Raw genomic sequence first — 57,671 nt, forward strand, 5'->3', positions numbered from 1 at the left:
TGACCGGCTCCAAACGTATCTTCGGCTGCAGCTGCCACTGTTACACCGAAGAGGCCGGCCGCGACATTTCGGCCGGCCTCATCCACATGACCACGTGCGACCAGCGTAGGTTTCTCTGCTCTTACCTCGAGCTCGCCTGGGGCAGGGGCCCGCGCTCGATCGAGGCCGAGGCCGCGGTCGCGTGGCACCTGCTCCGGGACGACCTCGAGGAGCTCCTGCTCCGCCTCTGCGCGCCGGACGCGAGCGGCCGCGTCCGCACCGGCGCGTGCACGAACGGGGGAGACTGGATCGCACCCGTCCGCATGTGCGCGACGTACAACGCGGACGCGCGGGACATCGCGCGCGATCTCGCCCTGTCGTGGCTACAGCGCCACGACAAGGAGATGGTATCGCGCAACGCGGGCCTGTCCCTGGAAGCGCTCCGCGTGCGGGTGGAAGCCGCGCCGGCTGGGGCGCGCGTCCCGCTCAAGGGCGGCAGCGAGCGCGCGCACGCGCTCTCCCGCGAGACCGTCCTCAAGGCGCTGGCAACGCCGCCCGCCACCCTGCTGGAGGCGCTCGAGGCCGCGGCGGCGCCCGACGACGCGTGGCGCGCCGCCGAGCCGCGCGCGAGAGAGATCCTGGCGCTGACGAGCCAGATCGCGGAAACGGGCGAAGGCCCGCCCACGTGGCCGGTGCACACGGACACGCGTGCCCACGTCCGCTTCCTCCGAAAGCACGCGCCTTTTCACGTGCGCCGCCTCGCGGGCGGCGGTGTGATCCTGGCGACCCACCCGTTCCGCTCGCTCTGGCCGCTCTGGGTCGACGCGCTCTTCTCGCTCGGCCTGATCCCTGACCCAGCAACCGCATGAGGGTGATCCAAGGATGAAACCAGGGCCGTATTTCTTCGCCTGGTGTGACGAGGCAGAGCGGGGCGACGCGTTCGCGGCGGCGTTGCCGGCTCTCGTTGCACGAGGGAGTTATATCAGCGTGAGGATGGGCTCCGACGTGGATCGCTCGGTGAACTTCGTGGACGAGGCGGTCGCGATGATCCGCGCCCACTTCGGACGCACCGACGCCGAGACCTACTTCGCCATGGAGCTCGACGACCGACGCACGTTCTATGGCCACTATCGCTGCTTCACGGGCAAGAGCGAACGTCTCAAGCCACGGGGCCCCATCCACATGGTCCCAGCCAGCGCGGCGGACATTCTCCCGCTGGAATTGTACCCCGCCCTGGGCAGCGGCCCGCGCTCCGTGGAGGCGGAAGCCGAGCTCGCGTGGCACATCGTGCTGGATGATCTTGAAGACCTGCTGCTCCGCCTCTGCGCGCCGGACGCGAGCAGGCGCGTCTCGACCGGCGGCTGCACGAGCGCGTGGACGTGGCTCGCGCCGGTCTCGATGTGCGCGACGTACCACGCGAACGCCGGCGACATCGCGCGCGATCTCGCCCTGTCGTGGGTCAGCCTCCACGACGGCGAAAGCGTCTCGCGGATCGCGGGCCTACCGGCGGAGGAGCTCCGCGCGCGGGTGGAAGCCGCGCCGGCCGGGGCGCGCGTGGTTCCGACGGACAAGAGCGGGCGCTCGATCCCGCTCTCCCGCGAGACCGTCCTCAAGGCGCTGGCCATGCCGTGCTCCGCCCTGATCGAGGCACTCATCGCCGCGGCGGACGTGCCCGACGAGGCGTGGCGCGCCGCGGAGCCGCGCGCCGAGGAGATCCACAACCTGACGGTGCAGGCCCGGGCGCGTGGTGAGGGGTTCACCCGCGGCGGCGGGTCCCTCACCTGGGTGGAATTGACGGGCGAGCACGTCTACTTCCTGGTGGATCACGCCCGGTTCCACGTCCGGCGCCTCCCGAACGGTGGCATCTTGCTGGCGACCCACCCCTACCGCACGCTCTGGCCGCTCTGGTCGGATGCCCTCTTCGCGCTCGGCCTGATGCCCTAACGATCCCGCCCAGCCGCCGCGGCGTGCCCGTCTCGCTCGCGCGCATCGATATGCTCCCTCGGGCGTGGCCGCGGCGACGGACGGTAGCATTGACGTCGCCGATACGTTCCACTACCGGGTGCACCGCCTGGGCACAGACGGGGTGATTGAGGTCCGTGGCCGGCACAGGCAATGAGGGGGATCGCGGCGACGGCGGGCCTGCGGTCGCCAAGCTCGACGTGCCGCGCCGGCTCGCGCTCGGGCCTGATGGCCGCCTGCGCATTGCCGAGCAGGGCGGCAATCGCGTGCGGCGGAGTACACCCGACGGGACGATCGCGACCGTGGCCGGTACCGGCGCGCCCGGGTACAGCGGGGACGGCGGCCCCGCCACGCTGGCCACGTCGACGAGCCCGTTCAGCATCGCGTTGGGCCCGCGTTGGGCCACGCCGGCGAGCGACCCGGCCTCGAATCAGACAGAACAGATTGAATTATTGATATTTCGTCCGCATCCGCCTCGACGTCTCAGAAATCCTGGCGGGATTGCTGACACGCGGCGCTAGCGCGCCCTGGTCGACGTCGCGCCGTCGCGCTCTCGCAGCTCGCCACGCGCGCGCATCGTCGCGCGCCACCGCGCGCGGAGGGCGCTCGGCTTCTCGGCGTAGCGCTCGTCGAGGAACCTGGCGCCTGTCACGCGGTCCGTGCGGAAGTGGCGGAAGTCCTGGCGGAGCTCGCACCACGCCGCGAGGAGCCGCGTCGAGTCGCGATAACCCACGATCACGGGCCACACGACGCGCTCGCTCTCGCGCCCCGTCTCGTCGCGGTAGCGGAGCGCGATCTTCGTGCCGGCGCGGATCGACGCCCGCACCTCGGCCAGGTCGAGCGCGTCGGGCGCCTGGTCTTCCCCGACCGGCACGCCCGTCGCCGGCTCGAACACGAAGGGCCGCAGCCGCTCGGGGACCGCCGCGGCGATCTTCGCGATGAGGTCCTTCGCCGCCCGCTGCAGGGCGACGTCCCCGCGGTGGGCGACCCACTGCGCGCCGAGGACCGCGACCTCGATCTCGTCGGGCGTCAGCATCAGCGGCGGCATGTCGAAGCCGCGATCGAGCACGTACCCCGTGCCGGCCTCGCCGCGGATCGGGACGCGCTGGGCCAGGAGGTCCGCGATGTCGCGGTACACGGTGCGCTTCGACGTCTCGAGCTCCTCGGCGAGCGCCGCCGCCGTGATCGGCGCCCGCTGCCGGCGCAGGATCTGCAGGATCTGGAACAGGCGATCGGCGCGTCGCACGGGGATGCTGACACCAGGTTGTCAGCAGGGCGGGGCTACATCAAGCGCAGTCCACGGCGCACCCACAACCGCTCGGAGATTGCCCATGATCACGCTCCACAGCTTCGGCCCCATGTTCGGCTTGCCGGAGGCCAGCCCCTACGTCACCAAGACCGAGGTCCAGCTCAAGCTGCTGGGCCTGCCCTACACGAAAGAGCGCGCGCGGCCCGATCAGTCGCCGAAGGGGCAGCTCCCCTTCATCGACGACGGCGGCGCGCGCATCGCCGACTCGCACTTCATCCGCGAGCACCTCGAGAAGAAGCACGGCAAGGATCTCGACGCCGGCCTCGACGCCCGGCAGCGCGCCGAGGCGTGGGCCGTCGAGCGCATGATCGAGCACCAGCTCGCCGCGGCCTCGGGCTGCGCGCGCTGGCTCATCCCGGAGAACTTCGCGAAGGGCCCGGCGAATTTCGTCAACGGCGCGCCGGAGGAGGCGCGCCCGAAGCTGCGCGAGGAGCTCCTCGCGCGCGTCCGCGAGAATTTCCGCGCGATGGGCATCGGGCGGCACTCGGACGCCGAGATCGTCGAGCTCGGCGCGCGCTCGCTCTCCGCGCTCTCCGCGCTGCTCGGGGACGAGCCGTACCTCTTCGGAGCGCGCCCGGCGGGCGTCGACGCGACGGCGTTCGCTGTGCTGGCGGGCCTCCTCACGCCGTTCTTCGACTCGCCGCTGCGGCGCAGGGCCGAGGGGTTCGCGAACCTCACCGCGTACACCGCGCGGCTCATGAAGGAGTTTTACCCGGATCACCCGTGGGAGGCGCCGCGGCCGGGCGCCTGAGCGGCGCCGCGCCGCCGCGCCGTCGTGGGGCGCGCGGCGGCGCTGCGGCCGATCGCGGACTGGCTGGCGCTACTCCTCCGGGGTGGGAGCCGGCTCGGGCGCCGGCGCGGGCTCCGCGACGCCGCCGTCGACGCCGGCGCACGCGAACCCGACCGAGTCCGGGGTGGGCAGGGGCAGCGACGCCACCGGCGTCGCGAGGTCGTCGAGCGCGTTCACGAGCACGCCGCCCTGGGAGTACGAGTAGACGTAGTCCTCGATGAACAGGCCGCGCTGCACGGCGGCCCCGCCGTAATAGCACCCCGACGGCACGCTGCCGAAGAAGGCGCTGTGGTCGACCGCGCCGAGCCGGCTGAACCCGTCCTCGATATCGACGTTGAACAGCTCCAGCGTGCTCGACATCGCGCCGGTCTCCCTGTCGAAGCTCACGAGCGGGAAGGCGAGCACGCCGAGCTCGCCGTAGTACGTGAACGCCTTGTGGTTGTACTCGGCCTCGGAGTGCATGTACTCCGCCCCGTCGAGCGCCTCCTTGTGCAGGAGCGCGGGCGCCGACGCGTTCGTGACGTCGAAGATCTGGAGAGCAAGGCCGGTCACCGTGCCGTCCTCCTCGCCATCCCTGCCGATCGTCAGGAGGTGCCCGTCGTCGAGCGGGTGCATGTACTCGCTGAAGCCGGGGATCTTGAGCTCACCCGCGACGGAGGGGGACGCCGGGTCCGCGAGATCGATCACGAACAGCGGATCGACCCGGCGGAACGTCACGACATAGCCGCGATCCCCGACGAACCGGGTGGACTGGATGGTCTCGCCGGGGGCGAGATCGGTGACGGCGCCGATCTGCGCGAGATCGGTCCCTTGCGCCTCGAGGACGAACACGTTGTTGCTGGTCGTCCACCTGGGCTCCGCCGGCACTTGCGAGGTCGTCGAGACGCGGAGCTTGCCGTTGTGCTCATCGAGCGAGAACTGGTTGATGATGTGGCCGGGCACCGAGCCTGACGCGACGTACCCGGGCTGGCTCGGGTCGGCGATCAGATCGAACTTGTGCAGATGGGTGAGGTTCGTGCCGACGAACATCTCGCCCGGCGCCGCCTGCTCCTGCCAGGAGCGCGCGGCGACGTAGAGGGCGTCGTGGCTCGCGTACACGGTGTCGGTCGCGCCGACGATCGAGGTCGACTCCGGCACCGCGGCGAGGTCGCCGAGGTCGATCGACTCGATCTGCGTCAGGCCGTACGACGTCGTGCCGGCGTCCGGAACGTAGAAGTCCGAGCAGCTCGCGTCGAGCAGCGTGACCGCCTCTCCCTGCTTCTCGAAGCGGTACGGCAGCCACGTCGAGAGCGGGGCGTCCTCGATGAGCGCCGCGTTCTCGGCGCGGAGCTGCTCGAACGCCGCGGCCCACGCCTCGGCGGTCTCGGGGTACTCGGTCAGGCCTGACGGCCAGTAGCGGAGCGCGGGGCCGTGGGCGCCGCCGCTCAGCACCGTGCGCACGTTCGGGCCGGTGCGCCGCGCCGAGCTGTAACCTCCCTCGAAGTAGACCTCCTTGACCACGCTGGGGGCGCCGCCGGCGAGGCTCAGGACGGTGATCTTCGTGAGCGGCGCCCAGACGCCGCCCGAGCCGGGCACGTCGATGACCGGCTCGTCGGGCGGCGGCTCCTCGGCCCCGTCGCCGTCCGGAGGCGGGGGCGCCGGCGCTTCGCCGCCGGACGGCGCCTCGGCGTCGGGGGGCGCGTCGTCCTCCGACGGCGTGTCGCCGCCGGACGGTGGCTCGGTGTTGTCCGGCGGCAGCGGCCTCGCGTCTCCGCCGTCGGCGGGGGCCCCCGCCGAGTCGCTCGGCGCGCCGGGGTTTCCAGGCGCCGGCGCGACGCCGCCGCCGCCGACCATGGTGTTGACGAGCAGGTAGTCGTAATACCCCGGCCGCGGCGTGACGCCCGCCTGCTCGTAGATCGCGGCCCCGTTGACCGACGAGTAGACGACGACCTTGTCGCCCGCCACGAACATCTCGAGGGGCGACCCCTCGATCGCGAGCGAGCTGCCCACCGCGAGCGACGACGCCGGCCACGCCGTCAGGGTGTAGAAGCTCTGGCCGTGGAGCACGTAGATGTTGTTGCCGTCGGTCTTGATGATATCCGCCTCATCGACGCCGGCGACCTGGGTGTTCGTCTCGGAGTGGGCAGGGTCGGCGCCGCTGCCGCTGTCTTCCCCGGAAGCCTCCTGGCCGGCTCCCCCGTCGTCTGCCGTGGGCGGCGCCGGGGCGGGCGTGTCCGTGGGATCCTCGGCCCCTCCGGGGACGCCGACGCTGCCGTTGTCGACGCCGCCAACGACGCCGCCGCGGGGGTAGCCGTACGCCGAGTAGCTCGCGATCGTGGCGTCGATCTGGGCGTTCATCTTGGCGAGCGCGTCCTGCTTCAGCAGCGCTTCGAGGTCGCCGCAGGACTGAGCCCGGTGGAGCGCCGCGCGCTGAGAGTCGACAGGCTCGCCAGGCGTTGATGCCGTCTCGCATCCGACAGCGAGGAGCCCTGTTGCCAGGAGAAGCCAAAGGGAGGAATGGGTGCGGTGGGTTCGCATGGTGCCCGCTGCGTTCGCAAGCCCCGCGCCAGCCGTCCGCTCGCTCGGTTCACCGCGCTTCGCTTGCGCGCCGCGCCTGCCGCACCGCGGAGAGCACGACATGCAAGCACTGGCTGCAGGCCGCTTGGCACACGTGTGCCAAGCGGGTGGTGCGACTGTTGGTTTCCGTTGTTACGGGATGGCGCGGACCTTCATGAGACCTGGACGGCACACCTTGTGGGGTGAGCTCTTCGGGGTCGCCTGCGGGTCGTCCCAGCGTGTGAGTCTCCCGCTGGATCAGAGGGGGACGGGCGCCGGAGGGATCTTGAACACGTCCCATGCGGGCGTGTGGTTGCTCGTGCCTGGATCCTGGTTCCAGAGGTAGATGGCCGGATACGTGTGCACCGTCGTGCCCTCCACGACCACGCCGGTCACGTAGAGCTGCGAAGCCTTCTTGCTCGGGGCCTTCTGGAGCGTGTAGCCGTCGCGCGACGACGAGAAGATGACCCAGTAATACGTCTTGCCGTCGACGGTGGTGGCCTCGGGCGACCATTGCGGCCAGCTGTTGTGGATTCCAGGGCTCGTGACCCCGAGGCACGCGGGCGGGTCGTTGGCCGCGAGCCGCGTCGGCGTGCCGCCGGCCGCGGGGATGACGTGAATATCGGAGTTGGGGTTATAGTACATCTCCCCCGGACCAGGCGTCCTGTTGAACGCGATCAGCTTGTCGTCGGGGGCGAATGCCGGGTAGTACTCGTTGAAATTCGCCTCTGCGGCGCCGGGCAGGGGCGTGGCCGCGCCGCCCTGCCTGTTGTTGTAAGGCACGGTGTAGAGATCGCCGGCGCCTGCGGCGAGGCGCCCGTCCTTGCCGGTGTCGGTCGACACGTAGACGATGGTCCGGCCGTCGTTGCTCCAGTCCGGCATCATCGCCCCGCGCGGGTCGCCCTCGCGCTCGATGAAGCCGAAGGCGGTGCCTTCCGCGGCCGCCATCTCGGTCTTGGCCATCGTGGCGTTGGTCCCCTCGGCGTAGGTCGGCGCGGGCGACTCCAGGTCGAACCACGCGAGGCGCGCGTTCGGCATGCTGGTGTGCGACTGGCCATCCCAGACGCTGCCCTTGTCCCGGCCATAGGAGGTGATGAAGATCCGATCTCCGGGGGAGAAGTGCGCGGGCGACATCTTGGGTGGCCCGAGCCAGGCCTGGTTCATGGCCTCCGAGCCGCCGGGCGTCACATAGGCGGGGACCGCTCCCACCGAGTCTTCCTTCACGGACGCGATGGCGAGATCCCACGGCCAGTGGTCCATGAACATGACGGCCTCGCCGTCGGGCGTCGACGAATGGCACCCGATGCACCGCGCCTTGCCGTCGCCCCTCACGTTGCCGTTCTCGTCGCGCCGGCCGCCCTGCTGCACCTGGTCGACCTTCAGCGCGTCGACGACGCCCTCCTCGCCCACGCCGAACCCCGCCAGCCAGGCGTCCGCGGGCCCTTCGCCGATCGCCGCCCAGTACACCATGCTGCCGCCGGCCGGCGCCGGCGCGATGGTGATCGGCCCGGAGGAGCCCACGAGCGGCGCGCCCGGCGCGCTCGTCGACACGGAGCGGATCGTGATGGTGATCGGCTCGCCGCGGACGTGCGCGGCCAGCTTCTCCCACATGTCCTTGGGCATCTTCCATTCTCGGTTCGTCGTGTAGACGACCAGATCGTTCTTCTCCCTGTCGGCGTGCACGCGGATCTCGAACAGGTCCTGTCCCTGCGGCGCGATCCAGCGGAACCTGGGCCGCAGCCAGTTGTTCGGGTAGAGCGCGCCGATCTCCGGCTCGGCCAGGCACGGGCCGCCTGTCGCGCCGCTGCCCGGGGCGCCGAAGAGCTCGGCCGCGTTCGCCGGCGGCGGCGTCCCGCTGTCGTCGAGCACCGGGGCCGCGGGAAAGTCCTCGCACACCTCGCAGGGAGGCGGCTCCACGGGGCCGCCGCTGCCCACGTCGAAGATGTTCCCCGTTCCGCCGCCGATGTCGTCCGGGATGCCGCCCGCGCCGCCAGCTCCCTGGACCTGCTGCGGCGGCCGATCCGCGCTTGCCGAGCAGGCGATCGCGCAGGCAGAGCCGATCACCAGGGTCCCGATCCGTCGATGCAAGGTTCTCATCCAGGTTCCTCCGTGCGCGCGCTCGGGGCTCGGCGCTCCCGGACCAGCACGCCGTGAGGTGCGGCCGTGAGCTCGCGGCCGCGCCCGGCGTTGATCTCGGACGCTTGCGCGACGCGCCCGGACCCGGGCTGACGCGATGGCTGCGTGGTCACGGTGCTGCTGGTTCGTCGCGCCGGGCCCCGGGGTGTACCAGCAGCGGATCGCGAGATCGCTCAGCGCGAGGCTGCCGCCGTTGCCGCCGTTGACGATGATATGAAGAAAGGTTCGAGCGGATAGGAGGACATGGACCCTTGTCGCTGTCAAGCGCCCGGCAGGGGCACGTCGCCTGGCCTGGTTACCCGCCGGTCGCGTCGCGTTGCGGCGGTTGCGGCGGTTGCGTCGGTTGCGTCCGTTGTCTCTGCTGCCCCGCGGGGCCTGTCGGGGTGCTAGTTTCCTCGCGTGGCATCGCCGAATCGCATCGGGTTCCCCCTTACCCCTCGGCGTTCTCCCCGCGCGCTCGTGCTCCGCGATCTGTCGCCGGAGGAGGCCGGCGCCGCGATCGACTGGTCCGGCTGGTACCTGCCCGATGACGCGGAGCGTCCTGACAAGGTCGGGCGGTCCGAGGTCGTCCGCCTGCTGCTGTCGGTGATCGCGCAGCTCGCGCGCGAGCGTGGCTGGGCCGACTTGTATGCAGGCACCGGGCACTTCTTCGCGTGGGTGCGAAGCGAGCCGTTCGTGCGCGTCCTGCCGGACCTCTACGTCCTCGATCATCGCCCGCTGCCGCCCATCCCGCGGCAGTGGCAGACCTGGCTGTCCGGCCATCGTCCGCCGCGGTTCGCGCTGGAGGTGGTCGCGGGCGACTGGCGCCGTATGTACGAGGATGCGCCGGCGAAGTACTGGCAGCTCGGCTGTCCCGAGCTCCTGCTCTTCGATCCCGAGGCGGCTGCCGCCCGCGCGCCGCTCGCGGAGGAGCGGGTGCCTCTCCAGCTGTACCGGCGGGACGCGGACGGCACCTACCTGCGGGTCCACGGGAGCGGCGATCCCGTCTGGATCGAGGCGCTCGACGCGCACCTCGTCGTGTTGAAGGACGGCCCGCACCCGACGTTGCGCGTCGCGCGGAGCTCCCGCGCGACGGATCTCGTGCCTGCCGAGGAGGAGGCCCTCCGCGCCGAGGGCGAGGCGCGCGCCCTGGAGCAGCGCGCCCGCGTCGCGGAGCAGCGCGCCCGCGCCGCCGCCGAGGCGCGGGTCCGCGAGCTCGAGGCGCGGGTGCGCGACCTGGAGGCCCGCGTGACCCGGAGGTGAGCGCGGTGCGCCGGTGGATGGGGGCGCGGCCGCCGAGCGGGTCGTCGTGACGTCAGGGCGTGCAAGCGCATCCGCAGACGGACATCTGGCCCGCGACGCTCGTGCTCCACTGCCCATTCCAGGCGCGGCTCGTGCCGCAGGCGGCCGGGCACTTGCTCGGGGCGTCGGCGTTGCTCCAGATGGGCCCGGCCTCGAGCGACACCGTGGCCGGCGGGGTGAATGCGCACTCGCAGACGGACATCTGGCCAGGGACGGTCGTCCACCATTGCCCGTTCCACTTCGTCGCGCTGCTGTACGCGGCGCAGGTGTTCGGACACTGCGTCTGAGCGTGGGTGTTGCTCCAGATGGGGCCGGCCTGCACGACGGCGGCGGGGCGCGGGGCGCATTCGCAGACCGACATCGCGCCCGGAACGGTGGTCCACCACTGCCCGTTCCAGCTCATGTTCTGGGGATTGCAGACGTTCGGGCACTTGGTCTGGGCATCGCTCGTGTTCCAGATGGGCCCGGCCTCCAGCGCGAGGTTCTTGGCGACGCACGCAGGGCCGAGCGCCTGCGACGCCTCCTCGACGGTCTCCTCGTCGGAGAACGCCTGCTCGGAGTCACCTTCCTCCATCGGCACGCTGCAACCCGCGATGAGCATGATGCCGAGCGCGCTGGAGGTGAAGAGTCCGGAGAAGATGTGTTTCGTGTTCATGGTCGGCTCCTGGAGTGGTCGGTCTGGTGGATGTCCTGGGTCGCGATGTTCGCCGCCCGTCAGCTTCTGGGTTCGGTTGTTTGCAGCGTGCGTGCCACGAGGGCGCGCTCTCCTCGGAAGCGCCAGGCCCTCTATGTCAGCGGGCAGAATGCGAGCGGCGCCCGCGCGTTTCCGGGGGCGCGGCGCGCCCGCCGCCGGCCGCCTCGGCAAGACCTTGCCCGCGAGAGATCGCCGTCGCGAGTTGCCCGGCAAGAGTTTGCCGGCAAGGACGGGCCGAACGTAACAGCGGTGTCCTTCCGGCGATCGCGGCCTTCGTCCGGATCGTCGCTCCGCCCGGCACGTGAGCCGGCCAGAGCCCCCGGTCCCTGGCCCACCGTGCATGACCGGGCGCGCCGGGCGCGTCAGTAAACGTTTGCGCGCAATGGACGTGGAAATGGAAAATGGATCGACCGCCTGCGTCGACCTGGCGACACAAGCAGCAGCGGCGCGGCGGATACTCATGAGCGGCGAGGTCCGTGGTGGCGCTTGGACCTCCCGAGGGAGCCTGATATAGAGACCAGCGAGGCGGAGTGCATGCGGTCAGGCAAGTCGGTGCAGGACGACGCGGCGAAGACCTGGACCCTGGCGGGGAGGTCGATCTCTGCCATTCAGCAGACCGCGGCGCTGGGCATCGCGCTCGTCTGGCACTACGCCGGAAAGACGGAGAGACGTTTGCTCTCTCCCGACACGCCGCTTGTCGTGGGGCGCGCCATGCCTGCCGCGCTCTGCATCGACGATCGTACCCTGTCGCGGGAGCACGCCCGCTTCCTCCTCTCGCGCGGGCGGGTGTGGGTCGATGACCTGGGATCCAAGAACGGCACGTTCCTCGACGGCCGCCGCGTCTCCCGCGCCGGGATCGCGATAGGGGATGAGGTCGTCCTCGGCAGCGTCGCGCTGCGGGTGCAGGCGTTCGGCGCCGGGGGCGAGTCCCTCGATCTCGAGGGAGAGGAGAAGCTCTTGCGCCGCGTGGAGGACGAGCTGACGCGCGCCCGGCATTTTCGCCGCCCCTTCGCCCTGCTCCACGTGCGCATGAGCGCGGCGGTGACGGCGGAGGGCTGGATCAACGCCGTGCGCGCCTGCCTTCAGCCCGTGCATCGCGTGGCGCTCTACGGCACCTGCGCTGCCCACGTGCTGCTGCCCGAGGCCGGCGCCGAGGAGGCGAGCCGCACCGCGCAGGCCATCGCGGCCTCCTTCGTGGGCAGCGACGCCCGGCTCCTCGTCGGCCTCGCCCTCTACCCGGACGCCTGCAGCACCGCGGACGAGGTCTTCGCGGCCGCCCGCGAGGCGGCCCGCCACGCCTCGCCCGAGCGCCCGGTGGCGTGCGGCCCCGCCGCGACCTCGGTGCTCGCGCGCGAGGAGCCGGAGGAAGGGGGGATCATCGCCGGCCAGCAGATGCGCGAGGTGCTCGAGACGGTGAGGCGCGTGGGCGCCTCGCGCATCCCGGTCATCCTTCACGGCGAGACGGGGACCGGCAAGGAGGTCGTCGCGCGGATGATCCACGAGGGCGGCCCGCGCAAGGGGCGGCGCGTTGTGCGCGTCAACTGCGGCGCGATCCCGAAGGACCTCGTGGAGAGCACCCTGTTCGGCCACGAGCGCGGGGCGTTCACCGGCGCGCTGCAGCAGCAGAAGGGCGTGTTCGAGGAGGCCGACGGCGGCACGGTGTTCCTGGACGAGATCGGCGAGCTGCCGCCGCCGGCCCAGGCCGCGCTGCTCCGCGTGCTCGAGTCGGGGTCGTTCAGCCGCGTCGGATCGAGCCGCGAGATCGAGGTCGACGTGCGCGTCGTCGCGGCGACGCACCGGGATCTCGAGGCGATGGCCGCGTCGGGCGCGTTCCGGGCCGATCTGTATTATCGGCTCGGCGGGGTCGTGATCGACATCCCGCCGCTGCGCGCTCGAACGGACGAGATCGAGCCGCTCGCGCGGCATTTCTTGCGCGCGGCCAGCGCGGCCAACGGGCGCCATGTCGAGGGCATCACCCCCGAGGCGCTCGCCCTGCTCTGCGCGTACGCGTGGCCTGGCAACGTGCGCGAGCTGCGCAACGTGATCGAGCGCGCGGTGGTGGTGACGCCCGGCGCGCTCGTCGGCCTCGAGGATCTGCCCCCGAGGGTGCGCGCGGCGGCGGCGCGCGGCGAGTCGGAGCGCCCCGCGGACCGGGGGACGGACGCCGAGCTCGGCGGCGCTCCGCCGGACGTGGCCGTGTTCTGCCCCACGCCGTCCGCCCCGAAGGAGGCGCCCCCCGAGGGCGGGCGGGTCCGGGGGAAGGTGCAGCAGTACGAGGCCAAGCTGCTCCAGGACATGCTCGAAACAGCGGGCTGGAACCGGACCGAGGCCGCGCGCAGGCTGGGGATCCCGGTGCGCACGCTGTCCTACCGCATGAAGGTCCTGGGGGTGAAGCGGCCGTCTCCTCGATGATGCGCAGCTGCCGTCGGCGAGCTCCCGCGTCTCGAACCTGAGCAAGCGCGCTGGGAGCTCGCTACACTGCGCCGACCATGCTGAATCGCACGATCGCGCGGAAGTACGCGCTGAGACGAGAGATCGGACGCGGCGGGATGGGCGTCATCTGGGAGGCGTTCGATCAGGTGCTCCGGCGCCCCGTGGCGCTCAAGGTGATGACGCCCGAGCATGTGAGCTCGGACTCGGCGCGGCGCCGGTTCGAGCGAGAGGCGATGGCGATCGCGCGGCTCCAGAACGAGCACATCATCCAGATACACGACTACGGCATCGACGAGGATTGCCCGTACATCGTCATGGAGCTGCTCGAAGGGGAGGACCTCGAGGCCAGGCTCATCCGGGAGCGGCAGCTCTCGCCGTCGGCGACGCTCGCCCTGCTCCGGCAGATCGCCATTGGCCTGCAGGTGGCGAGCTCCGCGGGGATCATCCACCGCGATCTCAAGCCGGCGAACGTCTTCCTGGCGCGGAAGGAGCCAGGAGAGTGCGTGAAGCTCCTCGATTTTGGCGTGGTGTGGACGGTCTTCGAGTCGGACGAGGAACAGCAGGGCTCGTTCGGCAGGGTCGTCGGCACGCCGTCGTACATAAGCCCCGAGCAGGTGCGCGCCGTCGTGCCGGATCACCTGAGCGATCTCTGGTCGCTCGGCGTCATCACCTACAGGGCCCTCACGGGCCGGCTCCCCTTCGCGGCGAGCGGGATCGGGGAGCTGCTCATCAGCATCTGTACCGATCCGTTCCCGGCGCCGTCGAGCCTCGTGCCCGGCCTGCTGCCCGGCTTCGACCGCTTCTTCGAGCGCGCGCTGGCGAAGGACCCGGCGCAGCGGTTCCAGTCCGCGGCCGATTTCGTGGCCGCGTTCGCGGCGGTGATCGAGGCCAGCGGGGGCCCCACCAAGATCCTCATCGCCGACGATGAGCCCGACGTGGCGCTCATGATGAAGCTGCTCTTCCGGCAGAAGATCCGCGACCGGATCTACGAGTTCATCTTCGCCGACAACGGCGAGAACGCCCTCGACGAGCTCCGGCGCCACCCCGACATCGACGTCGTCGTCACCGACATCAACATGCCCGTGATGGATGGCCTCACGTTCCTTGGACGCGTCCCCGAGGTGAGCCCCTTTGCGAGGACGGTGATGATGTCCGCCTACGGCGACATGGGGAACATCCGGAGCGCGATGAACCAGGGCGCGTTCGATTTCCTGCTCAAGCCGATCCAGCGCGGCGATCTCGAGGCGACCATCGACAAGACCATCAAGCACGTCGCGGAGCTGCGGAGGAACGCCCGCTCGGACGAGGAGAACAAGATCCTCCGGCAGTTCACGAGCGCGGCGTTGATCGAGCGGATCCGGGAGATGGGCCCGGCGATCGCGCTCGCGAGCGAGGCGGTCATGGCCACGGTGGCGTTCATCGACATCTTCCAGTTCACGCCCGTGACGAGGGAGAGGCTGCCGGGCGAGGCCATGAGGCTGCTCCGGGCCAACTTCGAGGTGATCGTCCCGGAGCTCGTCGCCAAGGGGGGGGTGGTGGACAAGTTCCTCGGCGACGCGGTGATGACGGTGTTCCAGGGGCCGGATCACCTGTCGCGGGCGCTCAGCGCGTGCGTGGCCGTCCGCGCGCAGATGGGGGCGGTGGCGCGCCGCGCCGGCGAGGGCTCGCCGTATACGCAGGGGATCTGCATCGGGCTCTCCACGGGGCAGGTCCTCTCCGGCAGCGTCGGATCTCAGGCGTACGGCCGGCTCGACTACACGGTGCTCGGCGAGGTGGTCAACGCCGCCGCGCACCTCGCCAGGGCGTCGCGGCCCGGGGAGATCCTCGTCGAAGCGACCGTCCGCGAGGCCGCGCAGCAGCTCTTCGATTTCGAAGAGGTCGGCGCGAGGAGCCTGCTGCCGGGGGCCCCTCCCGTGAGCGTCTTCAACCTGGTCAAGCGCACTCCGGTCGACGTCATCGCAGGGTGCGAGCCGACCGTCGGAGTCCACTCGACGACCACCATGCGATGAGGTCGCGAAGGCGCTGGCGCGGAGCGCCTCAGCGCGCCGCGAGGCGGTGGCGGCCCTGGGGCACGCTCGTCCAGGCCGTGCCGCTGGCAGCGTCGTAGCGCGTCGGCGCGGGCTTGCCGTCGAGGGTGAGCTGCGCGTCTTTCCGGGAGACGGCGAGGCCGACCTGCGCCGCGCTCGAGAGCACCAGCTCCGCGGCAACGCCGGCGCCCTCGGGCCGGAGCGACGCGGACACGGGCGACGTGGCGAGCAGCAGGGCGCGGCCGCCGACGCTCAGCGAGGTGCCGGCGTCGACCTGGGCGCGATCGAGCGCCCTGTTGCGCAGGAGCAGCAGCGCGCTGCGACCCTGCAGCTTCGCGGAGGGTACGCGCGGACCGTCGCCCACCTCCACCGGCTGCGCGCCGTCCGAGACCAGCGCGAGATCCTGCGTGTCTTGCTCCGCGATGGAGATCAGCGCGGCCGAGCCGCTCCCGCCGCTCACCTTGAGCGCCTCGACCGCCGGCTTCGGCTCGCCGGCGGTGAGGTCGCGCGGGTAGAGCACGGTCAGCCATTGCGTGCTGGAGGCGATGTAGCGCGCCACCGAGAACGGGTGCCGGAAGGTCATGTTCTGGAAGAAGTTGGTGAAGCCGCTTCGATCGACCGAGAAGGCGTCAGGCCGGGGGACGTAGACCACGTCGAGCTCGAGCTCGCGCTTGCCGTCGTCGGTCCGCGTCGCCCACACGAGCCGGCCCGCCGTGGGAGCGGACGGAGCGCGGCCGGCGGCGTCCGGGGGGATCGGCCCGCTCGGGGCGAGCCCTGTCGCTGCCTCCGCCGCGAGGTCGCTGGCCATCCGGACCTCGCCGCAGACGTCGCCGCAGTCCACCGGGGTGCTGGGCGAGGTGGGCCTCGCGGTGGCGTAGTCGGTGCAGACGGCGGGCGCGCCTGGCCGGCAGCCCAGCCAACCGCTGTAATGGAGGTGGGTGTCGTAATAGTGGAGCATCGGTTGGGCCGAGCCGACGCCCGCGGAGATCATGTGGTCGAAGACGACCACGTAGCTCCTCCGCGCGAGCGCCGCCGTCCGCCGCGTGGACACGTCGGGCACATTGACGTAATCGTCGATCGTGACCGTCGAGGAGTCGAGCTCCCCGGTCAGGAACGAGGCCCGCAGGATCGCCGGATCGTCCACGGGCCGGGTCAGATCGGTGAAGACACCGAGCTGGCGCCACGCGGGCGTCTGGTAAGTATCCCGGATCCCCTTGAAGCTGTCGACGGTGACCAGGTTGTGCGACTCCGGGCTGAAGTTGACCCAGTAGAACAGCGAGGTGTGGGAGCTGCCCGCGGGATCGTAGTTGCGGCCGTCGCCCGGATCGATGATCAGGTATTGCCCCTTCGCGTGCAGGAGGAAGCTCGTCTGGTCGGGCTGGCTGTGCGAGGACGGCCGGTACTCGTGCTCGGTCGTCATCAGCAGGTGAACCGCGTCCGCGCTCCAGCCGGAGCGCAGCGAGGTCATGTCCGACGTGACGATCGAGGTGTACGAGGGCTCATGGCCCCCGGCGGCGGCCTTGGCGATGTCGGGATCGGTATAGAGGATGCTGTAGACCGGGTTGTTGACGGCGGCCTTGCCCTTCGCGCTGAGCCAGCCATAGAAGCCCTTCGCGTCGCGGCGCCCCTCTTTCTCGCTGAGCATGCTGGCGGCGATGCTGCTCAGCTGCAGGGGCTCGCGCCAGCCGGTCTCGATGGTGGCCGCGTTGCCGTCCGGCATGGAGATGGCGGCCCCGTAGCGGAGCATGCGGGCGATGCGGGTGTCATTGCCCCAGGCAGCGGGCGTGTTCACCGCGTTGATGTAATCCCGGCCGTCGTGCGCCCCGCCGGAGAGCCTCTTCATGGCCTGGAGGTAGGGCAGCATCACCGAGAACACGTCGTCCTGGTAGCTCGGGCCCTCGACGTAGGTGCCGTCCTGGGTGAGGCAGGCCTGCATGTAGGGGCCGTAGGAGCGGAGGGCGAAGAGCGACTCCAGCGGCGCGTCGCCGAAGAGATCGCGCTCGACGGTGCAGGCGTGATCGTGCTCGCCCAGGGCGTAGCTCAGCGTGGCCGCGCCGCTGCCCACGCGATAGCGGAAGTTGGTGACGTACGTCGTGTTGAACTCTTCGTACACACCCATCGTCTTCCCGAGCGCGTCCTCCAGCTTGTCGCGGATGGCCGCGTCGTCATCCGCGCTCAGCGCCGGCTGCACGAGGTCGTAGGCGTAGGCATAGTTGAGCAGGCTTCCGCCCCAGTACCAGGCGCCGGGCGTCTGGCTCCAGCCGGTGCTCGTGTCGCCCGCCTTCAGCAGCGCGTCGCGCGCCGCCTTCAACCCGTCGCTGCGCTGCTCGATCACCCAGGAGAGGGCCCCGTACAGCGCGCAGTTGGAGAGCTGGAATTCTTTGACGTCCGTATTCGTGGAGGGGGCCCCGCACGGGTGGCCCTGCCCGGGCGGGCCGCGGCGGACATCGTCCATCCAGGTCTTGTAAGGGTCCTGGGTGACCCGCTGGCGCAGGGCGGGGATCTCCTGGCGATCGAAGGCGATGAACGGGTGTTTCCGCTCGTGTATCTGGACAGGGGCGCACGGGGGCGGCTTGGAACAACCTCCGAGGCCCACCAGCAGGATCCACGGCGCGAGGGCCTTTCCCCCCATTGAACGGAGCATGAGGGTCCTTGGTATCAGCACCGCAATGCGGGCGTCAATGTGGGTCGCCTCGCAACCACCTCCGGCGGGAGGAGGCGCCGCGCGCGTTCGGTCGAAGGAGCGTCAAAGGAGCGTCGAAGCGGCGTCGTGGGCGTCGTGGGCGTCGTGGGCGTCGTGGGCGTCGTAGGCGTCGGTTCCGGCGGGGACATGGCTTTGTCCCGCGGACCGTGGTCCAATCCGCTCCCATGAGCGCCGCCCTCCGCCACTCGCCCGGCTGCCCCGCGGCGCTTCGAGGCTAGATCCAGCATGGTCCTGCCCGGGTACGAGATACAGGCTCAGGTCTACGACAGCACCAACACCCGCGTCTGCCGCGCCCTGCGCAAGGCGGACGGGGAGCCCCTCATCCTCAAGATCCTGAAGCCGCTCCGCCCGTCTCCCGAGCGGCTCGCCTGGTTCCAGCGCGAATACGATATGCAGCGCGGGATCGAGCTGCCCTGCGTCCCCCGGGCCTATGGCCTCGGGCTCGAGCTGCAGGGCTGGACCATGGCTATCGAGGACTTCGGCGGGGAGTCGCTGGACAGGCTGCTGCGCCGGGGGACGCCGCCGCTCGCCGAGGCGCTGGACATCGCCGTCCGTGTCGTCGACGCGCTCGGGCAGCTCCACGAGCAGCGCATCATCCACAAGGACATCAACCCCTCCAACATCGTCTGGAGCGCGGAGCGGGAGCGGCTCGCCATCATCGACTTTGGCATCTCCACCGTGCTCTCGCGGGAGAACCCCGTCCTCAAGAGCCCGGACGTGCTCGACGGGACGCTCATGTACATCGCCCCCGAGCAGACCGGCCGGACCAACCGGGCGATCGATTACCGCACCGACTTCTACTCGCTCGGCGTCACCCTCTACGAGCTCTTCACCGGGGCGGTCCCCTTCCCGGCGCAGGACGCGATGGAGCTCGTGCATTGCCACCTGGCGAGGATCCCGGCGCCGCCTCACGCGCGGGCGAAAGGCGTGCCCAGGGCGGTGTCGGACGTGGTGATGCGGCTCCTGGAGAAGGCGCCCGAGGCGAGATACCAGAGCACGTACGGCATCAAGGCGGATCTCGCGGCGTGCATCGCGGCGCTCCGCGAGACGGGCGCGGTGGGGGCGATCGAGCTCGGGGCGCGCGACGTGCCGGAGCGGTTCCAGATCCCCCAGCGGCTCTACGGCAGGGAGCGCGAGGTGGAGGCGCTGCTCTCGACCTTCGAGCGGGTCGCGCAGGGCGCGCGGAGCGCCGTCGAGGGGGCGCGCGGGGCGGCCGAGCTGCTCCTCGTGACCGGCTCCTCGGGCATCGGCAAGAGCGCGCTCGTGCGCGAGCTGTACGAGCCGATCACGCGGCGGCGGGGGTACTTCATCGGCGGGAAATACGACCAGCTCCAGCGGGCGACGCCCTACGCGGCCGTGGTGGCGGCGTTCCGGTCGCTGGTGCGGCAGATCCTCGGGGAGAGCCAGGCGCGGCTCGCGGGGTGGCAGGAGGCGCTGCGCGGCGCGCTCGGCCAGAACGGGCAGGTCATCCTCGACGTGATCCCCGAGGTGGAGGCGATCCTCGGGCCGCAGCCGCCGGTGCCCGAGCTCGGGCCGACCGAGACGCAGAACCGCTTCAACCTGGTGCTCGAGCGCTTCCTGCGGGTCTTCGCGAAGCGGGAGCACCCGCTCGTGATCTTCCTCGACGACCTGCAATGGGCCGACGCGGCCAGCCTGCGGCTGCTCGAGCGGGTGCTCGGGGAGGAGCGACTGGCGCACCTCTTCCTGATCGGGGCCTACCGGGACAACGAGGTCGGGCCGGCTCACCCGCTCACGATGACGCTCGCGGCCATCCGCGCGTACGGGACGGCGGTGCGCGAGATCCACCTCGGGCCGCTCGCGCGCGAGCACGTGGAGGAGCTGCTCGGCCAGGCCATGCACGCGGAGCCGGAGCGGGTCCGCCCGCTGGCGGAGCTCATCGTGCGCAAGACCGAGGGCAACCCGCTGTTCGTGAGCGAGCTGCTGAAGGCGGTGCACAAGGAAGGCTTCATCGCCTTCGACCGGCAGCGGGGGCAGTGGCAATGGGACCTCGGCCGGATCGAGGCGAAGGGCGTCACCGACGGCATCATCGATCTCATGATCGGCAAGATCCGCAGCCTGCCGGCCGCGACCCAGCAGGCGCTCAGCCTCGGCGCCTGCATGGGCAGCGAGATCGACGGGCGCGCGCTCTCGCTCGTGGCGGGCAGGTCCGAGGAGGCGCTGTCCCAGGCGCTGTTCGCGGCGGCGCTGGAGGGGCTCCTGCTCCCGGCCTCCGAGCTCGAGGTGGTCCAGGACTCGACGAATCCCTCGCTGCTCGTGCGGCATTACCGGTTCTTGCACGACCGGGTGCAGCAGGCGGCGTATGCGCTCGTCGAGGAGGCGGAGCGGCCCGCGGTGCACCTCAGGATCGGGCGGCTGCTCCTCTCGAAGATCAGCGGGCCGGAGCGGGCCGAGCGGATCTTCCAGCTCGCGACGCACCTGAACCAGGGGCGGGGCCTCGTCACGGATCCGGTCGAGCGGCTCGAGATCGCCCGGCTGAACCTGGAGGCCGGGAAGCGGGCGAAGAGCTCCACCGCCTACGCCGCGGCGCGGGAGTACCTCGCCGCGGGGCTCGCGCTCCTGCCCGAGGGCTCCTGGGGAGAGCACCACGATCTCACCGCGGATCTCCACCGCGCGCTCGCGGAGGCCGAGGGGCTCAACGGCAACCACGCGCGCGCCGAGACGCTCGCCCGGGCGCTGCTCGATCACGCGCGGACGCCGCTCGAGCAGGCCGGCGTCTACGACGCGCTGGTCAGCCATTGCACCATGGTCGGGCGGTACGCGGAGGCCATCGACGTGGCCCGGCGCGGGCTCGCCCTGCTCGGCATCGACCTGCCCGAGCGGGATCTCGGCGCGGCGCTCGAGGCGGAGCTCGCGGACGTCGACCGCCGGCTCGCCGATCGCCCCCTCGAGTCGCTGCTGGACGCGCCCGCCGTGGAGGACCCCGCCGGCAAGGCCGCGCTCAAGCTGCTCTCGAACGTGCTCTCGGCGACGTTCTACGTGGACCGGCAGCTCTACGCGTTCACCGTCACGAAGTCGGTCGGCCTGAGCCTCCAGTACGGCCTCGCCCCCGGCGCCTGCTCGATCTTCGCGTTCTACGGGATCGTGCTCTCGGGGTTCCGGGGCCAGCAGCTCGCGGGCTACGAGATGGGGGTGCTCGCGGTGCGGCTCGGCGAGCGGTTCAACAGCCCCGGCGACGTCTGCAACAGCTGCTTCGCCCTCGGCAATTTCCTGTTGCCGTGGGTGAAGCACCTGCCGGCGGCCCAGGCGGTCAACGACGCCGGGTACAAGGCGGGGCTCGAGGCAGGGGAGCTGCGGTACGCGGGCTACATCCTCATCTACAAGCTGTTCAACCAGCTGTACGAGGGCAGGCCCCTCGCCCAGGTGCTCGCGGATCTGCCGGAGTTTTTGCACTTCAACCAGAAGAGCAAGAACCAGATCGCGATCGACATCATCCGCGGGCTGGAGCTCGCGCTCGCGGACCTCTCGGGCAGGGCCGGGGGCGCCGCGCCGGATCCCGCCGCCGAGGCCGACTACCTGGCCGCATGCGAGGCGAACCAGAGCGTGATGGCGCTCTGTTACCATCACATCCTGAAGACGCAGACGCTCTACCTGCACGGCGATCTGGCGGGGGCGCGCGCCGCGGCGACGAGGGCCGAGGCGCTCATCTCGGCCGTCACCGGCAACGTGGCGTCGGCGGAGCACCAGTTTCATCACGCGCTGTGCCTCGCGGCGCTGGCCGACGGCGCCGGGGCGGACGAGCGGCGGGCCCTCCAGGAGGCCGCCGCGGCGAGGCGGGATCAGCTGGGGCGCTGGGCGGAGGTCTGCCCGGAGACGTTCTCGCACATGCACGCGCTGGTCGGGGCCGAGCTCGGGCGGCTCGCGGGCGAGACCGGGGAGGCCATCGAGCTCTACGAGCGCGCCATCACCTCGGCGAGGGCGCACGGGTTCCTCCAGGACGAGGCGCTCGCGAGCGAGCTCTACGGCAGGTTCTGGCTCCGGCGCGGGAAGGAGCGGCTCGGCAGGGATTACCTCGCCGACGCGCGTTATGGCTTCGAGCTCTGGGGCGCGCGACGCAAGGTGGCGCTGCTCGACGCGGAGCTCGACCCGCCGCAGCCGCTGGCCGAGGCGCCCCTCGACCGGACGACGCTCACCACCACGAGCACCCGGCAGCAGACGTCGCGGGTGCTCGATCTGGGCAGCGTGCTCAAGGCGTCGCAGGCGATCGCCAGCGAGCTCGTGCTGGAGCGGCTGCTCACCAAGCTGATGACCATCGTCATCGAGAACGCGGGGGCCGAGCGCGGCGTCTTGCTGCTCGCGCAGGGCGAGGAGCTCATCCCCAGCGTGGAGGCGCGCGTGGATCCGGCCGACCCGCGGGCCGCCCCCGCGGTCACGGAGCTGGAACTGGTGTCCTCCGTCGAAGGGGGGCAGTTCGCGGAGAGCATCGCGGTCTACGTGGAGCGGACCCGCGAGAGCGTGCTGCTCGGCGACGCGGCGCACGAGGGCGATTTCACCCAGAGCCCCTACATCACCCGGAACCAGACGCGGTCGGTCCTGTGCATGCCGCTCCTCAACCAGGGCAAGCTCATCGGCGTGCTCTATCTCGAGAACAACCTGGCCACGGGCGCGTTCACGCAGGAGCGGCTGGAGGTCCTGCGGCTGCTCTCGGCCCAGATGGCCGTGTCCATCGAGAACGCGGTGCTCTACGGGCAGCTCGAGCAGCGGGTCGGGGAGCGGACGGCGGAGCTGCGGAAGAAGAACGCCGACCTCGAGGAGGCGCTGCATCACCTCAAGGCGACGCAGTTCCAGCTCGTGCAATCGGAGAAGATGGCCTCGCTCGGGCAGCTCACCGCGGGCATCGCGCACGAGATCAAGAACCCGCTCAACTTCATCAACAACTTCGCCGAGGCGAACGTCGATATCGCCGCCGAGATCCTGGACGGGCTCGCGTCGAACCGGGATCTCCGGGTCGCCGAGATCGAGGATCTGGTGGTGAGCCTGAAGCAGAGCGCCGAGAAGATCGCCGAGAACGGGCGGCGCACCGACGGCATCGTGCGGGGGATGATGCAGCACGCGAGCGGCGGCACGGGGGAGCGCCAGAGCGTCGGGCTGAACGGGCTGCTCGATCAGTACGTGAGCCTCGCCTACCACGGGATGCGGGCGCAGAAGCTCGATCTGAACGTGGTCATCGAGCGCGATTACGACGCGGCGGTGGGCGCGATCGAGCTGGTGCCGCAGGAGATAGGGCGGGTGTTCGTGAACCTCCTGACGAACGCCTTCCACGCGCTGCGGGAGAAGCGGCGCTCGGCGGCCGGGCCGTACGTGCCGACGCTGGTGGTGAGCACGCGGCGGCTCGGGCGCGAGGTCGAGATCCGGGTGCGCGACAACGGGGTCGGCGTCCCCGAGGCGCTGCGGGACAAGATCTTCCACCCGTTCTTCACGACGAAGCCCACGGGCCAGGGCACGGGGCTCGGGCTGTCGCTGAGCTACGACATCGTCCAGGCCCACCGGGGCACGATCCGGGTCGACGGAAAGGAAGGCGAGGGCGCGACGTTCATCGTCACGCTGCCTGGCTGAGGCCGGGGCTCTCTATTGCGGGGCGGAGCCCTGGGGCCAGCGCCGCGCGAAGACGTTGTTGTCCCAGGCGACCGCGATCTCCGCGCCGCCCCGGAGCGTCATCCCTATCGCCTCGTAGATGAGCCGCGTCCCCGGGACATAACCGAGATCCTGGAGCGCCTCCGGGACCGGCTCGAGGTCCCAGCGGACCAGGTAGACGCCCTGCGCGCCGAGCCGATGAGCGATCATGCGGCCTTGGGCGAACGTGGTCCCGTCGGGGCGCAGGGTGGTGACCGAGTACTCGCCGGCGAAATCTCCCGGCGAGCCGCTGATCTTGACGCCGGTCTCGCGCGCGAGCTCCCCCTCGTAGATGGCGAGGGCGAAGGTGCCGTCGACATCACCGGTCTGGAGATCGAGGCGGAAGACGATGACGCCGCAGCTCGTCGGCGCAGGCTGCTGCGGATCGGAGATCTGAACGATCGGCATGGGGGTCCCTTACCCTGATCCAGCGTGCGCGGGGTACACCGCTGAGCTCGGAGGCGCAGGATCGGGGCTCGCGTGTGAGGCAGCCCTCGAGATCCAGCCTGAACGGCACCGCGCAGCGGACTACGCCGGCCGCAGGATCTGCCGCACCGAGTCCACGTCCGTGACCCGGTGCAGCACCGGCTGGAGCCCGGCGCCCGGGGCCTCGCCGAAGGCGCCGCTCGCGGCGACGGCGCGGGCGCGCGGGCCGTCGAGCACGAGGAACACGTCCCTCAGGCCCCCGGCGCCCGGCGCGTCGATCACGTCGACGATGCGCGAGCGATCGAGGTGCAGCTCCTCGTCGCCCCGCTGGATGAGCACGCGCCGGTCGGTGATGAGGTACCGCGTCCGCGCCGCGAGCCGCGCCGGGCGCACCACCGACATGTAGAGCATCGCCGCGCCCGCGGCGACGAGCAGCACGATCGTGAGCGACAGGGACGCGACCAGCGCCACGAAGGAGACGCTCTCCGGATCCATGCCCGCCGCGGTCACGATGCGGATGCTGCGCACGGCGTGCACCGCCGTGACCACCGCGAAGCTGCCGAGGAGCACGCCGAGCAGCACCGAGCCGACGCCGCGCAGGCCGCTCGGGAGCCACTTGTGCCAGCCGTCGGCCGGGTGCGCCGACCAGAGCACCCGCTCGCCCTCGTCGAGGCGCTGCGAGAGCAGGCGGTGACCGTCGCCCGCGGGCGCCGACGGGACCACGCCCCGGAGGATCGCCCAGACGCGATCCGGGGCCACGACGCCCGTCAGCACGATCGACAGCCGCCGCCGGAGGGCGCCGGTCGGCACCGCCCTGACGAGCTCGAGGTCGCCGACGCCGGGGTGCTTCGGGTTCCAGTGGATGCGCGCGTAGCTGATCGACCGCCGCTCGATGGAGCGCCGGAGCTTCCCGCGCTGCACGACGATGTGCCGATCGGTGAGCATGTACTCCAGCTCCGAGCGCCACCAGCGCGGCAGGTAGCTGAACGCCACCGCGAGGCTCGCCATCCAGGCCGCGAAGGCGAGCAGCTGGTTCGGCGACGCGTCGAGCGCCTTGCTCACCACGACGGCGGACGCGGTGCTGATCGCGGAGGTCACGCCGCAGACCGCCGCGCCCACGAGGTAGAGCATCGGCGTCGCGACGACCTTGGGACGTCCGGACCAGAGCACAACCTCATCGAACACCGAGTCACGCATCTCGATGGATCCTCCGTTCGGGGTGAGCTGGCCGGCGCCGCCCCCGCGGGCGAGGGCGACCACGCTAAGGTGAACCCGCCGGCCGGGGTCGTAAAGGGGGCTCTCGCCGTCGCCCGCTGTACGCCGTACGACCAGAGCGCCATCGGTGACCACGCGCACGCGCGGCCGTCCTTCGCGGTGCGCCGCCGGAGCGGGCGGAAGCGGCGCGCGGCCGTCCAGACGATGGAGCGCCCGCCGCCTCGGCTCAGCGCCGCTGCGGCGCCGCGAGCTTGCGCAGGCGCTTCAGCGTCTTCAGCGTCTGTTCCGATTCCCTCTCGCACTGCGCCCGCCGCGCCTTCGCCAGCGGCAGCCAGTGATCGTTGCCCGGCGCCCGGGCGATGTAGGCGTCCCACGCGGCCACGGCCTGCAGGTAGGCCTCCGCGCGCGCGGCGCCGAGCTCGGCGCTCCGCGCCGCGGCCCAGTGGCCGAGCGCCGCGTACCAGGCCTCGTCGTGGGCGGGCACGTAGAACCAGCCGGCGCCGTTGATCTGCTGATCGGCCCGGTCGTAGGTCCTCGCGAGCCGGATGTTCTCGATGCCTCCCTCCAGGTCGCCGGACCGGTCGAGCGCCACCGCGAGCCCCCAGAGCGTGGTCACGCCGTAACGGACCATATCGAGCGACCCGAGGGTCGAGAGCGAGGCGCGGTACCCCTCGACCGCCGACGTGATGTCGCCGAGCGCCATGTAGGCCTCGGCCTGGTTGGCCAGCAGCAGCGCCCGCGAGGCCGCGTGCGGCTCGAGCACCAGCGCCTCGTCGTACGCCTCGATCTCGTCCGTGTACCTGCCGAGCCGCGCGTAGCAGACCGCCAGCGCGTGCCACGCGTCGGCCCGGAAAGGCGCCGGCGGCTGGAGCCGCAGGAGCCCCTCGAGCGTCGCGACGGCGCCCTGCACGTCGCCGAGGTGCTCCAGGATGTCGGCGTAGCGCAGCCGCACCGAAGGGGTGCGCGACGTCGCCGCGCCGGCGCGCTCGTACAGGGCGCGCGCCTCGCGCAGCCAGAGCGGGCCGATCTCCTCGACCCGCTCCAGGAGCGGCGAGCGCCGGAGCTGGTCGTACCGCGCGAGGAGCGCGTCCGCCTGGGAGATGAGCTCCTCGCGCTCGTGGGCCGCCGGATCGAGCGCGCGGGACCAGACGGTCGGCGCTGCGTGGAGGGGCCCCGCCGCGAGCGTGGACGCGAGGAGCGCCGCGACGCCTGGCAGGCGCGAGCGCCACGGCAGGGGCGACCGCCGGGGCGGGGGCGATGGCCGCGTCACCGCGCCCCTCCCGCGCCTTGCCGCGGCGCCGCGCTCCGCTCCTGCGGGGCGCGCGGGCGCGCGGGCGCGCGCGCCCCGCCGCCGGCGCCTCGCCGGAGCGCGTCGAGGCGCGCGCGCGCCGCCGGGGCCCACGGCCCCTGGCCGCCGGCGCCCGACAGGTACGCCTCCCAGCGCGCGATCGCGGCCGCCGTCATGGCTCGCTCCAGCGCGAGCGCCTCGAGGGCGAGCCTGTCCTCCGGGACCGCGAGGTACTCGACGGTGCGCAGGCGCGCCGCCGCGCTGGCGAGGTCGTCCGCGGTCCGCTCGCGCGCGGCCGCGCCGGCGCTCCGGTCTTCCGCGTCTTCCGCGCGCCCGCGCGCGCCCTCCAGCGCGGCCGCGTCGCCTTCGAGCGCGGCGTCCGCCTGGGCCTTGTCGCCGGAGCGGTCCAGCGCGAGCGCGAGCGACAGCGTGACGTCGCGGGCGAGCTGCGTCTGCGCGCGCAGGCGCGCCTCGCGCAGGTAGGCGATCGCCTCGTCGAGGTCCCCGCGGGCGGCCGCCTCTCCGTGCGCGTCTCTGTGCGCGCCGGCGGGCGGCCTCGCGCTCGCGTCGGCGACGGACGCCGCGCCCGCGGTGGCCATCGACAGGTGCGCCGCCTCGAGCAGCACGAGCGCGCGCTGGTCCGCGGTCCCGAGCAGATCGATCCGCGGGACGAGCGCGCGGTAGATCGCGATCGCCTCGCCGCGCTTGCCGGTCCGGGCGAGAGAGCGCGCGAGATCGTGCATCGTCTGCGGATCCTCGACGCTGCGGGGATCGACGCTCCGCGCCCGCTCGAAGGCGCGCGCGGCGTCCTCGGGCGAGCCGAGCGCGAGGGCGGCGCGGGCGAGCAGGACCTGCGGCGCGGCGTGCCCCGGGAGGAGCTGATCGGCGAGGCGCGCCGACGCGCGCGCCGCCTCGGCGTCGCCGCCGAGCTGCGCCTGGCCGCGCGCGAGCAGGTCGCAGTAGCGCGGGAGCTCAGGCGCCCGCGCGCGCTCCCAGACGGTGGGCCCCCGTGCGATGGCCCGGCCGGATCGCGCCGAGCACTCGGGCGGACGCCCCGCGGCCGCCGCGGCGGCGACCAGATCGCCACCCTGTCCGGCGTGCGCGGCGAGCGGGAAGACGAGCAGGGCCGTGAGCAGCAGCGGGCCGAGGTGCACGGCGAGAGTGTACCAGGGAGGCGCGCTGGAGGCTCACGCCGGGGCCGACGGCGCAGGGCTGCGATCCGGTTGATCGGGTGGGCGTTGGTCCGTTATGGTGCCCGAGGTGACAGCGTCGACGGGGGGCGTTCGCGGGTCGTGTTTCGCTGGACTCCGCAGCCTTGGAGCCTGAGGAGGATCGACATCATGGGCGAGGTGATTCGCAAGGATGCGCCAGCGGACGACATCATCGGTGACGTGCGCGCGACGCTCCACAGCGCTTCCGCGAAGGGCGGGCCCCTCCGGGAGCTCGCCGAGCAGCGGCTCGTGCCCGTGCTGACGCTCTTCGACGGGGTGGAGGCCCAGCGCAACGCCGCGCGCTCCGAGGCGGAGCCGCTGCTCGCCAAGGTCGAGGCGGAGTCCGCGCGCGCCGACGACGCGCTCGGCAAGGTCGCCGACGACGTCTGGAACGCCGTGGGCCGCCCCTCCGCGGATCCTGCGCTGTCGATCCTGTTCCCGGGCGGTGTGGCCTACTTCGCCGACGACGAGGACGGCGATCTCACGGGGCAGCCGGATCGGCTGGAGGTGCTCGCGCAGCTGCTCGGCTCGGGGATCCACCCGAAGCTCAGCCTGGACAAGGCGCAGGCCGCGGCGGCTGAGGTGAAGTCGGCGGCGGCGGCGGTGCGCTCCACGGTCGAGGCGACCCGGCTGCCGCTGGAGCGGCTGAGCGTGCTCGACCGCATCCGCGCCTCGGTGGCGAAGAGCGCGCACATCGAGCTGGTGCACCTGAAGCGTCTCTACAGGGCGGCTGGCTTCAGCGAGGCGGAGATCCACGCGGTCATCCCGGATCGCGGCCGGGCACGGCGCCGCCTGTAGCGCACTGCGCCCCTCGGCTCACGGGCGGGGGTACGGGCCGGGCGCGCCGAAGCCAGACGGCGCGCTGCGGCCGTAAACCCCGTAGTAGGGGGAGACGGCCGGCGAGTAAGGCCCGTTGGCGCCGAAGTAGACGGGGCCGTAGGAAGGCGCGCTGTTGGCGAAGCCGCCGCCGTAGTTGCCGTAATTGCCGTAGTTACCGTAATTGCCGTAGTCGATGTAGCTGCCGTAGGTGCCGTAATTGCCGAAATAGGGCACGCCGGGCGGATAGCCGCCCTCCGGAATGTACGGGCTGCCGATGAGCGCGAGGAGCGACGTGGCGAACGAGAGGTTCCGCTTCGTGGCGCTCAGGACCTCCGGGACGAGGTGAGAGAGCCCCGGGTGCAGCTCGGGCCCCACGATGGCCATCTGCTCCTGGAGATGCGCGAGGAACTCCCGGTGTCGATAGATCTGAACATTGACGAACGTCCAGTCGAAGCTGGGCCCCGCGAGCCCCGTGAGCTGCTGCTGATTCGCCGCGCCCTGCTCGATCAGCGCCAGGCTGATCTCGTTGTCCACCGGCGTCATGCCCATCTGCGTGAGCGCGAGCGCGAGCTGCTCGCTCGCGGCGGTGTGATGATCGAACAGCGTCTGGGCGAGCTCGAAGACGTGCGCGTCCGACGCCTTGGCGCGGGCCATCTGCGCGTCGCTGATCTCGGTCGCGTTGAAGGCGGCGAGCACCGCGGCGAGCTGCGGCATGGTGAGCGAGAAGGCCTGTGAGGTGGACTCGACCGCCTCCTCCGAGCTGTCCTCGTCCGCCGCCACCAGAACACCGTCTCCCGCCGCGACGGAGCAAGCGCTGGTCCCCGCGAGCGCGAGGGCTGCCATCCATGCAAAACGAAGAGAGTCGACTCGAATGTTCATAATTCCCCCATGTCATTGACGGAAGCGGGGCCGGCGCTGGAGCGCTCGGCGGTGATGCCTGGCCCGCCCCGTCACGTATCTTGAACTGTTGTGGGGAGACGCAAGCCGCGAGAACATCAAATAGGCAATTCTCACCAGCGCGCAGGACCGGCTGAATCGTCCGTGCCGCGCGACGGACCGGCGCGGAGGTGCCACCTCTCGACGTCGATGAACGGACGCGGGCACCCGCCCGGGCGGCGGCGCTGGAATCCCTGCCGGAGGGCGGGCGGGGGCCGGGAGCGGCGCTGTCGGAGGATCAGCGTGATGCCATGTCCGGGCTCGACGGAGAGGGCAGGACGGAGTTTGCCGCGTTGCTGGAGGACGGGCCCGGAGTCGGGCTCTCGATCACGTCACCTGCCACCGTCTCCTGGCCGCCCGGGCGGGAGAAGGACGTCAGTCGGAGATCCTGGCCGGCTTGCGGGCCAGGACGCCGACGGTGCCATAGTAGACGCCCCACGCCGACGGATCGGCCGCGAACCGGGCGTAGCCGGCGAGATCTTCCGCGCTGACCCGCCCTGTCGCGAGGTGCTTGTGCTGGAGCTGGGTGGCGGAGAGGCTCATGATCTCGGACAGCGGGTGACCGCCAGGGCACAGCGGCACCTCGTTCTCGACGGCCTCGATGGCGAGCCCTCGCGACGTCAGGATCGCGGGGAGGCGCAGGCCGAGGCCGGGGTCCTTGCCGTCGGCCTCGAACATCGCGAGGATCGACCGATTGACCCGATCGAAGGCCTCGATATCCGGACCGGAGGCGCCCCTCGCCGCGGTGAAGTCCGGCTCCTCGAGCACCAGGTGGCCGCCGGGCTTCAGCGCTGCGAGCATGGCGTCGAGGAGATCCTGGAAATCCGCGTTGTGGACGAGCACGTAGCGGGCGTGCACCAGATCGAAGCGCGCCGCGTGGAAATTGAGCTGGCGGATGTCGCCCTCGATGATCCGGACGCCCGGCGGCGGAGAAGCGTCCATGAACCCGACATCGAGGTCGACCGCGACCACCTCGCCCTCGAGGCCCACGCGCTCTGCCATCCAGCAGGCGATCGACCCGGCGCCGGCCCCGACCTCGAGGCAGCTCCAGCCGGGCCCCATCCCGGACGCCTTGAGAAGGCGCCGGCTGCCGGGGTCGAAGAAGCCCTCGATCCGCCGCAGGCGCTCCAGCTCTCGCGCGCGCTCCGAACCCGCAAACATGTAGCTGTCCTCGGCCATAGGAATGGACAGAATAGTCGATCCCATGGAGGAAAATCGAACTTCTCCCCGCTGACTTCGCCTTCTTCCGGCGGCATCGATCTGTCGAGCGGCGCACAGCGGGTGAGCTGTTCGGCCCGGGCTGTAAAGCGCGCTTGTCCCGACGTTATGTCCAGAGGCCTTCAAGAGAGCGCGCCGTAACCGCCGCGCGTCGACGCGAGCAGCCTTGGGCGGAGCCACAAGAGGCCTGGCGCGGCGCGCGCGAGGGCCGCGAGCCCGAGGACCGCGGCGCGCAGGGGGCGCCCCTTCCCGCGCGACTTCTGATGAGCACGCCGCTGCCCTGCCGCCGGAGCTGGGCCAGCGCGGCCCGGGCGCCGTGACGTGTGGCGCGTGTGGCGCGTGTGGATCGATTCGCTCGCTCCGTGGCCGGCTGAGCGCCTGTCGTCGAGCGCGCGCCGGCCGGCGTCAGGCGTTGTTCGTGTCCCGAGGGGTTAACGGCTCTCGATCGGGCGCGGCCCGATGCGCCGTTCCGGCGTCGTCTCGATCCCGAGGGCCGTATCCGGCCCCAGCATGTCGAGCGCGGGACGCTACGCCGCCAGGCTCCGGAGGCGGCCTTCGCGCGCACGGGCGCGTCCGCATCGCCGGCGGCTCGGCACGAGCCGCGAACGCAAACGACCTGGGAGACACATCATGCGAAGCATGTTTCTGGTAGTCCTGACCGCGCTGCCGCTCATGGCCTGCGGGGGCAATCGAGGCGGAGAGGCGGCCTCGCCGGCGCCCGCGCCGGCGGGCGGAGAGACCCCCGGCGCGCCTGGAACCCCAGGAGGGCCCGAGAACGGAACGCCCGGCGCGGGTACGATGCCTGGAGAGACGGGAGAGCCGGGCGCCCAGGGCGGGCAAGGCACCCAGGGCGGCACGCAGGAGTGGGGCAGCGGCACCGAGCGCAGACCGGGCACCGGCGGCACGAGCGGCGGCACGCCGGGAGGCACGCCGGGCACCGGCGGCACGACGGGCGGCACGCCGAGCACGGGCGGCGCGCCGGGCACGGGCGGCACGCCGGGCAGCGGCACCGGCGGCACGCCGGGGGGAGGGGCTTACGCGCCGCCGGGCGGCGGAACCGGCACGCCGGGCGGGACCACCGCGCCGGGCGGCGGCAGCGGCCAGCGGGGCGGCACGCCCGGCGGCGGTAGCAAGAGCGGCGGCTCGGGCCAGTAAGTCGCTGTCGATCGGCTCGCTCCACCCGGCCACGATCCCAGCACCGGCTTCGCCGATTGCCAGTCCTGCGTTTCAGAGACTTATGCAGCGAACGGCTTTACGGCTTCAGGATGACCGGCGCGCGGAGCTGAAGCGCCGAACAGGCAAGGTGGTATCGAGAGATGAACCGCCAGGACGCCAGGCGCCAGAGAAGCGGAGGGAATCCTCTCTTCCTCGCGTCGTCGACGTCCTGGCGCTCCACTTTTATCGATGCTCCCCTTTGACTAGCTGCTGTTTGGCAGAGGCCGTTGCCTCATCGCGATGGGACGTCACCCCGACGCGGTTCCGGCCCTCGAGCGCGCGTACACCTGGTTCCTCGGGAGGTTTGGCGACAACAGGAGGGCAAAGGAGCTGCTCGCCTGGCTCGATCGTGCCCGGCTCGGAGCGGCGGGAGCCCACGAGACGTGAGTCCGACGGCGCCCGCGCCGGGGAGTGTGCAACGTGGTCGAACCGGATGCGGTCTTGTACCGCTCCGCCGGTGAAGGCCGGCGCCCGTTGTCTCACGGTGCCGGCCTTCTCTTCACCCCCTCGACGTGGGGCTTCGCGCTCGCTTGCCCCTCAGGCGAACGCGTTGCGCCGCACGATGGTCGCCTCGCGGTCGGCGCCGACCGAGACGACGTCGACCGGCACGCCGGTCTCCTTCTCGACCATCTCCACGTAGTGCCGCGCCGCCGCGGGCAGCTCCGTCATGGAGCGGGCGGCGTCGATCGGCTCGCTCCACTCGGCCACGGTCTCGAGCACCGGCTTCGCCGTCGCGATGTCGTCGATCGGGAACTCCCGCGTGCGCCCCGACGGCGTGTCGTAGGCGACGCAGACCTTGAGCTCCGGCATGCCGGTCAGCACGTCGAGCTTGGTGAGCGCGATCCCGTCGAGGCCGTTCACCCGCGCCGCGTAGCGCAGCGCCGGCAGGTCCAGCCACCCGGTCCGCCGCGGCCGGCCCGTCACCGAGCCGTACTCGCCGCCGACCGACCTGAGCCGCTCGCCGAGCGGGCCGTCGAGCTCGGTCGGGAACGGCCCCTCGCCCACGCGGGTGCAGTACGCCTTCGCCAGGCCGAGAACGCGGCGGATGCGCGTCGGGCCGACCCCGGCGCCGACGCACGCGCCCCCCGCGATCGCCGACGACGACGTCACGAACGGGAACGTGCCGTGGTCGATGTCGAGCAGCGTCCCCTGCGCCCCCTCGAGCAGCACGCGCTCGCCGCGGCGGAGCGCGCCGTCGATGAGCTGCGACGTGTCGGCGAGCAGCGGCGTGATCCGCTTCGCCAGCGGCGTGAGCTCGTCGAGGATCGCGTCGAGCGACGGCGGCTCGCCGCCCAGGGCGCGCAGCGTCGGCGTCCACGCCTCGAGCGAGCGCGACACGAGCTGCGCGAGCCGCTTCATGTCGCGCAGATCGCCGAGCCGCGCCCCGCGCCGCGACGCCTTGTCCTCGTAGCAGGGGCCGATGCCGCGCTTGGTCGTCCCGAGCCGCACGCCGTCCGCCGCCGCCGCCTCGCGGAGCGAGTCGACGAGCGGGTGGAACGGCAAGATCAGGTGCGCGCGATCCGACACGAACAGCCGCCCCTGCGTCGAGCAGCCCCGCGCCTCCACCGCGTCGATCTCGGAGACGAGCACCCCGGGATCGACCACCATGCCCTGCGCCATCACGCAGCGGGCGTTCGAGCGGAGGATGCCGCTCGGGATGAGCCGAACGATGAGCTTCTCCCCGCCCACCACCAGCGTGTGGCCGGCGTTGGGCCCGCCGGCGTAGCGCACCACGAGGTCGGCGCTCTCCGTATAAAGGTCGACGACCTTGCCCTTGCCCTCGTCGCCCCACTGTGCGCCGACGATCACGATCGCGGTCATTCCGAAGCTCCTCTTGGATCACGTGGCCCGGCCTCGGCCCGCTCGTCACTCCGAGCGGCTCCGTCCGGGTCCAGGTTGGCCTTTACCCCAGGCTCGCTTGCCGAGCGAGCGTCTACTTGCCGCCCGGACGTCCTGCCCCCGTCTTCAGCACGATCGCCTGGGCCGCCGCGGCGTCGTCGAGGGCCGCCGGAACGGCGCTCGCGCTCGTCGCGGCCTCGCCGCCGCCGGATGTCGCCTCGACCACCAGCGCCCCGTCCCGCTCCCGCACCAGGTGAGAGAACCGCCAGGACAGCGCGTACCCCTCCGGATCCTGGTCCGGCGCGTGCGCCACGGCCGGGACACCCAGCCCCCGCAGCGCCGCCGCGAGCGACGCGGCGCGCTCCGGCCGCACGGCGACGAGCACCCGCAGCGCCGGCTCGTCCGCCGCGCCCGCGACGTCGCGCGCCCAGGCGATCGCGTCGAGGTTCAGCGCGAAGCCGACGGCCGGCATCGGCAGGCCGAAGCGGGACAGCAGCATGTCGTAGCGCCCGCCCGCCGCGATCGCCTCCCCGGGGCCATCGGCCAGCACGTGGAAAATTGCACCCGTATAGTACGCCAGACCGCGGAGCTCGCCGAGGTCGACCCGGAGCGCCGGGCCGAGCTCGGGGCTCGTCCTCGCCGCGTCCCAGAGCGCGCGGAGCTCGGCGAGCGGCGCCTCGGCGGGCGTGCCGGTGAGCAGGCGCGTGGCGCGGTCGAAGACCGCGGCGCCGTCCGGGTCAGCCGCGCCGCCGCCTGCGAGGTCCGGCAGCGCGGCGATGGCCGCGACGATGGGGCGCGGGACGTCGGCGGCCTTCGGGCTCGCGAGCACGGCGGCGAGGCGGGAGGCGTCCTTCAGCTCGAGCACCTCCGAGAGCTCGGCCGCGAGCCCCGCCGGGACGGCGTCGAGCAGCGCGCGCGCGATCATCGCGTGGCCGAGGTCCACGACGAAGTGCTCCAGGCCGGCCTCCCGCACCGCGGAGGCGGCGAGGCGGAGGATCTCGATCTCACCGGCGAGCGTGCCGACGCCGTAGAGCTCGACGCCGGCCTGCGGGATCTGCCGGTGGCGCCGCGCCCGCCCCTGGCGGCGGCGGAGGACCGTGCCCTCGTAGCAGAGGCGGATGGGGCGGGGCGCGTCCGCGAGCCGCGTGGCCACGAGCCGCGCGATCTGCGGTGTCATGTCCGGGCGGAGCGCCGCCACCTCGCCCGACTCGGGCTCGATGAAGCGCAGCACGTCCGCGGCGTCGAGCGTGCCGAGCCCGCGCTCGAGCACCTCGGCGAACTCGAACGCGGGCAGCGAGACCGGCTGGTAGCCGCACAGCACGAAGTGATCGAGCACGCGCTTGGCGAGCGCGCGCCGGCGCCGCGCCTCCTCCGGGAGCAGATCGCGCATCCCGGCCGGCAGCGGGTGGGCCAGCGCACGCGGCGGGGCGGAGGCGGACGGCGCTGGCCGGTCTACCTCGGGCGTCGGAACGTGGCTGTTTCCCCCTCGGGGGGCTTCCCATCGCGGAGCGTCGCTGGACATCGTGGCCCCGCTTATACCGGCTGAGCACGCGGTGCGCACGCGGCGCGCACGTCCGTTGAGCTTGCCGTGGCAAGGCCTTTGCTGGTCGGTGCGCACCACCGGGCCCGTGGGCCGGAAGCGCACGCGGCGCCCTCGACGGAGAGATGGCTCATGGCTCTGACCGCCGTTCCGACCGATGTACCGAGCGCCAGCACCAGGCCTGAGACTCCTCTGGCGCCCTGCGGTCTCACCCCGCCTGGCGCGGTCGGGTCGCGCCCCTCGCCCCGCGCCGCGAGCGCGGGCCCGTTGGCCGAGGTCATCTGCCGGGCGAAGGACGGCGATCGGGAGTCGCTCGACGAGCTCACGCGGCTCATCCGCCCGCACGTGGAGCGGCAGCTCGCGCGCTACCCCGTGTCCGACGAGGACCGGCTCGACCTCGTGCAGTCGACGCTGCTGCAGGTGGTGCGGACGATCCGCTCGTTCCGCGGCGACTCGAGCTTCACGACGTGGCTCTTCCGCGTGACGGCGAACGAGGCGCTCATGCTGATGCGGTCGCAGCGGCGGCAGCGCGCGCGCATCGTCGAGGGGCTCGACTTCGAGGAGCTCGGCCTCTTGCCGACGATGCGCAGCACGATCGGCGAGGACGACGCCGCGTCCGCGGCGGAGCGGGAGGCGTACGTCCGCGAGGCGCTCTGCGAGCTTCCGGACGACTACCGCGACGTGGTGCTCGCGCACTACCACGAGGACCTCGGCCTCCAGGAGATCGCGCAGAAGCTCGCCGTGAGCGAGAGCGCCGTCCGCTCGCGGCTCCACCGGGCGCGCGTGCGCCTGCGCGCGATCCTCAACGCGACCGCGTTTGGGCGCGAGATCGCCGAGGGCGTCGCGGCCTGAGGCGCGCGAAAGCGACGCCGGCCTGAGGCGCGCGAAAGCGACGCCGGCCTGAGGCGCGCGCGGGCGGCGACGTCCTGCGCGTGCGGGGAGGGCGGCTGGCCGCGCGCGCAAATCCGACGCGCATCACCCGGGGGTGTGCAGCTAACGAACGGTGGAGAGCCTGACCGTCGCGTCGCGCCAGCGGCGGAGGACGTCCCAGAGCTCTCCCAGGGTACGGAGGAGCACGTCGGGGCGGGCGTCGAGGAGCTCGTCTTGCGATGCGAAGCCGCCGAGGACGGCGATCGATCGCGCGCCCGCGCGGCGAGCGCACTCGATGTCCTGGGGGCCGTCGCCGACCATCACCATCTTGTGCGGCTGGACGCCGAGGCGCGCCGCGAGGTGGAGCAGCGGCGCCGGATCCGGCTTCTTGGCGGCGACGTCGCCGCCCGCGACCACCGCGCGGAAGCGCGCGCCGACCCCGAGCGCGGCGAGCACCGCGTCGGTGGTCGAGCGCGGCTTGTTCGTGCAGACGCAGAGCGCGAGATCGCCGAGGTCCGAGAGCCTCTCGAGCATCTCCTGCGCGCCGGGCATCCAGCGGGTGAAGTCGAGCGGGTGCCGCGCGTAGTAGTCGAGGAAGTGGCGGAGGACGTCCTCGACGCTCTCGGATGTCTCGGGGAGCCTGGCGGCGCGCGCACACAGCGCGCGCGCGCCGTCGCCCACGTACCGGACGATCACCTGCCCGGGCAGCGGAGCACGGCCCGTCGCCACCAGCGCATGGTTCACCGCCGCCACGATGTCGCCCCGACTGTCGATCAACGTACCGTCCAGGTCGAACACGACCACCGTGGGAGTGAGCATCGCCAGAGAGCCTACGCTGGCGCCCTCGCTGACGGAAGGTACGGCGAGCACCCCGATGTCATAGAAACCGGACTCAGTGTAAGTTAATCAAGACTCTATGTATAAAATAGTTGACATTGGTTCGCCGGTCAGTTACCTGGTTCGAGGTGTCAGCGACCCCTGGAGGGATCGCTGACACCTCGAACCAGCGCGTCCGCGGAGCGGGCGCCGGGGCGCGAGCGGGGCGAAACCGCGAGGAAACAGAGCCGGGGCCGCGCGCGTGAAGCGGCGCAGACGTCCGGCCATCCGCGGCCGGATGCGTGGCAGGCGGAGCTCGCCGCCTGCAGATGGGGGAGGACGCGCTGGTTCGGAGGGCGAGATGACGTTCAAGAAATGGAACGCGGCGTGGGCAAGGGGCAACCTCAGATCACGAACGTCATCCGCACGCTGAGGTTTCATGCGGGCGAGATGACCCAGGCAGAGCTGGCCGAGAAGGTCGGCGTCACCCGTCAAACCATCGTCGCCATCGAGCAGGGCCGCTACTCGCCCTCCCTCGAGGTCGCCTTCCGCATCGCGGCGGCGTTCGGCGTGCCGCTCGAGCACGTCTTTCAGTGGAAAGGTGACGTGTCGGGCGAGCGGGGTTGAGAACAACGGTGCTTGCCCGTGTCGAACAAGGGCACAAGAAAGGAAGCGTCGTCGTGACCGCGAGCGCCGGCGACGACGAAGGCGCTGCGCGCGCGGTCGTGCTCCATGCGTGAGGCGACGCGGATGCAGTACGGGGAGCCCACGCCCAGCGCGCTTGTGCGCGTCGACGTGCAATAAGGACCGCAATTTCCGCTGGTGCGGCGTTCATGCGTGTTCGAGCGCTCGGCGCAGCTCATCCACGAAGCGCCCGCGGTCACCAGGTGCTGCTGCTCCGCGCTGGCCTGTCGATTTCGTGATCGAATTGCCTCGATCCGGAGATTGCAAAGGCGTGAGCCGTGGTGAAGCGCTGACCCTGATGCAGCTCCCCGCCGCAGTGCCGCCCGACAGCCGGGCGGCGGCCGGGCGCCTCACCGGGCTCGTGATGGAGCACTCGGCGTTCGTCTGGCGCTCGCTGGTGCGGCTCGGCGTGCCGCGCGCCGACGCGGAGGACGCGGCGCAGCAGGTCTTCCTCGTGGCGGCCCGGCGGCTCGGGGACATCGAATCGGGCCGGGAGGCCGCGTTCCTGTTCAGCACGGCGCTGCGGATCGCCTCGCGCACGCGGAGAACCCAGCAGCGGCGCCGGGAGGTGCTGGAGGAAGCGCCCAGCGAGCGCGTCGACCCCGCGCCGGACCCCGAGGAGATGATGGATCGCGCTCGCGCCCGCGCGACGCTCGATGCCATCCTCGACACGATGCCCCTCGAGCAGCGCGCTGTCTTCGTGCTGTTCGAGCTGGAGCAGATGACGACGGCGAACATCGCGGCGCTGCTCGATCTTCCGGCAGGCACGGTCGCGTCTCGCCTCCGCCGGGCGCGCGAGCACTTCCAGGCCGCCGTGAGGCGGATAGAGGCGCGGGCCCATTTCCGAGGTGAATCGCCATGACCGATCCCGAGCGCCTTCTGGACCAGAAGGGGAGTGCTCTGCGAACGACGCTCCTCCGCGCGGCGCTCGACGAGAGTCCGCCGAGCGGCTTGGCCCGGCGAATGCTCGTCGCGGTCGGCGTCGGGGCCGCCGTGGCGGGGACGGGGAGCGCGGCCGTGGCGGGCACGGGGGGCGCGGGCGCGGCAGGAGGCGCGGGCGCGGCAGGGGGCGCGGGTGCGGCGGGGACGGGGAGCGCGGCCGCGGCGGGGGGCGCGGTCGTGGCAGGGAGCGCGGGCGCGGCAGGGGGCGCGGCTGCGGGGGCAGGGGGCGCGGTCGTGGCAGGGGGCGCGGCTGCGGGGGCGGGGGGCGCAGTCGTGGCGGGGGGCGCGGTCGTGGCAGGGGGCGCGGCCGCGGCGGGGGCGAGCGTCGCGCTGAAGGTGGCGGGCGTGGCGGGCGGGAGCGGGATCTTGAGCGCGCTCGGGATCGGCGCGCTCGCGGGGGTCCTCACGCTCGGGGTCGCGGAATGGACGCACGTCGACGCGCCGATGCCCGCGAGGCGCGCTCGAGAGGCGTCCAGCGCGCCGGCTGCGCTCGCCGCGCCGCGCGCACCTGGCGCGGCCGAGGTGGAGTTGCACGAGCGCGTCCCGGAGGAGCGAACGGACGACGCTCCGCCCGTGGCCGCGCCCGCCGCCACGGCTCCTGCCGCCACGGCGGTGAGCAGCCCGCGCGCACGCGAAAGGAACGCGCCGACGCTGGCCTCCGAGCTGGCGCTGCTCGACACCGCGCGGCGCGCGCTGCGACGCGGCGATCCAACGGCCGCCCTCGCGCTCCTGGCTCGCCACGCGCGCGAGTTCCCGAGCGCTCAGCTCTCCGACGAGGCCGCCGCGATCCGCGTCGAGGCGCTGGCGAGCAAGGGGGATCGCGCGGGCGCGCACGCGGCGGCGCGGCGCTTCCTCGAGGCACACCCGGGCAGCCCTCACGCCGATCGTGTCGAGTCGGCCGCCGGGCTCGACGCGCGCAAAGGAGCCGTGAAGCGGAGGAACAGACCCGCAGAGTGATACGAAAGAGGCATCGCCATGGCATGGCGGAAGACCGCGCCCCACGCGCTGCCGTTCCTCGGCGCGCTCACTGCGCGTCGCTCGGAGCGCCCATCCGGCGGCTGATGGTCAGGGGGCATCCGACCTTGGTTGATCCCCTACCGCGGGTTCACGATCGAAATCTGGAACCACTCGCCCACCTTGCCGGAATACGAAGATATGCCTCCGACAACACCGGGCCCGCACAGGTTTCCTTCGGCGCCGTTCGTATCCCGCGGTCCCATGAGGTTCCACACCGAGGAGCTGCAGTCCGCTGCGGTCTCGGTCAGATGGAAGTGCGCCAGGCCGCTGCCCGCGCTCCAGTACAAGAAGTTGTATTGCGGGTAGCAAGAGGCCCCGAAGCAGTCGACGCAGCCGGCTGACCAGTGCATGATGTCCTCCTCCCCGTCCACGACCACTTCCTTTGTCGTGAAATAATAGGTCATCTCGCTGATCTGCTCCTGGCTGAAGCCCACGCTCGCGAGGCTCCACCGCAACGTCCCGCAATCTGCACATTCCCTGCATTCCAGCACGATGTCGTCCGCGTCTGTCGCATCCGCGAGCACGACAGCAGGCCACATGGCGGGGATGTCATCGCCGAGCGTGTCGGTGAACTGTGCCGCGATGCTCGGCGGCGCGCAGAGGGGCAGCCCCTGACATTCCGGATCGGCGCAATCCGCGAGCCCGTCCTCATCGTCATCGTAGCCGTTGCCGCAGGCCACGTCGGTGTCCTCGCGCGGCGCCGCCGTGTCGTCGACGCCGATGACGATGTCGAGGCTCCCCTGGCCGACGGAGACGATGTCGTCGTCGGCGCGGAACTGGAACACGACCGTCGATGTCGTGCCTTCGTTGATGAAGACCTGCAGCGGATTCGGCGACGTCAGGACCGCCTGAACGGGCTGGTAACCGACGCCGGTCCACCGCTCGAGGACCCACGAGGGCTCCAGGCGTACGTCATAGTGGCCGACCGGAAGCACCTCCGTGATCACCGGCGCCTCGATCGAGCCATCGACGAGCCGGTTCGTCGGACCGTGGATATTGAACCACGCGTTCGACAGGCGGTACGTTGCGCCCGTGACGCTGGTCCCGACGAGGGCGAGGCTGATCGAGCCGACCTCGGACGCCTGCCCGACGCCGTCCGGCGTCTCCGCTCCACAACCCACCTGCATCGCAAGAGCCGCGAGGACGGAACATACGAAGAACTGGCGCAAATGTTTCATGATGATTTCATATCAGAGGCGCTCGCGCACGAGAAGTGAGATCGCCGGACGCGTGACCACCTTCGATGCTCATGGAAAGCTCGTGGCCCGTCCACCGTACAGCCACGCTGCACGCGCTGGTGGATAGATACCGCTTCACCTCGCCGGCGGCGTGCTCATCGGCGCAGGGATACGACGGCGACCGCCAGGGCGAGCCCGAGCCCGGTTGCGAGCGGATCCGGCGGCTCGATGCTGGCGACGAGCAGCTGCTCTGGAGTCAGCGCTTCGTGCGCCGCACAAATCACCTGTGTGTCGGGACGATCTTCCGGATCGTCCCGTCGTCGTTGTAGTAGGCGCGATCGACGCACGTGGATCGTCGATAGCTACCGCCGGTCGGCAGCGCGGCGTCGTGGTACGTGAGGTAGCTGGCTCCTTTGAACTCGAAGAGCGACTGGTGAATGGTGCTGCTGTTCGGCACCGGGTCCAGGATGACGCCCCGATGTTGCCACGGCCCCCGCGGCGACGTGCTGGTCGCGTAGGAGATGCTCTCCGGGAACCCCGAAGCGTAGGTCAAGTAATAGAGGCTGCCGTGCTTGGACAGGTAAGGCGCCTCGGTGTAGCCGGGGATGTCCTTGAGCACGTGGATCTGGACGCCGCCGATGCTGCGGTTCTGCATCTTCCCGCTGCCGTCGGTCGTGTAGGTCTCACCCTTCAGGTGGATCATGTCGTCCTCGAGCTCGACCCAGTACAAGACCCCATTTCCCCAGTACATGTAGGCCCGGCCGTCGTCGTCGACGAACACCGTCGGATCGAGGTTTCGCCACGAATGGTCCGCCGTGCCGTTGGTGTCGGCCAGGAAGATGAGCGGGATCCCCCGTGCGTCCTTGAACGGCCCTTCCGGCCTGTCCGCGACCGCGACGCCGATCGAGATCCCATAACTGGACTGGCCGCCCTCCACCGGCGCGTAGAAGTAGAACTTCGGGTTGCCGTTCTCGTCGTCGCGTTCGACCACCTGACCCGCATTGGCGTTGCCCGTCGAGTCGCCGCCGTGAGCCCAGGGGAACACATCGTAGCGCATCACCGCGCCTTTGTTCTCCCAGTGGATCATGTCGGACGATGTCCAGAGCCGCCAGTCGAACATGCGGTAGCCCTCTGCACCCTCGGCCTGCTCGTCATGGCCGGTATAGAGGTAAACCTTGTTGTTCCAGACCATGGCCGCGCCGTCCGCGGTGAAGATGTAGTCTCCGGGACCGCTGGTCGGATCTGGCGCATCGTACTTGATGACGGGGTTGTCGAACTCTGTCGGGGGTGGCGTGCTGCCTGCGCCTCCGCCGCCTTCCGCGCCGTCGCTGCCCCCTGCGCCACCGCTGCCCGTCGCGCCACCGCTGCCCGTCGCGCCGCCGCTGCTCGTCGCGCCGCCGCTACCCACCGTGCCGCTGCTGGCGCCCTCACCGCCGCTGCCGCCTGCGCCGCTGCTGCTCGAGCTGGTGCTGGAGCTCGATGACGACGTTCCTGGGCCAGAGGCCGCGGTGTCCGGCTTCTCCTCCCCGCCGTTACCGCTGCAAGCCCCGAGCCATGCCGAAAGTAGAAGACCAGCAATCAGCTTCGAACGAGCGTAGTCCATATCGAGCACCTACTCCTCAGCCTGTCCAACACGACAACGACAGCGACGGCGAGCACCATCACGCCGAGCTGCACCGTGTGAGGGCCAGTTCCCAGTAAGCAGCAAGAAATGTGAGCGTTCACATTTGCGACGTCAATAGAAACCGGCGCGAGAATGCCCTCGATCCCGAGCAGGGAGCAGCGGCCCACGGAGCTGCCGGATCGCGTCAAAACGAGTGCGGCCGATCGCGCTTGACATCCCAAATGTGAACGTTCACATTGTCCATGGCTTAACCGATTCATTTAGGGGGCGCGTCGCCTGTCGCGCGTTCGCGTGCCCGTGCGTCCGCGCGATCGCGGCGGGCGCCGTCGGCCCCGTGTTCCGGCGGGGTGGCCACCTGTCATGACCCACGCGCCAGAGAAGAGGTCAGGGATGCATTCGAAGAGGATGGGACTACGCTGGTTCGGCTTTCCTTCGTTCGCCGCCCTGCTCGCGGCGTGTTCCGGCGGGGACCTCAGCTCACCGGAAGGAAATGACGGCGGAAGCTCCGGTGACACCACCTCCGTGGTGGCAGGCAGCGGCGGCGCAGCCCCAGCGCCGGCGGCAGGAGCCACGAGCAGCGGCGCCGCGAGCAGCAGCGCCGCGAGCAGCAGCGCCGCGAGCAGCAGCGCCGCGAGCAGCAGCGCGGCGAGCGGCTCGGGTGGAGGCGCCACGACCGGGAGCACCGGCGCGGGCGGAATCGACCCGGACACGATCACCGCGCCGGAGGGCAAGATCCCGAACATGCCCATGCCGGCGAACAAGATCAACTTGCCACGCAACAACTGGCGAGACGGCCTGGTGTCGCCGACGCTCGAGGCGGGCCATCACCAGAACCAGCCGATCGTCATCAACGGCTACGTTCAGGGCGCCGGCAACGCCGAGATCGTCTTCTACGACATCGCCGATCCGAGCAATCCGAAGATGCTCTCGCGCATCCAGAGCCCTGGCTTCGATCCCAAGGCAGGGCCCAACGGCGTCGGCGAGGCGGAGTCCCACCAGACCTCGGTCGCTCGCTACGGCAACAAGTTCTACCAGGTCACCACCGCGGGCAAGGGCGTCGACATCTGGGACGTCACCGACGCCCGCGCGCCTCGTCACGTGAAGCTCGTCGAGCTCCAGGGTATCAAATACGGAGACTTCACCGACGCCGTCTGGGGCATGTACTGGCAGGGCAGCGTCGTCTACATCGGCGGCACCAACACGGGCCTGCACATCCTGGACGCCGCGGACCCCGAAGACGTGAGGTTCGTCAAGAAGATCCCGACCTCGCAGTTCGGCGGCGTGAGCGCCGGTCCGCTGTGGGCCGTCGGCAATACGCTCGTCATCACGACGCCCAAGGACAACGGCGGCATCGCGACGATGGACATCAGCGATCCGATGAACCCGGTCGCGCTCGACTTCATCACCCCGAGCAAGAGCTACATCTGTGGCCTGTACGGCAAGCACGTCTTCGTGCAGTCGCCGCTGCGCGCGTGGGACGTGCTGACCGATCCCACGGACATCGGCTCGGCCAATTCACCCCTTGCCACGCTGCCCGACTCGGCGTTCAGGGCCAAGGGGTACCCCGCTGGGTCCGAGTACATGAGCTTCTCCGACGGCTATATGTTCCTGGGTCACCTGCGGCCCGACGCCGGCGTCTCCAAGATCAACGTGCGCGACATCCAGCGGATGTCGATCGAGAACCGCATCTGGGGCCGGCTCGAGTTCACGAACGGCGACGACCAGTTCTCGATCTCGGTCGGCAGCCTGCTGGTGCTGGCCGACGACGAGCTGCCTTACCGCGGCATGGTCATCGCCGCGCACTCGACGGAGCCGGACACCACGCCCCCGGCGGTCGACACGGTGTTGCCGAAGAACGGGGCGACGGGGCTGTCCAGGAAGTCGCGCATCGGTCTCAGCCTCACCGACAACGTCGAGCTCGCCACGGTTCACCCGGGCAGCTTCATCGTCCGACCGGTGGGCGGGCAGCCGGTGAAGGGCTCGTTCGGCCTGTACATGGGCATCGTCAACTTCGACCCCGACGAGGACCTGATGCCGAACACGACCTACGAGGTCGTCCTGCCGAAGGACGGCGTGAAAGATCTCGTCGGCAACGGGATCGCGGCCGAGTTCAAGTCAACGTTCACGACCGGTCCCTGAGCCATGCGCTCGCTGCGGAGGGTCCTTGGTCTGGCGTTTGGCATCTGCTGGGCGGCGGCCTGGCCGGCCGAGGCGCACGCCGTCACGGCGAGCATCCCCGAGCGCGCGCCCTCGCTCGCCGGCGAGCCGGTCACCTTCGACCTGACGATCGGCGACGCGGTCGGCCCCGTGCAGGTGCGCTGGGACATGGGGGACGAGACGCGCACCGAGTTCATGGTCGACGACGTGCAGCAGGTCCACTCCTACGCCGCTCCCGGCCACTACCCGGTGCTGGTGACGGTCAAAGACGATGTCGGGTTCACCAGCGTCGCGTTCGTGCACACGGTGCACCGGCCGCTCGTCACGGGCGACGCGGCGGGCTCGACCGATCTCGTCTACGACCGGCCGAACGCGAAGGTCTACACGGCCAACTACGAGAACGACAGCGTGAGCGTGGTCGACACGAACGCGCTGACCAAGCTCGCGGAGGTGCCGGTGGCGCGCGGCCCGGTAGGGGTCGCGCTCACGGCGCAAGGCAAGCTGTGGGTGCTGCATCGCGACGCGCACGCGCTCTCCATCATCGACACCACGTCGCTGGCGGTGGAGAGCGAGGTCAGGCTGCCGTACGCGTCGCAGCCGATGGGCCTGGCGATCAGCCCGGCCGGGGACGCCGCGTACGTGACGCTGATGGCGGTCGGCAAGGTGCTGAAGCTGGACGCGGCGAGCGGCGCCGTCGTGGCCGAGCTCTCGCTGGGCGGTACGCCGCGGGGCGTCTCGGTGTCCCACGACGGCGCGCAGATCTACGTCACGCGCTTCCTCTCCGGGGACAGCCACGGCGAGGTGGCGCGCATCGACGCGGCGACCTTCCAGGTGAGCACGCGCTTCGAGCTCGCGGCGGACACCACGACGGAGGACACGGATCAACAAGGGCGCGGCCTGCCAAACTACCTGTTCTCGGTGGGGCTCTCGCCCGACGGCCTGTTCGCGTGGGTGCCGGGCAAGAAGGACAACATCTTTCGAGGTCCATTCCGGGATCAGCTCGCGCTCTCCGACGACAACACGGTGCGGCCGCTCGTCGCGCTGTTGAACGTCGCGGAGGGCGTTGAAGACGTCGCGCGGCGCATCGACCTGGACGATCGCAATCTGCCCAACCAGGTCGTGTTCACGCCGCTCGGCGACTATGCGTTCGTCAGCGTCGCCGGCTCGGCCCTGGTGGAGGTTCGCGACACCTACACGGGCGAATTCGTGACCGCGCTGAAAGAGACGGGCTTCGCTCCGCGCGGCCTGGCGCTGACCGAGACCGACAGGCTGTTCGTGCACGCGTCGCTCAGCCGTACGGTGGCGGTCTACGACGTCGCCGACATCATCAGCTCGCACGACCTCATCACGAAGAAGCTGGCCGACATTCCGACCGTCGCCGCGGAGAAGCTCGACGCGCAGGTCTTGCGCGGCAAGCAGCTGTTCTTCAACTCGGAGGACGTGCGCATGAGCGACCAGGGCTACATCAGCTGCGCGTCGTGCCACTTCGACGGCGCGGATGACGGGCGAGTCTGGGATTTCGGCAGCGTGGGGGAGGGGCTTCGCAACACCGTCTCGCTGCTCGGACGGCGCGGCACGGGCCACGGCAACGTCAACTGGAGCGGCAGCTTCGACGAGATCCAGGACGCCGACGACAACATCCGTGACCTGTTCGGCGGCAAGGGCTTCCTCAGCGCCGAGCAGCTCGCCGTGGGGACCGTCGCCACGCCGCGCGGCGACAAGAAGGCCGGCCTGAGCCCCGAGCTCGACGCGCTGGCGGCGTTCATCGGCTCGCTCGACACGTACCGGCCGAGCCCCTTTCGCAACCCCGACGGCTCGCTCACCCAGGACGGCGTCGCGGGTCGCGCCATCTTCAAGCGCCTGGGTTGCGGCTTCTGCCACACGGGTGCCGACGGGACCGACAGCGCGGGTGGCAAGCTGCACGACGTCGGCACCGTGAAGGCGTCGTCGGGTATGCGCGCCGGTGAGCCGCTGCTCGGCATCGACACGCCGACCTTGAACGGCGTCTGGGAGACGGCGCCGTACCTGCACGACGGCTCCGCGCCGACGCTGCGCGATGTCCTCGTGACGGCCAACCCCGAAGATCGTCACGCCTTCACCAGCGCGCTCAGCGAAGCCGAGCTCGGGCAGCTCATCGCCTACGTGCAGCAGCTGGACGGCACCGTCGACCTGGAGCCGAGCGAGGGGGACGGCGCGGGGGACGGCGCGGGGGAGGAGCCCAGCGAGGAGGGCCTTTTCGGCTGCAGCGTGGCGGGCGGGCGCGGCGACCGCCACGCGCCGCTCCTTTCGTTCGCGCTCGTGGCGGGGTTGATGACGTTCGGCGCCCGCCGAGGGAGGCCCGCGTGAGGCGCTTGCAGAGCCTGTGCCTGGCTTCGCTGCTGCTGGCGGCGTGCGTCGGCGAGATCGGCGGGGGCGCTGCCACGGACGAGGCGACGACCGACTGGGACACGCTGCCGTCCGTGAATGCTCCCGATCCGGAGCTGTCGGACCTACCCAGGCGCGAGGCGCAGTATCGCGCGCTGTGCGCGACGCGGCGGGGCGACAGCTTCTGGCGGGCGGTGTGCGCCACGCCCCGCCCGAACATCACCGATTTCGCCAGCTTGCTCAGCGTCACGAAGCTCGACGAAGATCGCGCCTTCGCGCTCACCGGCAACTCCACCTCGCTCGTGAAGGGCGCCGTCTCCGCCGTCAATCCGCGCCTCATCGTCTTTCCGCGCGTGACCGAGACGCGCGAGAGGCCGGCTGAAATGACCGCGCTCGGCTTCGTTCGCGGCGAGCCCTTCGTCGAGATCGTGAGCCGCGACCTCTCGACCGGTGACTACAATTTCTACCTGTTCACGTTCGAGCGGCAGTGTGATTACGACGGCACCTGCGATCTGGCGAGCCTGCTCACCGAAGAGATAGAGCACGGCTGGACCGCGTTCAGCATTTACAGCGAGGAAGACGTCGAGAACACGTCGTTCGACTGTCGCTCGTGCCACCAGCCCGACGGCTATGGCACGAAGAAGATCTTGCGCATGCAGGAGCTGGAGTTCCCCTGGATGCACTGGTTCCCGCAGCGCTTCGTGCAGCGGACGGAGTCCGATCGGGTGCTCACGGCGCAGTTCCTGGAAGCCCACGCGGAGGACGCGCAGTACGGCGGCATCCCCACCGCGATCATCCAGAATGCCATCGACGAGGGCAGCGGCGCGCAGCTCGAGGCGTTGCTCGTCGCCGAAGGCCAGGCGGCGCAGCCGAACGCGTTCGACCCGCGCATCGAGGCCGAGGCCAAGGCCGGCTCGTCGAGCTCGATCTGGGAGAAGCAGTTCGCCTTGTCGCAGGCGGGTGATTCGATCTCGGTGCCTTACCCGCTCGTGGACGTGACGGATCCCGCGCTCCGCGCGGAGCGGGCCCGGTCCTACCTCGACGTGGTGACGGGCGCGGCCCCGCGACAATCCCTGCTCGATTTGCGCGACCTCTTCTCCGCGGACGCGAAGGTGAAGCTCGGCCTGGTGCCGCCGCCGGGGGCGAGCGGGCGCGCCGTGCTCACGCAGCTCTGCTCGCGCTGTCACGACGGTCGCGGGAACCCGGCGCTGAACCGCGCCAGGTTCAACGTGAAGGACCTGGACGGCATGTCGCGAGAGATGAAGGACAAGGCCATCTTTCGCTTGCAGGAGCCCGCGACCTCGCCGCTGCGCATGCCGCCGTGGCGCGCCGCCGACGCGCTGCCCCCCGCGGAGCTCGCCGCGGCCATCGAGGAGCTGGCCAAGTAGCGCCGTCCGCGTCACCGCCGCGCGCCAGTTTGTGATTGACGCCGCAGATGTGAACGTTCACATATGGCGCTTCAGGACCTGCATTGCCTTGCCCGCCTCGCGCTGGCGTGACGTAACAGAGGGGCATCGTGTACCACGAAAAGAAAGCCGTCAGGCGCTTCCATGTCTTCTGCTTGCCCTCTCTACAAGGACACCGGTGGGAAGCACTACTTCTACGGTGATGATTGCGTGATGTGCACCTCCCCCTGGGTGAATCCCCAGCGCAAGAACTGGGAATGACCTGGCGCTGAGGGAGACGGCACGACCCCATCGACCATCGGAGACGTGCAGCCCCGCGCCCGTCCCGTCGGTTGGTTGAGGAATGTCGCGATTCGCAGTGTCGTAGTGTGCCGGCGTACGGATCTCGCGTACTCTTCGGGGATGTCGACCTTGCCACCCCGGGCGCGCTCCGGATACAGTCCAGCACCTAGCGAATGACAGATGAGGGATTAGGGGAGATCGGGCGGCTCAGGGCAGAGATCGCCGCGCTGCACGCGCGCGTCGAGGAGCTGGAGAGCGCGCTAGCGGAGCGGTCGATCGGCGGCGCGGCCGTGGGAGCAGCGCCGTCCGACGCGGTGAGCGCGGACGCTCACGCCGCCTTTGGCGCGCTCGCGTGGCTGCTCACACCGGCGCCGGCGCTGATCCACTGGCGCCCCGATGGCATGGTGACGCGCTGGAGCGATGGCGCCGAACGTGTCTTCGGCTGGAGCGAGGGCGAGGCCGTCGGCCGCAGGCTCTCCGAGCTCGTGGGCGCAGATCCCGTGTCCCCGGACGCGGTGCGTGCGCTCTTGCTCGACTGGGCGGAGAACCGGTTCGCCTCGGCCACGAGCGAGGGCAGGACGAAAGACGGGCAGGCGCGCCTCTTCCGGTGGACCCACGCGGTGCTGCGCGACGACCGCGGCGGCGCGCGTGAGATCGCGGCGATCGTCGAGGACGCCGGGGACCCGTGGAGCGAGCACGTGCTGGTCGGGCGGCTCCAGCTGCTCCTTCAGCTGCTGGACCACTCGCGCAATTCCATCTTCGTCAAGGACGCAGGCGGGCGCTATGTCTTCGTCAACCGAGCTCACGCCGAGGTCCTCCAGAGGCACGTCTTCGAGGTCATCGGCAAGAATGAAGCCGAGTTGAGCCCCCTGGCCCCCGAGGCCATCGAGGAGGTCGTGGCGAGAGAGCGCGGCGTGATGGCCGGGGGAAAGGCGGTGCAGTACGAAGAGGTCCTGCTGCTCGGCGACACGAGTATTCATTTCTCCACCGTCAAGTTCCCGATCCTCGACGGGCGTGGCGAGACGATCGGCCTCGGCGGCGTCGTCACCAACACCACCTCGCTGAGGCACGCGGAGGCCGAGCGGGCCGCGCTGCAGGAGAAGATCATCGTCGCCCAGCAGGCGGCCCTCCGGGAGCTGTCCACGCCGCTCATCCCGATCGCCGACCGGGTGGTGGCGATGCCGCTCGTGGGGACGATCGACAGCGCGCGCGCAGCGCAGATCATGGAGACGCTGCTGTCCGGCATCAGCAGTCAGAGCGCACACACCGCGATCCTGGACGTCACCGGGGTGCGCGCGGTCGACGCGCACGTCGCCGATGCGCTGACGCGGACCGCGCGCGCCGCCCAGCTGCTCGGCACGCGCGTGGTGCTCACCGGCGTGCGCTCGGAGGTGGCGCAGACGCTGGTCAACCTCGGCGTGGATCTGTCCGGGATCACCACGCTGGGCACCCTGCAAAGCGGCATCGCGCACGCCCTCCGCCAGCCGGGGCACCAGCGGCCAGCGGGCTGAATCCGTCTGAAAGAGCAGGAGCACGGGCCGCCTGGCAGCCGTGTTCTTCGACCGCCGAGCCACGCTGATGCGTTGCGATGCAGGCCTGCCGCGCGGCCGCCGCCGGAGGGGCGGTCGGCGAGGCGCGTGGTCGGTCGGCGTGAGCTGGCCGAGGCTACCAGCGCCCGCCGGATCGGTTACGTTGTCAGGACCCCATGACGATCGACACCTCTCCCGACGCGCCCATCCCGTCGGTGCTGTCGAAGCTCGACGAGATCCGGCAGCGCATGGCCTCCCACACCGATCGGGACGACGAGCGGCGGATCCTGGAGATCCTCGCGGGCTCGACCGCCGTCGAGCTCGATCAGCTGCTCCTCCAGCTCGATCTGCCTGCGTTGCTCGGAGACATCGACGATCGCCTCATCGGTCCCGACAACCGCACGGCGCTGCTCGATCTCCTGACCGCCGAGCGCCTCGGCGACCTCGGGATCCCGGCGCGCGCGGCGCTCGCCTCGGCGCTGCAGCGCGGCCGGACCGGTAGCCTCGACGAGCAGGCGCTGCGCCGCCTCTGGCTCGGCACGCGCGGCGCCGACGTCACGCGGCTCAAGAACGCGCTCGACGGCCGGGGAGGCTACCGCGACCTTCACCAGCTCTTCTACCACGATATCGACGACGACTCCCTGCGCGAGGAGCTCCTCGCGCACTTCGCGCGAGAGGCGGTCTCGGTGTCTGACGCTCTCCCAGGTTCAGATTCAGGTTCAGGTTCCGTCTCGGTGCGCGAGGTGAAGATCCTGTCCGATATCGACGATACGTTCTACGCGAACTGGAAGGATGCTCGGTACCCGAAGAAGACCGTCTATCCCGGCGTCCTGCAGTTCTATGCGGAGCTCGACCGCGGCCCTGGCCCCGTGCCCGGGCGGGCCGGCGATCTGACCTTCGTCACCGCCCGCCCCGGCGACCGCCTCGGCCTCGTGGAGGACGCGACGATCAAGGCGCTCGCCGAGCGCGGTCAGCTCACCGCGACCGTGCTCGCGGGCTCGTTCACCCGCCTCATCGGCAACCGCACGATCGCGGAGAAGAAGCTCGAGAACTTCCTCGAGTACCGCCGGCTGTACCCGGAGTACGATTTCGTCTTCATCGGCGACAGCGGGCAGGGCGATGTCCACTTCGGCCAGCGCATGCTCGAGCTCGCGCCGGGGGCGGTGAAGGCGGTTTTCATTCACGACGTGGTCGCCACGCCCGATCTCGCGCGGAGGGAGCTCGCGGCCTCGGGCGTTCACCTGTTCGATACGTACATCGGCGCCGCGCTCACGGCCCTCGAGCGCGGCCTCCTCGGCCCCGAGGGCGCGGCGCGCGTGGCCGAGGCCGCCACGGCGGCGTTTGCCGCAATCCCGTTCCCGTCACAGGCGGACCAGGAGGCGCGCCGCCTCGAGATGGCGCGCGACGTCGCACGCCTGAACGAGGTGCTGCCGCCTTCGCTGCGGACAGGACAGCCGTGAAGGAGCAGAGGGTATCAGGCTAGCCGCGCCGAGAGCCGCCCGGGCCTCGACATGGTAGACTGACAGGCATCATGGGCGGCGAGGGACGTCTGCTTGCGTGGTTCTTCGAGGCCATGGCGCGCCATCAGCCGGACGACGCGCTCTCGTTCACAGAAGCACAGGCGAACTTCACTTCGGTGCTGAAGGGCCTCATCGCAGTGGAGCGCGGCGGCGGGATGGTGTTCGGGTGGGTGCTCTCCGGCGAGCACGCCGATGCGCTCGTGCGCGCCGCGCTCCCGGCGCTCACGGACGCGGCGCTGGCCTGGCGCGCGTACTTCGAGCGACGTTATGGCGCGCGCGGGCGCCAGGAGGTCGCCCGCATCGCCGCCGCGCTCCGCTACACGTCGTTCCTCGACCGCGGCCCCCTCCGCGCCGACGCGGGCGTCGACGAGGCGCTCGCGGGGCTCATCGACGCCTGCCTCGACCCGCGCCGCGCCGCGGATGAGCCGGGCGCGGCGCCCGCGGACGACCGGCTCGGCGACACGCTCCGTGGCGCCATCGCGCGGCGCGACGCGTCCTCGCCGTGCGCCGGTCGCTCCGTTGCGGTGAAGACCCCGTCTCCGGAGCGCCTCCTCGACGTGGCCGAGGTCGAGGCGCGCCACGGGGCATTCCACCCGCAAATCGAGGCGCTCTACGCCGCCATCGACGGCCTGGCGCTCCTTGATTCGGCCTCTCCGCCGTCTCGGGTGCCGTGGCCCGCCGCTCTCCCGCCGGGGGCGCTCGTCCTCGTGTCGCCGCTCGCGTGGGCGAGCGCCGTCCGCAAATCGAGCTCGTCGAGCGCGATGGGCGAGATGCAGCTCCTCGTGCTTGCCCGGCTTCCAGAGCGCATGCTGCCCAGGGAGTCCGAGCGCGGCGTCGAGTTCACCGTGAACCTGTATCTCGCGTTCCGCGTCGGAACGGCGGAGATCTACCTGACGGACGAGGCCTATGGCTCCCCTCCGCTCTTGCTCGCGCGCGATGTGGTGACCTTCTTTCGCGCGATCCGCGGCGCGGCCCCGCGGCTGGAGGGCGTCCTCGCGGCCCTGGCGGAGGCGCTCGGCGGCGGCGCGCCGCGCGCTGGCTGATCGCGGGCCGCGTCGCCCTCGCGGAGGCCGCGCAAAGACCAGACGCAGCCCCGAGCCTCCCCGTCGCTCAGGCCGCGGCGAGCGCGGCGACGAAGCGGTCGATCTCGGATTCGTCGTTGTAATAGTGGACCGAGGCGCGCACCAGATCGGGAATCCCGCGATCCTCGAAGTCGAGCAGCGTCCCGGCGGCGGTCGATACGCTGACGTGGATCGCCCGCGCGGCGAGCCGCTCCTTGATGGCCGTGGCGTCCTCGCCGGCCCGGGTGAAGGTCACGATGCCGCAGCGCTGCTCGCCGAGGTCGCGCACGGTGACCCCGGGGATCTCGGAGAGCCGCGCGCGCAGGCGCTCGGCCAGCGCACCCACCCGGTCGCGGATCGCCGGCAGGCCCAGCCGGAGCGCATACTCCGCGGCCGCGCCGAGCCCGAGCCGGCCGGCGACATAGCTCTCCCAGTTCTCGAACCGCCGGGCGTCGGGCCGCAGCTCGTAACGATCCGGCGCGGTCCAGCGCGCCGCGTGGAGATCGAGGAACGGCGGCTCCAGCCGGTCGAGCAACGCGCGCCGGACATAGAGAAAGCCGGTGCCGCGCGGCCCGCGCAGGTACTTGCGCCCGGTCGCCGACAGGAGATCGCAGCCGATGGCCTCGACGTCGATCGGCAGCTGCCCCACCGACTGGCAGGCATCGAGCAGGAAGGGCACGCCCGCCGACCGGGCGCGGCGGCCGATCTCCTCCGCCGGGTTGACCAGCCCGCCGTTCGTGGGGACGTGGGTGATGGCGATCAGCTTGACCCGCTCGTCGAGCAGGCGATCGAGCGCGGGCAGCGACACCGCGCCGCGCTCGTCGCTCGGGATGGGGACGATCTCCGCGCCGGTGCGCCGCGCGACCTGCAGGAACGCGATGTAGTTCGAGGCGTACTCGGTCCGCGCGGTCAGGATGCGATCGCCAGGGCCGAAGCGGAGGGAGTAGAACGCCATGTCCCAGGCGCGCGTGGCGTTCTCGACGAGCGCGATCTCGCCGGGCGCCGCGCCGATCAGCCGGGCGATCGCGCCGTAGACCGCCTCGAGCCGCTCGCCCGCCTCCGCCTCGGCCTCGTAGCCGCCGACGGTCGCCTCGCGGCGCAGGTGCTCGACCACCGTGTCGACCACCACGGCCGGAGGCAGCGAGGAACCCGCGTTGTTGAAGTGAAGGACGCTGGCGCAGGCCGGGGTGTCGCGGCGCAGCGCGGCGATATCCATCGTCATGACGTCGTCTCCTCGAGAGGCCGACACGCTGCCGGCTGGGCAGCTCCACGTCAATCGCGGCGGCCGCCGGCGGCAGCTCGCCGGCGCGGCGCGGTGAGGGCTATTTCATGAGCCCGTCGCGCAGCTCGCTCGGGGAATAGCCGAGCATGCGGCGACAGGTCCGCGAGAAGTGCGCCAGATCGGCGAACCCCGCGGTGTGGGCGGCGCTCGTCGCGTCGAGGCGCGCGAACGCCAGGAGCGCCGTGAGCAGCCGGCGCCAGAGCTGGAAGGTGCGGATGGGCAGCCCCACGTCGCGCACGAACAGCGCCTGCAGGTGCGCCTCGGAGACCCCGGCGCGCGAGACCGCGAGGCGCCGGTCCGCCGCCGGATCGCGCAGCGCCTCCAGGACGCGGGCGATCCGCCCGTCCAGGGCGCGGCGCGGCGACTCCCTCGCGAGCCAGCCCGCGATCTCGCGCGCGAGGCCGCCGAGCACGTCGGGGCGCGACAGGGACGCGCGGTGCGCCGTCACGGCGCCTTCGAGGCGCGAGAGGAGCCGGCCTTCGAGCGGACAGGGGCCGCCGCGCAGGCGCGCGTAACCCGCCACGTGCGGCATCGCCTCGGGGTCGTACAGGAACCCGAGCGTCGGCCCGGGGCTCGCGGCGGCGTGCCACAAGTCGGGGGGCACCACGACCGCGCGCCCGCGCACGACCGCGCCGCCCGGCTCGGTCACGGTCACCTCGCGCTCGAGCCCCACCAGGATCGCCGCGCCGTGCTCGGCGTGGAGGGTCGACCCCATCGCCGTCGAGGCGCGCACCGCGAAGGCGTCCGCGAGCACGGCGCTGATCCGGGATTCGTTCAAGCGGCCCACGTCGCCTGATCCTACCTTGGCCACCGCTGGAGGTGGTGAGTGATGAACCTGTTCTCGGAAGAGATGCGCCGAAACCCTTACCCCGCGTACGACCAGCTCCGGAGCCGCACGCCCGTGCTCCATTACCCGCCGTCCGACTCGTGGCTGATCTTCGATCACGACGGCGTGAAGCGGGCGCTCCACGATCACGACGCGTTCAGCTCGGTCGTGTCGCCGCCGGGCACCAGGACCGCCGAGTGGCTCATCTTCTCGGACCCTCCGCGCCACACCAAGCTGCGCGCCCTCATCACACGGGCCTTCACCCCGCGCGCCGTCGCGGGGCTCGAGCCGCGCATCCGCCGGCTGTCGCGCGAGCTCCTGGACCGGACGATCGAGAGCGGCCAGATGGACGTCGCCGAGGACTACGCGGTCCCGCTCCCCCTCCTGGTGATCGCCGAGATGCTCGGCGCCCCGGCGGCGGACCAGCCGCATTTCAAGCGCTGGAGCGACGCGATCCTGGACCTCAGCCATACCGTCTCCGGCAGCGAGGAGGCGGCCCGGGCGCTCGACGCGTTCACCGCGGTGACGGCCGAGATGCAGGCCTACCTGAGAGGCCTCGTCGAGCAGCGGCGCGCGGCGCCGGAGGATGACCTCCTGACCAGGCTCGTCGAGGCCGAGGTGGACGGAGAGCGGTTGAACGAGGACGAGATCCTGGGCTTCTTCCAGCTCCTCCTCGTGGCCGGCCACGAGACGACGACGAACCTGATCGGCAATGCGATGCTGTGTTTCCTCGAGAACCCGGACGAGCTCGCCCGCCTCCGGGCTGCGCCCGAGCTGCTGCCCTCCGCGATCGAGGAGGTCCTGCGCTACCGGTCGCCAGTCCAGGCGATGTTCCGCGTGACGAGGCGCGATGTCCCGATGCACGGCCAGGTGATCCCGGCCGGCAAGGCGGTGCTGGCGATGATCGGCTCAGCCAACCGAGATTCGCAGCAATTCCGCGACCCTGATCGCTTCGACATCGCGCGCGATCCCAACCCGCACATCGCGTTCGGGCACGGCATTCATTTCTGTATCGGGGCGCCGCTCTCGCGCCTCGAAGCCAGGGTAGCGCTGGCGGATCTCGTCGCGCGGCTCGGCGGCCTCGAGCGCGCGAGCGACGCGCCGTGGGAGCCGCGCCGGGCGATCCACGTGCACGGCCCGGCCCGCCTGCCGATCCGCTTCGCGCCGGGGCCGCGCCTCGGCGGTGCCCCGGGCTGATGCCTGCCGGCCTGATGCCCGCCGGCCTCACCCGCTCCGCAGTGCGTTCCGGCGAGCGCAGCCGCCGTACAGCGATAGACGCCTGAATCCGCCGCGTCGCCGAGCTCACGCGGGCGCGCCGCGCGCGGCTCGGACGCCGGCGATGCGGGACAGCTGTGGCGCCATCGCCGAGCCTCGCGCCGGTGGCACCACCATTGCTGAATGTGATGGCGCTGATGGCGCCGGCGCCGGCCGCATGAACGACGCCGACGGCGCCCAGCGGACCGCAGTCCCGCGGCCGAGGTGGGCGATCGGGATGGGCAGGCATGGAGGATTCGATGAAAGACCAGACCTCCGTCGAGGTTCTTGTTCCACGTGAGATGTCGCCGGATCAGAGACAGCGTCTCATCGACGAGCTCTATGGCTTACGCCGCGTGATCTTCGAGGGCGCGCAGCGGGAGAAGAGCTTCGCCACCCACGTCATCGACGCTGGCGCGGAGCACGGCGCCGTCGTGGTCCACAGGGGCGCTGGCGGCCAGATCACCGGCTATTTCGCGGTTCAGATCATGGATCCGGAGCCCTCCGGCGCGCAGATCGCGATCTTCCGCGGCGAGTCCGGGGCGCTCGGCGAGCACGCTGGCGACGATGTCGTCCTCCGCCACGTCCTTTTGCGCCTGATCCGGTACATGCTCGCCCACCCGGGTCGACCCGTGTTTTGCCTGTGCTCGGTGGCTCACCCGTCGAGCTATGCGCTGTTCTCGCGCTTCGTTGACATCGCGCGCACGAGCCCGCCGGAGGGCGCGGACGAGCTCATGTCCAGGCTCGCCTCCTCGTTCGACCCGGAGGCGAACGATCGAGGCAGCCCGTTCGTCTTCGAGGTCGGGCAGACGGCGGCCGAGCCGGCGGGCGGCTACGACTTCCTGCACGTCTACGAGAACCCGTCGGCGCGCCCCGGCGCCGCGGAGGAGCGCGAGCTCATCACGCTCGTGCCGCTGCGCCTCGGCGGCATGCTGCGCGCCGCCGTGGGCTGCGCGCCGCCGGAGGCGAGGCGCTGGTAGCGCGCCGCTCGCCGGGTCAGGCCAGCACTGCGGACAGGCTGTCGAGGAATCGCTGGTTCTCGCGCTCGGTGCCGATGGTCACCCGAAGGCTGGTCGGCAGGTTGCCGAAGGGCCGCACGATGACGCCCTTCCGGAGCAAGGCGTCGTACACCGGGCGCGCCGGCCGACCGACGTCCACGAGCACGAAGTTCGCCTGGCTCGGCGCCACCGAGAGCCCGAGCCGCGTGAGCTCGCGCGTGAGCCGGTCGCGCTCGCGGAGGTTCAGCGCGCGGCTCTTCTCGACGTGCTCGGCATCGTCGAGCGCCGCGACGGCGGCCGCTTGCGCCAGCGCGCTCACGTTGAACGGCGCGCGCACCCGGTTCAGGTAGTCGATGAGCTGAACCGGGCCCACGGCGTAGCCGACGCGGAAGCCCGCCAGGCCGTAGATCTTCGAGAAGGTGCGGAGCACGAGCAGCCGCTCACGGAGCCCGCGGAGGCGCATGGAGTCCGGGAAGTCCGCCGCGTCCGCGTACTGGATGTACGCCTCGTCCATGACCACGATCACCTCGGGCGGGAGCTCCCTGAGCAGGCGCTCGACCGCGGCGCGGCCCACGTGCGTGCCCGTCGGGTTGTTCGGGTTCGCGATGAACAGGAGCCGCGTCTTCGGCGTGACGGCCGCGGCCATGGCCTCGAGGTCGTGCCGCAGATCGCG

At 71.3% G+C, this 57,671-nt stretch carries 42 protein-coding genes (2 of these 42 only partly in view); 23 read left to right on the forward strand and 19 right to left on the reverse strand.

Features of this window, described 5'->3' with window-relative positions:
* The 3 genes from WMF34_RS45330 to WMF34_RS45340 form a co-directional block, all read left to right on the forward strand.
* Positions 1–848 carry the 3' portion of a hypothetical protein gene (locus WMF34_RS45330; protein WP_437991715.1) on the forward strand. The gene continues 220 nt to the left of window position 1, outside the view, so only the last 848 of its 1,068 coding nucleotides appear in the window; the start codon falls outside the window, past its left edge; the stop codon is at positions 846–848.
* A gap of 13 nt (positions 849–861) precedes the next feature.
* Positions 862–1,923: a hypothetical protein gene (locus WMF34_RS45335; RefSeq protein WP_012241487.1), complete on the forward strand. Its 1,062-nt coding sequence runs from the start codon at positions 862–864 to the stop codon at positions 1,921–1,923.
* 155 nt (positions 1,924–2,078) lie between these two features.
* Positions 2,079–2,462 (forward strand): hypothetical protein, encoded by a 384-nt coding sequence (locus tag WMF34_RS45340; protein WP_437991716.1) that lies wholly within the window; start codon positions 2,079–2,081, stop codon positions 2,460–2,462.
* Here WMF34_RS45340 and WMF34_RS45345 read toward each other — a convergent pair.
* Entirely contained in the window at positions 2,459–3,187 is a 729-nt protein-coding gene (locus tag WMF34_RS45345; protein ID WP_012241489.1) for a helix-turn-helix transcriptional regulator, read from the reverse strand. The genes WMF34_RS45340 and WMF34_RS45345 overlap by 4 nt on opposite strands.
* Before the next feature lie 85 nt (positions 3,188–3,272).
* Between WMF34_RS45345 and WMF34_RS45350 the strand changes: the two genes are divergently transcribed.
* Entirely contained in the window at positions 3,273–4,001 is a 729-nt protein-coding gene (locus tag WMF34_RS45350) for a glutathione S-transferase family protein (RefSeq protein WP_012241490.1), read from the forward strand.
* 69 nt (positions 4,002–4,070) lie between these two features.
* On the opposite strand, the gene WMF34_RS45355 is transcribed toward WMF34_RS45350, so the two are convergent.
* Positions 4,071–6,377 (reverse strand): beta-propeller domain-containing protein, encoded by a 2,307-nt coding sequence (locus tag WMF34_RS45355; protein WP_437991717.1) that lies wholly within the window; start codon positions 6,375–6,377, stop codon positions 4,071–4,073.
* A gap of 456 nt (positions 6,378–6,833) precedes the next feature.
* Complete coding sequence (locus tag WMF34_RS45360; protein ID WP_437991718.1) at positions 6,834–8,672, reverse strand: TolB family protein; 1,839 nt, start codon at positions 8,670–8,672, stop codon at positions 6,834–6,836.
* 438 nt (positions 8,673–9,110) lie between these two features.
* Here WMF34_RS45360 and WMF34_RS45365 point away from each other — a divergent pair, with 438 nt between their 5' ends.
* Positions 9,111–9,953, forward strand: coding sequence for a Uma2 family endonuclease (locus WMF34_RS45365; RefSeq protein ID WP_012241493.1), 843 nt, complete (start codon positions 9,111–9,113; stop codon positions 9,951–9,953).
* Positions 9,954–10,005: 52 nt separating this feature from the next.
* Here WMF34_RS45365 and WMF34_RS45370 read toward each other — a convergent pair whose 3' ends face one another.
* Positions 10,006–10,647 (reverse strand): mannan-binding lectin, encoded by a 642-nt coding sequence (locus WMF34_RS45370; protein ID WP_012241494.1) that lies wholly within the window; start codon positions 10,645–10,647, stop codon positions 10,006–10,008.
* A 573-nt stretch (positions 10,648–11,220) separates the two neighbouring features.
* Here WMF34_RS45370 and WMF34_RS45375 point away from each other — a divergent pair.
* Positions 11,221–13,098 (forward strand): sigma 54-interacting transcriptional regulator, encoded by a 1,878-nt coding sequence (locus WMF34_RS45375; RefSeq protein WP_437991719.1) that lies wholly within the window; start codon positions 11,221–11,223, stop codon positions 13,096–13,098.
* A 77-nt stretch (positions 13,099–13,175) separates the two neighbouring features.
* Complete coding sequence (locus WMF34_RS45380) at positions 13,176–15,128, forward strand: protein kinase domain-containing protein (RefSeq protein WP_437991720.1); 1,953 nt, start codon at positions 13,176–13,178, stop codon at positions 15,126–15,128.
* A 28-nt stretch (positions 15,129–15,156) separates the two neighbouring features.
* Here the strand turns inward: WMF34_RS45380 and WMF34_RS45385 are convergent, their stop codons facing one another.
* Positions 15,157–17,790: a hypothetical protein gene (locus WMF34_RS45385; protein ID WP_437991721.1), complete on the reverse strand. Its 2,634-nt coding sequence runs from the start codon at positions 17,788–17,790 to the stop codon at positions 15,157–15,159.
* Positions 17,791–18,075: 285 nt separating this feature from the next.
* On the opposite strand from WMF34_RS45385, the gene WMF34_RS45390 reads away from it, so the two are divergent.
* Positions 18,076–23,424: an AAA family ATPase gene (locus WMF34_RS45390; RefSeq protein ID WP_437991722.1), complete on the forward strand. Its 5,349-nt coding sequence runs from the start codon at positions 18,076–18,078 to the stop codon at positions 23,422–23,424.
* A 12-nt stretch (positions 23,425–23,436) separates the two neighbouring features.
* Here WMF34_RS45390 and WMF34_RS45395 read toward each other — a convergent pair whose 3' ends face one another.
* The 4 genes from WMF34_RS45395 to WMF34_RS45410 form a co-directional block, all read right to left on the reverse strand.
* Positions 23,437–23,889: a hypothetical protein gene (locus tag WMF34_RS45395; RefSeq protein ID WP_437991723.1), complete on the reverse strand. Its 453-nt coding sequence runs from the start codon at positions 23,887–23,889 to the stop codon at positions 23,437–23,439.
* A gap of 120 nt (positions 23,890–24,009) precedes the next feature.
* On the reverse strand, positions 24,010–25,104 hold the full coding sequence (locus WMF34_RS45400) for a hypothetical protein (protein ID WP_157907368.1): 1,095 nt from the start codon (positions 25,102–25,104) through the stop codon (positions 24,010–24,012).
* Positions 25,105–25,348: 244 nt separating this feature from the next.
* The gene (locus WMF34_RS45405) at positions 25,349–26,392 is read right to left on the reverse strand and encodes a tetratricopeptide repeat protein (protein ID WP_437991724.1); all 1,044 of its coding nucleotides are present in this window, start codon (positions 26,390–26,392) and stop codon (positions 25,349–25,351) included.
* On the reverse strand, positions 26,389–27,564 hold the full coding sequence (locus WMF34_RS45410; protein WP_437991725.1) for a hypothetical protein: 1,176 nt from the start codon (positions 27,562–27,564) through the stop codon (positions 26,389–26,391). The genes WMF34_RS45405 and WMF34_RS45410 overlap by 4 nt, the downstream gene beginning before the upstream one ends.
* Before the next feature lie 186 nt (positions 27,565–27,750).
* Between WMF34_RS45410 and WMF34_RS45415 the strand changes: the two genes are divergently transcribed.
* Positions 27,751–28,419 (forward strand): hypothetical protein, encoded by a 669-nt coding sequence (locus WMF34_RS45415; RefSeq protein ID WP_044967360.1) that lies wholly within the window; start codon positions 27,751–27,753, stop codon positions 28,417–28,419.
* Positions 28,420–28,437: 18 nt separating this feature from the next.
* Here WMF34_RS45415 and WMF34_RS45420 read toward each other — a convergent pair whose 3' ends face one another.
* On the reverse strand, positions 28,438–29,283 hold the full coding sequence (locus WMF34_RS45420; protein ID WP_231864594.1) for a DUF4142 domain-containing protein: 846 nt from the start codon (positions 29,281–29,283) through the stop codon (positions 28,438–28,440).
* Positions 29,284–29,751: 468 nt separating this feature from the next.
* Complete coding sequence (locus tag WMF34_RS45425) at positions 29,752–30,537, reverse strand: class I SAM-dependent methyltransferase (protein WP_231864595.1); 786 nt, start codon at positions 30,535–30,537, stop codon at positions 29,752–29,754.
* Between the two features lie 687 nt (positions 30,538–31,224).
* Here WMF34_RS45425 and WMF34_RS45430 point away from each other — a divergent pair.
* Positions 31,225–31,749, forward strand: a complete 525-nt coding sequence (locus WMF34_RS45430) for a hypothetical protein (RefSeq protein WP_437991726.1) — start codon at positions 31,225–31,227, stop codon at positions 31,747–31,749.
* Positions 31,750–32,346: 597 nt separating this feature from the next.
* Here the strand turns inward: WMF34_RS45430 and WMF34_RS45435 are convergent.
* Positions 32,347–33,630 (reverse strand): adenylosuccinate synthase, encoded by a 1,284-nt coding sequence (locus WMF34_RS45435; RefSeq protein ID WP_012241506.1) that lies wholly within the window; start codon positions 33,628–33,630, stop codon positions 32,347–32,349.
* A 112-nt stretch (positions 33,631–33,742) separates the two neighbouring features.
* Positions 33,743–35,038: an ATP phosphoribosyltransferase regulatory subunit gene (locus WMF34_RS45440; protein ID WP_012241507.1), complete on the reverse strand. Its 1,296-nt coding sequence runs from the start codon at positions 35,036–35,038 to the stop codon at positions 33,743–33,745.
* A gap of 417 nt (positions 35,039–35,455) precedes the next feature.
* On the opposite strand from WMF34_RS45440, the gene WMF34_RS45445 reads away from it, so the two are divergent.
* Positions 35,456–36,040 (forward strand): RNA polymerase sigma factor, encoded by a 585-nt coding sequence (locus WMF34_RS45445; RefSeq protein WP_231864596.1) that lies wholly within the window; start codon positions 35,456–35,458, stop codon positions 36,038–36,040.
* Between the two features lie 141 nt (positions 36,041–36,181).
* On the opposite strand, the gene WMF34_RS45450 is transcribed toward WMF34_RS45445, so the two are convergent.
* On the reverse strand, positions 36,182–36,877 hold the full coding sequence (locus tag WMF34_RS45450) for an HAD family hydrolase (RefSeq protein WP_012241509.1): 696 nt from the start codon (positions 36,875–36,877) through the stop codon (positions 36,182–36,184).
* A gap of 372 nt (positions 36,878–37,249) precedes the next feature.
* On the opposite strand from WMF34_RS45450, the gene WMF34_RS45455 reads away from it, so the two are divergent.
* The 3 genes from WMF34_RS45455 (at position 37,250) to WMF34_RS45465 (ending at position 39,457) form a co-directional block, all read left to right on the forward strand.
* Positions 37,250–37,501, forward strand: a complete 252-nt coding sequence (locus WMF34_RS45455; protein ID WP_044967365.1) for a helix-turn-helix transcriptional regulator — start codon at positions 37,250–37,252, stop codon at positions 37,499–37,501.
* Positions 37,502–37,829: 328 nt separating this feature from the next.
* A complete protein-coding gene (locus tag WMF34_RS45460; protein ID WP_044967366.1) occupies positions 37,830–38,420 on the forward strand; it encodes an RNA polymerase sigma factor in 591 nt (196 codons plus the stop codon).
* Positions 38,417–39,457 (forward strand): hypothetical protein, encoded by a 1,041-nt coding sequence (locus WMF34_RS45465; protein WP_437991727.1) that lies wholly within the window; start codon positions 38,417–38,419, stop codon positions 39,455–39,457. Before WMF34_RS45460 ends, WMF34_RS45465 begins: the two co-directional genes overlap by 4 nt.
* Before the next feature lie 137 nt (positions 39,458–39,594).
* Here WMF34_RS45465 and WMF34_RS45470 read toward each other — a convergent pair whose 3' ends face one another.
* On the reverse strand, positions 39,595–40,695 hold the full coding sequence (locus tag WMF34_RS45470; protein WP_437991728.1) for a hypothetical protein: 1,101 nt from the start codon (positions 40,693–40,695) through the stop codon (positions 39,595–39,597).
* 71 nt (positions 40,696–40,766) lie between these two features.
* Between WMF34_RS45470 and WMF34_RS45475 the strand changes: the two genes are divergently transcribed.
* A complete protein-coding gene (locus WMF34_RS45475) occupies positions 40,767–41,024 on the forward strand; it encodes a hypothetical protein (protein ID WP_437991729.1) in 258 nt (85 codons plus the stop codon).
* On the opposite strand, the gene WMF34_RS45480 is transcribed toward WMF34_RS45475, so the two are convergent.
* Positions 40,976–42,298: a glycoside hydrolase family 43 protein gene (locus WMF34_RS45480; protein WP_437991730.1), complete on the reverse strand. Its 1,323-nt coding sequence runs from the start codon at positions 42,296–42,298 to the stop codon at positions 40,976–40,978. The genes WMF34_RS45475 and WMF34_RS45480 overlap by 49 nt on opposite strands.
* Before the next feature lie 411 nt (positions 42,299–42,709).
* On the opposite strand from WMF34_RS45480, the gene WMF34_RS45485 reads away from it, so the two are divergent.
* From WMF34_RS45485 to WMF34_RS45510, 6 genes are all read left to right on the forward strand, one after another.
* Entirely contained in the window at positions 42,710–44,458 is a 1,749-nt protein-coding gene (locus WMF34_RS45485; RefSeq protein WP_437991731.1) for an Ig-like domain-containing protein, read from the forward strand.
* Positions 44,459–44,461: 3 nt separating this feature from the next.
* Entirely contained in the window at positions 44,462–46,822 is a 2,361-nt protein-coding gene (locus WMF34_RS45490) for a PKD domain-containing protein (RefSeq protein WP_437991732.1), read from the forward strand.
* On the forward strand, positions 46,819–48,228 hold the full coding sequence (locus WMF34_RS45495) for a c-type cytochrome (RefSeq protein WP_437991733.1): 1,410 nt from the start codon (positions 46,819–46,821) through the stop codon (positions 48,226–48,228). The genes WMF34_RS45490 and WMF34_RS45495 overlap by 4 nt, the downstream gene beginning before the upstream one ends.
* Positions 48,229–48,701: 473 nt before the next feature.
* Positions 48,702–50,039 (forward strand): PAS domain-containing protein, encoded by a 1,338-nt coding sequence (locus WMF34_RS45500; protein ID WP_437991734.1) that lies wholly within the window; start codon positions 48,702–48,704, stop codon positions 50,037–50,039.
* A gap of 194 nt (positions 50,040–50,233) precedes the next feature.
* Positions 50,234–51,517: a phosphatase domain-containing protein gene (locus WMF34_RS45505; RefSeq protein ID WP_437991735.1), complete on the forward strand. Its 1,284-nt coding sequence runs from the start codon at positions 50,234–50,236 to the stop codon at positions 51,515–51,517.
* 71 nt (positions 51,518–51,588) lie between these two features.
* Positions 51,589–52,620 (forward strand): hypothetical protein, encoded by a 1,032-nt coding sequence (locus WMF34_RS45510; RefSeq protein ID WP_012241521.1) that lies wholly within the window; start codon positions 51,589–51,591, stop codon positions 52,618–52,620.
* Positions 52,621–52,687: 67 nt separating this feature from the next.
* Here WMF34_RS45510 and WMF34_RS45515 read toward each other — a convergent pair whose 3' ends face one another.
* Together WMF34_RS45515 and WMF34_RS45520 are read right to left on the reverse strand one after the other, a co-directional pair.
* A complete protein-coding gene (locus WMF34_RS45515; RefSeq protein ID WP_437991736.1) occupies positions 52,688–53,860 on the reverse strand; it encodes an aminotransferase class V-fold PLP-dependent enzyme in 1,173 nt (390 codons plus the stop codon).
* Between the two features lie 100 nt (positions 53,861–53,960).
* Positions 53,961–54,707: a helix-turn-helix transcriptional regulator gene (locus WMF34_RS45520; RefSeq protein ID WP_437991737.1), complete on the reverse strand. Its 747-nt coding sequence runs from the start codon at positions 54,705–54,707 to the stop codon at positions 53,961–53,963.
* 42 nt (positions 54,708–54,749) lie between these two features.
* Between WMF34_RS45520 and WMF34_RS45525 the strand changes: the two genes are divergently transcribed.
* Both WMF34_RS45525 and WMF34_RS45530 read left to right on the forward strand, forming a co-directional pair.
* Positions 54,750–55,943, forward strand: a complete 1,194-nt coding sequence (locus tag WMF34_RS45525; protein WP_012241524.1) for a cytochrome P450 — start codon at positions 54,750–54,752, stop codon at positions 55,941–55,943.
* 317 nt (positions 55,944–56,260) lie between these two features.
* The gene (locus tag WMF34_RS45530; RefSeq protein ID WP_437991738.1) at positions 56,261–56,980 is read left to right on the forward strand and encodes a hypothetical protein; all 720 of its coding nucleotides are present in this window, start codon (positions 56,261–56,263) and stop codon (positions 56,978–56,980) included.
* 16 nt (positions 56,981–56,996) lie between these two features.
* Here WMF34_RS45530 and hisC read toward each other — a convergent pair whose 3' ends face one another.
* Positions 56,997–57,671 carry the 3' portion of a histidinol-phosphate transaminase gene (gene hisC, locus WMF34_RS45535; RefSeq protein WP_012241526.1) on the reverse strand. 408 nt of this gene lie beyond the right edge of the window, so 675 of the gene's 1,083 nt are visible here — the last part of the coding sequence; its start codon lies beyond the right edge, outside the window — the gene reads right to left on this strand; it ends in the stop codon at positions 56,997–56,999.

It is taken from the genome of Sorangium sp. So ce145, assembly GCF_051525985.1.
Classification (GTDB): domain Bacteria; phylum Myxococcota_A; class Polyangia; order Polyangiales; family Polyangiaceae; genus Sorangium; species Sorangium cellulosum_B.

Excerpts from the sequence above, each read along its gene's own strand:
- WMF34_RS45505 (WP_437991735.1), top strand. The coding sequence starts at position 50,234 with ATGACGATCGACACCTCTCCCGACGCGCCCATCCCGTCGGTGCTGTCG.
- WMF34_RS45470 (WP_437991728.1), bottom strand. The coding sequence starts at position 40,695 with ATGAAACATTTGCGCCAGTTCTTCGTATGTTCCGTCCTCGCGGCTCTT.
- WMF34_RS45465 (WP_437991727.1), top strand. The coding sequence starts at position 38,417 with ATGACCGATCCCGAGCGCCTTCTGGACCAGAAGGGGAGTGCTCTGCGA.
- WMF34_RS45415 (WP_044967360.1), top strand. The coding sequence starts at position 27,751 with ATGGGCGAGGTGATTCGCAAGGATGCGCCAGCGGACGACATCATCGGT.
- WMF34_RS45400 (WP_157907368.1), bottom strand. The coding sequence starts at position 25,104 with ATGCGTGACTCGGTGTTCGATGAGGTTGTGCTCTGGTCCGGACGTCCC.
- WMF34_RS45385 (WP_437991721.1), bottom strand. The coding sequence starts at position 17,790 with ATGCTCCGTTCAATGGGGGGAAAGGCCCTCGCGCCGTGGATCCTGCTG.
- WMF34_RS45530 (WP_437991738.1), top strand. The coding sequence starts at position 56,261 with ATGAAAGACCAGACCTCCGTCGAGGTTCTTGTTCCACGTGAGATGTCG.
- WMF34_RS45350 (WP_012241490.1), top strand. The coding sequence starts at position 3,273 with ATGATCACGCTCCACAGCTTCGGCCCCATGTTCGGCTTGCCGGAGGCC.
- WMF34_RS45515 (WP_437991736.1), bottom strand. The coding sequence starts at position 53,860 with ATGACGATGGATATCGCCGCGCTGCGCCGCGACACCCCGGCCTGCGCC.
- WMF34_RS45455 (WP_044967365.1), top strand. The coding sequence starts at position 37,250 with ATGGAACGCGGCGTGGGCAAGGGGCAACCTCAGATCACGAACGTCATC.
- WMF34_RS45480 (WP_437991730.1), bottom strand. The coding sequence starts at position 42,298 with ATGGACTACGCTCGTTCGAAGCTGATTGCTGGTCTTCTACTTTCGGCA.
- WMF34_RS45430 (WP_437991726.1), top strand. The coding sequence starts at position 31,225 with ATGCGAAGCATGTTTCTGGTAGTCCTGACCGCGCTGCCGCTCATGGCC.
- WMF34_RS45525 (WP_012241524.1), top strand. The coding sequence starts at position 54,750 with ATGAACCTGTTCTCGGAAGAGATGCGCCGAAACCCTTACCCCGCGTAC.
- WMF34_RS45355 (WP_437991717.1), bottom strand. The coding sequence starts at position 6,377 with ATGAACGCCCAGATCGACGCCACGATCGCGAGCTACTCGGCGTACGGC.
- WMF34_RS45440 (WP_012241507.1), bottom strand. The coding sequence starts at position 35,038 with ATGCGCGATCTGCTCCCGGAGGAGGCGCGGCGCCGGCGCGCGCTCGCC.
- WMF34_RS45380 (WP_437991720.1), top strand. The coding sequence starts at position 13,176 with ATGCTGAATCGCACGATCGCGCGGAAGTACGCGCTGAGACGAGAGATC.
- WMF34_RS45395 (WP_437991723.1), bottom strand. The coding sequence starts at position 23,889 with ATGCCGATCGTTCAGATCTCCGATCCGCAGCAGCCTGCGCCGACGAGC.
- WMF34_RS45425 (WP_231864595.1), bottom strand. The coding sequence starts at position 30,537 with ATGTTTGCGGGTTCGGAGCGCGCGCGAGAGCTGGAGCGCCTGCGGCGG.
- WMF34_RS45335 (WP_012241487.1), top strand. The coding sequence starts at position 862 with ATGAAACCAGGGCCGTATTTCTTCGCCTGGTGTGACGAGGCAGAGCGG.
- WMF34_RS45510 (WP_012241521.1), top strand. The coding sequence starts at position 51,589 with ATGGGCGGCGAGGGACGTCTGCTTGCGTGGTTCTTCGAGGCCATGGCG.
- WMF34_RS45490 (WP_437991732.1), top strand. The coding sequence starts at position 44,462 with ATGCGCTCGCTGCGGAGGGTCCTTGGTCTGGCGTTTGGCATCTGCTGG.
- WMF34_RS45450 (WP_012241509.1), bottom strand. The coding sequence starts at position 36,877 with ATGCTCACTCCCACGGTGGTCGTGTTCGACCTGGACGGTACGTTGATC.
- WMF34_RS45435 (WP_012241506.1), bottom strand. The coding sequence starts at position 33,630 with ATGACCGCGATCGTGATCGTCGGCGCACAGTGGGGCGACGAGGGCAAG.
- WMF34_RS45485 (WP_437991731.1), top strand. The coding sequence starts at position 42,710 with ATGCATTCGAAGAGGATGGGACTACGCTGGTTCGGCTTTCCTTCGTTC.
- WMF34_RS45500 (WP_437991734.1), top strand. The coding sequence starts at position 48,702 with ATGACAGATGAGGGATTAGGGGAGATCGGGCGGCTCAGGGCAGAGATC.
- WMF34_RS45360 (WP_437991718.1), bottom strand. The coding sequence starts at position 8,672 with ATGAGAACCTTGCATCGACGGATCGGGACCCTGGTGATCGGCTCTGCC.
- WMF34_RS45475 (WP_437991729.1), top strand. The coding sequence starts at position 40,767 with ATGGAAAGCTCGTGGCCCGTCCACCGTACAGCCACGCTGCACGCGCTG.
- WMF34_RS45370 (WP_012241494.1), bottom strand. The coding sequence starts at position 10,647 with ATGAACACGAAACACATCTTCTCCGGACTCTTCACCTCCAGCGCGCTC.
- WMF34_RS45375 (WP_437991719.1), top strand. The coding sequence starts at position 11,221 with ATGCGGTCAGGCAAGTCGGTGCAGGACGACGCGGCGAAGACCTGGACC.
- WMF34_RS45420 (WP_231864594.1), bottom strand. The coding sequence starts at position 29,283 with ATGGCAGCCCTCGCGCTCGCGGGGACCAGCGCTTGCTCCGTCGCGGCG.
- WMF34_RS45390 (WP_437991722.1), top strand. The coding sequence starts at position 18,076 with ATGGTCCTGCCCGGGTACGAGATACAGGCTCAGGTCTACGACAGCACC.